The organism is Paraburkholderia sp. TE9906 (assembly GCF_056279605.1).
On the sequence record NZ_JBWCCT010000004.1, the window covers coordinates 620,222 to 677,019 of the forward strand.

General features: G+C 63.3%; 48 protein-coding genes and 5 tRNA genes (1 of these 53 cut by a window edge). 34 read left to right on the forward strand and 19 right to left on the reverse strand.

Annotated features, from left to right (window positions below; all coding sequences use genetic code 11):
- Positions 1–291: the 3' portion of a beta-N-acetylhexosaminidase gene (nagZ, locus tag ACZ9H4_RS13780; protein ID WP_476119273.1), read on the forward strand. Its footprint begins 738 nt before the window's first position; only the last 291 of its 1,029 coding nucleotides appear in the window; the start codon falls outside the window, past its left edge; the stop codon is at positions 289–291.
- Positions 292–405: 114 nt separating this feature from the next.
- Here the strand turns inward: nagZ and ACZ9H4_RS13785 are convergent, their stop codons facing one another.
- The 4 genes from ACZ9H4_RS13785 to earP all read right to left on the reverse strand — a co-directional run bounded on the left by ACZ9H4_RS13785 (position 406) and on the right by earP (position 4,802).
- A complete protein-coding gene (locus tag ACZ9H4_RS13785; RefSeq protein ID WP_476119274.1) occupies positions 406–1,782 on the reverse strand; it encodes a sigma-54-dependent transcriptional regulator in 1,377 nt (458 codons plus the stop codon).
- 385 nt (positions 1,783–2,167) lie between these two features.
- Entirely contained in the window at positions 2,168–2,374 is a 207-nt protein-coding gene (locus tag ACZ9H4_RS13790; protein WP_062127806.1) for a CsbD family protein, read from the reverse strand.
- A 283-nt stretch (positions 2,375–2,657) separates the two neighbouring features.
- Entirely contained in the window at positions 2,658–3,215 is a 558-nt protein-coding gene (efp, locus tag ACZ9H4_RS13795; RefSeq protein WP_042322091.1) for an elongation factor P, read from the reverse strand.
- Between the two features lie 381 nt (positions 3,216–3,596).
- Positions 3,597–4,802: an elongation factor P maturation arginine rhamnosyltransferase EarP gene (gene earP / locus ACZ9H4_RS13800; RefSeq protein ID WP_408325074.1), complete on the reverse strand. Its 1,206-nt coding sequence runs from the start codon at positions 4,800–4,802 to the stop codon at positions 3,597–3,599.
- Between the two features lie 259 nt (positions 4,803–5,061).
- Here earP and uvrC point away from each other — a divergent pair, with 259 nt between their 5' ends.
- The 8 genes from uvrC to ACZ9H4_RS13840 all read left to right on the forward strand — a co-directional run bounded on the left by uvrC (position 5,062) and on the right by ACZ9H4_RS13840 (position 11,591).
- Complete coding sequence (uvrC, locus tag ACZ9H4_RS13805; protein WP_408147120.1) at positions 5,062–7,239, forward strand: excinuclease ABC subunit UvrC; 2,178 nt, start codon at positions 5,062–5,064, stop codon at positions 7,237–7,239.
- Positions 7,240–7,515: 276 nt separating this feature from the next.
- Positions 7,516–8,109, forward strand: a complete 594-nt coding sequence (gene pgsA / locus ACZ9H4_RS13810) for a CDP-diacylglycerol--glycerol-3-phosphate 3-phosphatidyltransferase (RefSeq protein WP_408147122.1) — start codon at positions 7,516–7,518, stop codon at positions 8,107–8,109.
- A gap of 246 nt (positions 8,110–8,355) precedes the next feature.
- Positions 8,356–8,431 (forward strand) — tRNA-Gly (locus ACZ9H4_RS13815).
- A 64-nt stretch (positions 8,432–8,495) separates the two neighbouring features.
- Positions 8,496–8,571 (forward strand) — tRNA-Gly (locus tag ACZ9H4_RS13820).
- Positions 8,572–8,684: 113 nt separating this feature from the next.
- Positions 8,685–8,758: transfer RNA gene (locus ACZ9H4_RS13825), tRNA-Cys, on the forward strand.
- 339 nt (positions 8,759–9,097) lie between these two features.
- The gene (locus ACZ9H4_RS13830) at positions 9,098–9,847 is read left to right on the forward strand and encodes a TraB/GumN family protein (RefSeq protein ID WP_408325075.1); all 750 of its coding nucleotides are present in this window, start codon (positions 9,098–9,100) and stop codon (positions 9,845–9,847) included.
- Between the two features lie 155 nt (positions 9,848–10,002).
- The gene (locus ACZ9H4_RS13835; RefSeq protein WP_476119275.1) at positions 10,003–10,983 is read left to right on the forward strand and encodes a sensor domain-containing diguanylate cyclase; all 981 of its coding nucleotides are present in this window, start codon (positions 10,003–10,005) and stop codon (positions 10,981–10,983) included.
- Positions 10,984–11,090: 107 nt separating this feature from the next.
- The gene (locus tag ACZ9H4_RS13840; protein WP_476119276.1) at positions 11,091–11,591 is read left to right on the forward strand and encodes a GNAT family N-acetyltransferase; all 501 of its coding nucleotides are present in this window, start codon (positions 11,091–11,093) and stop codon (positions 11,589–11,591) included.
- 112 nt (positions 11,592–11,703) lie between these two features.
- Here the strand turns inward: ACZ9H4_RS13840 and ACZ9H4_RS13845 are convergent, their stop codons facing one another.
- From ACZ9H4_RS13845 to ACZ9H4_RS13855, 3 genes are read right to left on the reverse strand one after another with little or no spacing between them, the layout of a single operon-like run.
- Positions 11,704–12,591, reverse strand: a complete 888-nt coding sequence (locus tag ACZ9H4_RS13845) for a cytochrome c oxidase assembly protein (protein WP_408147130.1) — start codon at positions 12,589–12,591, stop codon at positions 11,704–11,706.
- An 18-nt stretch (positions 12,592–12,609) separates the two neighbouring features.
- Complete coding sequence (locus ACZ9H4_RS13850; protein ID WP_408147131.1) at positions 12,610–13,071, reverse strand: copper chaperone PCu(A)C; 462 nt, start codon at positions 13,069–13,071, stop codon at positions 12,610–12,612.
- 19 nt (positions 13,072–13,090) lie between these two features.
- Positions 13,091–13,669 (reverse strand): SCO family protein, encoded by a 579-nt coding sequence (locus tag ACZ9H4_RS13855; protein ID WP_476119277.1) that lies wholly within the window; start codon positions 13,667–13,669, stop codon positions 13,091–13,093.
- A gap of 490 nt (positions 13,670–14,159) precedes the next feature.
- Here ACZ9H4_RS13855 and otsB point away from each other — a divergent pair, with 490 nt between their 5' ends.
- Both otsB and otsA read left to right on the forward strand, forming a co-directional pair.
- Positions 14,160–14,909 carry a trehalose-phosphatase gene (gene otsB, locus ACZ9H4_RS13860; RefSeq protein WP_408147135.1) on the forward strand — a complete coding sequence of 250 codons (750 nt, stop codon included), beginning with the start codon at positions 14,160–14,162 and terminating at the stop codon, positions 14,907–14,909.
- A 55-nt stretch (positions 14,910–14,964) separates the two neighbouring features.
- Entirely contained in the window at positions 14,965–16,422 is a 1,458-nt protein-coding gene (otsA, locus tag ACZ9H4_RS13865; RefSeq protein WP_476119278.1) for an alpha,alpha-trehalose-phosphate synthase (UDP-forming), read from the forward strand.
- Positions 16,423–16,534: 112 nt separating this feature from the next.
- Here otsA and ACZ9H4_RS13870 read toward each other — a convergent pair whose 3' ends face one another.
- On the reverse strand, positions 16,535–18,370 hold the full coding sequence (locus ACZ9H4_RS13870; protein WP_408147139.1) for an ABC transporter ATP-binding protein: 1,836 nt from the start codon (positions 18,368–18,370) through the stop codon (positions 16,535–16,537).
- A 703-nt stretch (positions 18,371–19,073) separates the two neighbouring features.
- On the opposite strand from ACZ9H4_RS13870, the gene ACZ9H4_RS13875 reads away from it, so the two are divergent.
- The 3 genes from ACZ9H4_RS13875 to ACZ9H4_RS13885 all read left to right on the forward strand — a co-directional run bounded on the left by ACZ9H4_RS13875 (position 19,074) and on the right by ACZ9H4_RS13885 (position 21,841).
- Positions 19,074–20,138: a glycosyltransferase family 4 protein gene (locus ACZ9H4_RS13875; protein ID WP_476119279.1), complete on the forward strand. Its 1,065-nt coding sequence runs from the start codon at positions 19,074–19,076 to the stop codon at positions 20,136–20,138.
- Between the two features lie 232 nt (positions 20,139–20,370).
- Complete coding sequence (locus ACZ9H4_RS13880) at positions 20,371–21,225, forward strand: hypothetical protein (RefSeq protein WP_476119280.1); 855 nt, start codon at positions 20,371–20,373, stop codon at positions 21,223–21,225.
- A gap of 151 nt (positions 21,226–21,376) precedes the next feature.
- On the forward strand, positions 21,377–21,841 hold the full coding sequence (locus ACZ9H4_RS13885) for a DUF2214 family protein (RefSeq protein ID WP_408147148.1): 465 nt from the start codon (positions 21,377–21,379) through the stop codon (positions 21,839–21,841).
- 180 nt (positions 21,842–22,021) lie between these two features.
- On the opposite strand, the gene ACZ9H4_RS13890 is transcribed toward ACZ9H4_RS13885, so the two are convergent.
- Positions 22,022–23,899 carry an ABC transporter ATP-binding protein gene (locus tag ACZ9H4_RS13890; RefSeq protein ID WP_476119281.1) on the reverse strand — a complete coding sequence of 626 codons (1,878 nt, stop codon included), beginning with the start codon at positions 23,897–23,899 and terminating at the stop codon, positions 22,022–22,024.
- A 211-nt stretch (positions 23,900–24,110) separates the two neighbouring features.
- Here ACZ9H4_RS13890 and ACZ9H4_RS13895 point away from each other — a divergent pair, with 211 nt between their 5' ends.
- On the forward strand, positions 24,111–24,359 hold the full coding sequence (locus ACZ9H4_RS13895; RefSeq protein WP_408147152.1) for a hypothetical protein: 249 nt from the start codon (positions 24,111–24,113) through the stop codon (positions 24,357–24,359).
- Between the two features lie 62 nt (positions 24,360–24,421).
- Here the strand turns inward: ACZ9H4_RS13895 and ACZ9H4_RS13900 are convergent.
- From ACZ9H4_RS13900 to ACZ9H4_RS13915, 4 genes are all read right to left on the reverse strand, one after another.
- Positions 24,422–24,496, reverse strand: a tRNA-Val gene (locus tag ACZ9H4_RS13900).
- Positions 24,497–24,544: 48 nt separating this feature from the next.
- On the reverse strand, positions 24,545–25,279 hold the full coding sequence (dnaQ, locus tag ACZ9H4_RS13905) for a DNA polymerase III subunit epsilon (protein ID WP_408147154.1): 735 nt from the start codon (positions 25,277–25,279) through the stop codon (positions 24,545–24,547).
- 102 nt (positions 25,280–25,381) lie between these two features.
- A complete protein-coding gene (rnhA, locus tag ACZ9H4_RS13910; protein WP_168664348.1) occupies positions 25,382–25,831 on the reverse strand; it encodes a ribonuclease HI in 450 nt (149 codons plus the stop codon).
- Positions 25,828–26,685: a class I SAM-dependent methyltransferase gene (locus tag ACZ9H4_RS13915; protein ID WP_408147157.1), complete on the reverse strand. Its 858-nt coding sequence runs from the start codon at positions 26,683–26,685 to the stop codon at positions 25,828–25,830. The genes rnhA and ACZ9H4_RS13915 overlap by 4 nt, the downstream gene beginning before the upstream one ends.
- A 19-nt stretch (positions 26,686–26,704) precedes the next feature.
- Here ACZ9H4_RS13915 and gloB point away from each other — a divergent pair, with 19 nt between their 5' ends.
- The 7 genes from gloB to ACZ9H4_RS13950 all read left to right on the forward strand — a co-directional run bounded on the left by gloB (position 26,705) and on the right by ACZ9H4_RS13950 (position 36,982).
- Positions 26,705–27,496 carry a hydroxyacylglutathione hydrolase gene (gloB, locus tag ACZ9H4_RS13920; RefSeq protein ID WP_408155118.1) on the forward strand — a complete coding sequence of 264 codons (792 nt, stop codon included), beginning with the start codon at positions 26,705–26,707 and terminating at the stop codon, positions 27,494–27,496.
- A 156-nt stretch (positions 27,497–27,652) separates the two neighbouring features.
- On the forward strand, positions 27,653–29,341 hold the full coding sequence (locus ACZ9H4_RS13925) for a transglycosylase SLT domain-containing protein (RefSeq protein ID WP_476119282.1): 1,689 nt from the start codon (positions 27,653–27,655) through the stop codon (positions 29,339–29,341).
- Between the two features lie 202 nt (positions 29,342–29,543).
- Positions 29,544–30,785 carry an MFS transporter gene (locus ACZ9H4_RS13930; RefSeq protein ID WP_408155114.1) on the forward strand — a complete coding sequence of 414 codons (1,242 nt, stop codon included), beginning with the start codon at positions 29,544–29,546 and terminating at the stop codon, positions 30,783–30,785.
- Positions 30,786–31,239: 454 nt separating this feature from the next.
- Positions 31,240–32,394, forward strand: coding sequence for a glutamine-hydrolyzing carbamoyl-phosphate synthase small subunit (gene carA / locus ACZ9H4_RS13935; RefSeq protein ID WP_476119283.1), 1,155 nt, complete (start codon positions 31,240–31,242; stop codon positions 32,392–32,394).
- Between the two features lie 171 nt (positions 32,395–32,565).
- Positions 32,566–35,820: a carbamoyl-phosphate synthase large subunit gene (carB, locus tag ACZ9H4_RS13940; protein WP_408155112.1), complete on the forward strand. Its 3,255-nt coding sequence runs from the start codon at positions 32,566–32,568 to the stop codon at positions 35,818–35,820.
- A gap of 155 nt (positions 35,821–35,975) precedes the next feature.
- The gene (greA, locus tag ACZ9H4_RS13945) at positions 35,976–36,452 is read left to right on the forward strand and encodes a transcription elongation factor GreA (protein ID WP_408146212.1); all 477 of its coding nucleotides are present in this window, start codon (positions 35,976–35,978) and stop codon (positions 36,450–36,452) included.
- 20 nt (positions 36,453–36,472) lie between these two features.
- Positions 36,473–36,982 (forward strand): DUF4149 domain-containing protein, encoded by a 510-nt coding sequence (locus tag ACZ9H4_RS13950; protein WP_476119284.1) that lies wholly within the window; start codon positions 36,473–36,475, stop codon positions 36,980–36,982.
- A gap of 146 nt (positions 36,983–37,128) precedes the next feature.
- Here ACZ9H4_RS13950 and ACZ9H4_RS13955 read toward each other — a convergent pair whose 3' ends face one another.
- Entirely contained in the window at positions 37,129–37,656 is a 528-nt protein-coding gene (locus ACZ9H4_RS13955; protein WP_408146216.1) for a YhbY family RNA-binding protein, read from the reverse strand.
- Between the two features lie 190 nt (positions 37,657–37,846).
- On the opposite strand from ACZ9H4_RS13955, the gene ACZ9H4_RS13960 reads away from it, so the two are divergent.
- The 11 genes from ACZ9H4_RS13960 (at position 37,847) to phoR (ending at position 50,157) form a co-directional block, all read left to right on the forward strand.
- A complete protein-coding gene (locus ACZ9H4_RS13960; RefSeq protein ID WP_121315280.1) occupies positions 37,847–38,509 on the forward strand; it encodes an RlmE family RNA methyltransferase in 663 nt (220 codons plus the stop codon).
- Positions 38,510–38,699: 190 nt separating this feature from the next.
- A complete protein-coding gene (gene ftsH, locus ACZ9H4_RS13965; RefSeq protein WP_168662533.1) occupies positions 38,700–40,589 on the forward strand; it encodes an ATP-dependent zinc metalloprotease FtsH in 1,890 nt (629 codons plus the stop codon).
- Positions 40,590–40,672: 83 nt separating this feature from the next.
- Positions 40,673–41,572: a dihydropteroate synthase gene (folP, locus tag ACZ9H4_RS13970; RefSeq protein ID WP_476119285.1), complete on the forward strand. Its 900-nt coding sequence runs from the start codon at positions 40,673–40,675 to the stop codon at positions 41,570–41,572.
- A 28-nt stretch (positions 41,573–41,600) separates the two neighbouring features.
- Positions 41,601–42,959, forward strand: coding sequence for a phosphoglucosamine mutase (gene glmM, locus ACZ9H4_RS13975; protein ID WP_408146220.1), 1,359 nt, complete (start codon positions 41,601–41,603; stop codon positions 42,957–42,959).
- 352 nt (positions 42,960–43,311) lie between these two features.
- Complete coding sequence (pstS, locus tag ACZ9H4_RS13980; protein ID WP_408146222.1) at positions 43,312–44,343, forward strand: phosphate ABC transporter substrate-binding protein PstS; 1,032 nt, start codon at positions 43,312–43,314, stop codon at positions 44,341–44,343.
- A gap of 159 nt (positions 44,344–44,502) precedes the next feature.
- Positions 44,503–45,504: a phosphate ABC transporter permease PstC gene (gene pstC / locus ACZ9H4_RS13985; RefSeq protein WP_408146224.1), complete on the forward strand. Its 1,002-nt coding sequence runs from the start codon at positions 44,503–44,505 to the stop codon at positions 45,502–45,504.
- Entirely contained in the window at positions 45,501–46,397 is an 897-nt protein-coding gene (pstA, locus tag ACZ9H4_RS13990) for a phosphate ABC transporter permease PstA (RefSeq protein WP_408146226.1), read from the forward strand. The genes pstC and pstA overlap by 4 nt, the downstream gene beginning before the upstream one ends.
- A gap of 17 nt (positions 46,398–46,414) precedes the next feature.
- Complete coding sequence (gene pstB / locus ACZ9H4_RS13995; RefSeq protein WP_408146228.1) at positions 46,415–47,263, forward strand: phosphate ABC transporter ATP-binding protein PstB; 849 nt, start codon at positions 46,415–46,417, stop codon at positions 47,261–47,263.
- 29 nt (positions 47,264–47,292) lie between these two features.
- Entirely contained in the window at positions 47,293–47,997 is a 705-nt protein-coding gene (gene phoU, locus ACZ9H4_RS14000; RefSeq protein ID WP_074764835.1) for a phosphate signaling complex protein PhoU, read from the forward strand.
- Positions 47,998–48,023: 26 nt separating this feature from the next.
- Positions 48,024–48,725, forward strand: a complete 702-nt coding sequence (gene phoB, locus ACZ9H4_RS14005) for a phosphate regulon transcriptional regulator PhoB (protein ID WP_028199153.1) — start codon at positions 48,024–48,026, stop codon at positions 48,723–48,725.
- 118 nt (positions 48,726–48,843) lie between these two features.
- Positions 48,844–50,157, forward strand: coding sequence for a phosphate regulon sensor histidine kinase PhoR (gene phoR / locus ACZ9H4_RS14010; protein ID WP_408146231.1), 1,314 nt, complete (start codon positions 48,844–48,846; stop codon positions 50,155–50,157).
- A 98-nt stretch (positions 50,158–50,255) separates the two neighbouring features.
- Here the strand turns inward: phoR and ppk1 are convergent, their stop codons facing one another.
- Positions 50,256–52,319, reverse strand: coding sequence for a polyphosphate kinase 1 (gene ppk1, locus ACZ9H4_RS14015; protein WP_408155102.1), 2,064 nt, complete (start codon positions 52,317–52,319; stop codon positions 50,256–50,258).
- Positions 52,320–52,520: 201 nt separating this feature from the next.
- On the opposite strand from ppk1, the gene ACZ9H4_RS14020 reads away from it, so the two are divergent.
- Entirely contained in the window at positions 52,521–54,146 is a 1,626-nt protein-coding gene (locus ACZ9H4_RS14020; protein ID WP_408146233.1) for a Ppx/GppA phosphatase family protein, read from the forward strand.
- 112 nt (positions 54,147–54,258) lie between these two features.
- On the opposite strand, the gene ACZ9H4_RS14025 is transcribed toward ACZ9H4_RS14020, so the two are convergent.
- The 4 genes from ACZ9H4_RS14025 to ACZ9H4_RS14040 all read right to left on the reverse strand — a co-directional run bounded on the left by ACZ9H4_RS14025 (position 54,259) and on the right by ACZ9H4_RS14040 (position 56,343).
- A complete protein-coding gene (locus ACZ9H4_RS14025) occupies positions 54,259–55,071 on the reverse strand; it encodes a GNAT family N-acetyltransferase (RefSeq protein WP_476119286.1) in 813 nt (270 codons plus the stop codon).
- 200 nt (positions 55,072–55,271) lie between these two features.
- Positions 55,272–55,730: a phosphohistidine phosphatase SixA gene (sixA, locus tag ACZ9H4_RS14030; RefSeq protein ID WP_408146236.1), complete on the reverse strand. Its 459-nt coding sequence runs from the start codon at positions 55,728–55,730 to the stop codon at positions 55,272–55,274.
- Positions 55,731–56,013: 283 nt separating this feature from the next.
- A tRNA-Pro gene (locus ACZ9H4_RS14035) sits at positions 56,014–56,090 on the reverse strand.
- A gap of 94 nt (positions 56,091–56,184) precedes the next feature.
- Positions 56,185–56,343, reverse strand: coding sequence for a DUF3309 family protein (locus ACZ9H4_RS14040; protein ID WP_091792618.1), 159 nt, complete (start codon positions 56,341–56,343; stop codon positions 56,185–56,187).
- Between the last annotated feature and the right edge of the window lie 455 nt (positions 56,344–56,798).

Here is a 56,798-nt window from a genome sequence, read left to right on the forward strand (position 1 = left end):
GAAGGCGCGATTTTCAGCGACGACCTGTCGATGGAGGCCGCGCGCCAAGGCGGCACGCTGACCGAGGGCGCGAGCGCCGCGCTCCACGCCGGTTGCGACATGGTGCTGATCTGCAATCAGCCGGAGGAAGCGGAGAAGGTGCTCGATGCGCTGCGTTTCACGCCGTCGAAGGAATCGCGGCGGCGTCTGAAGTGCATGAGGCCGCGCGGCAAGGCGCTGACGTGGAGCAAGCTGGTTGCCGAGCCGCCATATCTGCAAGCGCAGGCGTTGCTTCGTAGCGCGTTCGCCTAGGTTGTCGAAGCTGCGCGAATTTTGCCGGCCGATCGACGAAAAAACGGCGCCTTTGATTTTTGATCAAGGCGCCGTTTCTTATCGGCTTCCGTCAGCCCCGAGCGGTTGTCGAACTCAGTTCAAGCGCATGCGCTGCAGCTTGTTGTACAGCGTCTTCGGACTGATGCCGAGCAGCGACGCCGCACGATGACGCGTCCCGCCGACCGCGTCGAGCGTCGCGCGAATCAGCATTTCCTCGACGTCCGCGAGCGGCGTGCCGACGGTGACCTGCACGCGGCTGCCATTCAGATCGCGGCCGTTCACTGAGCCCTCGTCGGCGCGCAACGACTCCAGTACTTCACCTGACGCGTGATACGCACGCCGCACCCGGTCCTGCAATTCGCGCACGTTGCCCGGCCATTCGTACGCGAGACACTCGCGCAGGAAATTCGGTCCGATCTGCTTGGCGACCTCGGTCGTGCCGCGTGCGGCCGCTTCGAGATTCAACTCGTCGACCACCGCCTGAGCGATCAGCGACGGGTCGTCGCCGCGCTCGCGCAGCGGCGGCAGGATCACCGCGGCGGCTTCGAGGCGCAACGCGAGCTCCTGGAGCAGAGTACCGTCTGCCACCGCCGCGCGCGGCGGCTTGCGCGTCGAGGCGATCAGCCGGAAGTCGGTCGCGACCTGATTGGTGCCGCCGACGCGCATGAAAGTCTGTGAATCGAGCGCGCGCAGCAACGCTTCCTGTTGCGCGCGCGCCAATTCCGCGATTTCGTCGATGAACAGCGTGCCGCCGCTCGCCTGCTCGAACAGGCCCGGCTCGCGCTGCTCGGCTGCGCCGAATGCGCCGCGTTCGTGACCGAACAGCAGGCTGTCGAGCGAGCGATGCACGCCGCCACCCGCGCCGCGCACATCCAGCGTGACGAACGGACCTTTGCGGCGCCGGCTCATGTCATGCAGCGTGCGCGCCGCGACCTGCTTGCCGGTGCCGGTTTCGCCGCAAATCAGCACGGCCGCTTCGGTGGGCGCGATATGTTCGATCGTGTCGTACACGTGCTGAATCTCGCCGCTGCGGCCGAGCATCGAGCCGAACCTGCCGAGCTGGCGCAGCGACGCGCGCAAGGTCTGCACTTCCTCGGTCAGTTCATAGGGACGCGGAATGCGCGCGAGCAGGCTGCGCAAGCGCGGAATATTGACCGGCTTGAGCAGGTAGTCCCAGATGCCGTGCCGCAGACCTTCGATCGCGCTCTCGACCGTCGCATTGCCGGTCATCACGATCACCGGCAATGCGCCGCCGGGCGGATGCGCGGGCAAATGCTGCAGCAGGTCGAGACCGCTGCCGTCCGGCAGATTCAGGTCGACCAGCACGACGTCGGGAATGAAGCGCGTCAGCGCCGCCCGGGCCTCGGCGATGGTCGTCGCGGTGTCGACAGAGAAGCCGTCGGCGGCGAGGATAGCGGACAGGCCTGACAGGCTATTGGGATCGTCTTCAACAATCAGGGCGTGTGGCATGGCGAGCGCAATTTTTTGGGATGGATGGGATACCCGCTGTGTTGCGCCGCTGCTTCGATTGGCGCGCGATAGGGGAGCGATGGCTGGCCGGGGCGAGGGGTCGGATGCCGATGCAGGTCGTTCGAGGCTGGCACACGTTGCCAGCGCCGGTCGCCCGCGCTCATGCTGCTCGCGCACCAGCCCTGGCGGGCAACCAGTCGGGCGGCTGCCATGGGCATAAGCGGTGTGAGCGCGGTTCCCCGCATGCAGGGCATTCCTGCATCTGGCCGGGCGCGGCAGGCAACGATTCGACTCACGAAGTTCTGGTCCTTTGACTTATCACGGCGACGCCCGTCCTGCGCCAACTGCCGCAGGCGAGGCGTCTGTAGTTCTTTCATCCGGTCTGTCAGAAATCCCGGTTGCTATCGAAAAACCGGCGAACTTCCAGTTCCGCCTGTTCGCGGGTTTTACCGTAGCGTTCCTGGATCAGACCGGCGAGCTTGTCGGCGCGCCCTTCGGCCTTCGTCAATTCGTCGTCCGTCAATTCGCCCCATGCCGTCTTCGCCTTGCCGACCATCTGTTTCCACTTGCCTTCAGCAATGTCGTTATTCATGGTGCTCTCCCGAGTTGAGAAAAATAAGCCGTACTGGCATGCCCTCGTAACAAGCAGGGACTGTGCCACGAACATTTACTTAAATTTATCAATGATTTGCCCGCTGACGGGCGGGAAGATCGGGAAGGTGGGGCGGCAATTTGGAGAAGCTTGCCGGTAAAGTTTTCCTCAACCATACACGGCGTAGCAGAAAAGAAAAAGCGCCCAGATCGGGCGCTTTTTTTTCCATTTTTTTTCGCAGCGCGGGCGTTGCGCCGGCGCTGGATTCAGGCGTGCAGGCGCTTTAAGCGCGGCTGCGGTACTCGTGCGTACGCGTGTCGATTTCGATCTTGTCGCCGATGTTGCAGAAGAGCGGCACTTGCAGTTCGAAGCCGGTGGTGAGCTTCGCGTTCTTCAGCACCTTGCCCGACGACGTATCGCCCTTGACGGCCGGTTCCGTGTAGATGATCTCGCGGACCAGCGTGGTCGGCAGTTCGACCGAGATGGCCTTCTCGTTGTAGAACACGACTTCGCAAGCCATGCCGTCTTCGAGGTAATGAAGAGCGTCGCCCATCATTTCGCTTTCGACTTCGAACTGGTTGTAGTCGGCGTCCATGAACACGTACATCGGGTCGGCGAAGTACGAATACGTCACTTCCTTGCGTTCCAGCACGACGACGTCGAACTTGTCGTCCGCCTTGTACACGCTTTCCATGCCTGCGCCGGTCAGCAGGTTCTTGAACTTCATCTTGACGACGGCGGAGTTACGGCCCGATTTGTTGTATTCGGCCTTTTGCACGACCATTGCGTCTGCGCCGATCATCACGACGTTGCCGGTGCGGAGTTCCTGTGCGGTCTTCATAAAACTATCCTGTACGAAATAAGTAGCTCAACTTTGCTCAACGGCATACGGCGCAAGCGGCTTCGCCGCTTCACTCATTGCGCGCCGCGCCGCATGGGAGCGGCGGCGGGAAGCCAATGTGGGAAGCGTGGCCGGCTTGCCGTGGGAACCGGAGGCGGAGCCGCATCGCGCAGCTCGTTGATTCCGGCAATCCCCAACAATCCGTTACCTGCTTTTTACCCGGTGCGGGCGTGTACGCGAGTGGCGCCGAGCGACAGCATACGGCCCTTTTTTGACTTTTGCGCTCTTGACCCGAGGGGCGGAGCGCGTCAGGTATCTTTCGACGCCGGGTTCGTTGTTGCGATCGGGCCGCGCTTGCGTCGTCGGCCGTTGGATAACCGCTTATTTTAACTGAGTTTTTGCGAACAAGGCCAGATTTCCGGCGAGGTCGCCCACCTGGGCGAGTTCGACGGCCCATTCGGCCGCGCGGCGTTGCAGCGCCGGGCCGTGGCGCTGGAATTCCGCCCAGTCCGGGCGGCCCGCGCCGTTCCATGCGTGCCAGAAGCGCGCGAGGGCGTCGCGCGCATCGGCGGGCAGCGCGCGCGCGTAGTGCGCGAGCGCGGCGTCGAGCTTCGGCAGATGGGCCTCGTCGGCTTGCGGGTAGATGTGCCAGACGAAGGGCTTCGCCGCCCACTGGGCTCGCACGAACGAGTCTTCGCCGCGCACGAAATTGATGTCGCTCGCCCACAGCAGCGCGTCGTAGCCGGCTTGCGCGGTGAACGCGAGCGCATGCGCGGTGAGGTTGCCGCGGCTCGCGTGCGAGCCGGCGGTGAACGAGGGCAAACCGAAAAAGCGCGCGATCGCGCCGGAAATGCGGCCTTCCGGCACTAGCAGCACGACCGGCGCGGCACTGTCGCGCCATTGTTCGAGCAGGCTGTCGACGGCAGGGTTTTCGTACGCGAACAGCGAGACGACGGTCGCCGCGGCGGGCGGCGGCGCGTGGCCGGTGGTTTGCCGCCACCATGCTTCGCGCGCAGCCGGCGATGCCTCGAAGGCAGCGCGCGCAGCGTCGAGATGGCGTTCCTTCAGCACGCCGCCGGTGCCGGGGCCGAGCCCCGGGAAAAAGAACGTCTTGGTCAGCGCATAGCGTGGATGGGGGGAGGGACGCAGGTGAAAATCCGCCACCCAGTCTTCGGCGCTCAGATATTCGAGGTTGAACCAGAGCGGCGCGCGCGCGCGTTCGGCCATCGCGGCCACATAGATCGGCGGCAGTTCGCAGCCGAACGCCTCGATCACCACGTCGGCCACTTCGAGCGTGTCGCCCGCATGGGTTGGCTCGTGCCAATGTTCGACGACGATCCCGCCGACCGTCTGCCGCGCGCGATCCAGCGCGAGCGACGGGCACAGCTTCTGGAACGCATGCAGATCGTCGACGAACACGCGCACCTGCCAGCCGTGCTCGCTCGCGAGTTGGCGCGCGAGGCGCCAGCACACGCCGATGTCACCGAAATTGTCGATCACCGCGCAGAAGATGTCGCAGGCAATCGCGGTGGAGGCGCCAGGGGATGCGGCGGCGGTCTGTTCAGAGGCGGGCGGAACGGAGGACATGGCGGCCTGGGTGGCGGATTCGAACGATGGGCGCGGCTGACGCGAAGGACGATCCCGCGAACGCCGCACACTGCGGTGCACCGCCCTCGGCTCAAGCCGGAGCGCTGCCGGGTCGGCGCATGGCAGGGCTCGAATGCACGCGGAATGTTCTAAACTGGCGATTCTAAAGCCTCGGCCACGATTGCGCGCGCCCGTTTCACGCGAGCGCGCGGCACACGATGCAAGGCCCCGCGAGACAGTCCCACTCAATCGATCCCGCATGACCGAACCCGAAGCAACCGACGCTTTCGAGCCGAAAAAAGTGCTCGCCCAACTGCCGCATCTGCCAGGCGTCTATCGTTATTACGATACGCACGGCGCGGTGCTGTACGTGGGCAAGGCGCGCGATCTCAAGAAGCGCGTGTCGAGCTACTTCACGAAGACGCAACTGTCGCCGCGTATCGCGATGATGGTCACGCGCATCGCGCGCGTCGAGACGACCGTCACGCGCTCCGAGGCCGAAGCGCTGCTGCTCGAAAACAATCTGATCAAGGCGCTCGCGCCGCGCTACAACATTCTGTTTCGCGACGACAAGTCGTACCCGTACCTCAAGCTGACCGGCCACAAGTTTCCGCGCATGGCGTATTACCGGGGTTCGGTGGATCGCAAGAATCAGTACTTCGGTCCGTTCCCGAGCGCGTGGGCGGTGCGCGAGAGCATCCAGATCCTGCAGCGGGTGTTCCAGTTGCGCACCTGCGAAGACTCCGTGTTCAACAACCGCACGCGGCCTTGCCTGCTGCATCAGATCGGCCGCTGCACGGCGCCGTGCGTCGCCAATATCAGCGAAGAGGATTACGCGCGCGACGTCGCCAACGCGTCGCGCTTCCTGCTCGGCCGTCAGGGCGAAGTGATGAAAGAGCTCGAGCAGAAGATGCACGCGTTCGCGAGCGAGCTGAAGTTCGAGCAGGCCGCGGCGGTGCGCAACCAGATGAGTTCGCTGTCGACGGTGCTGCATCAGCAGGCGATCGAAGTCGGCAGCGATAGCGACGTCGACATTCTCGCGGTGGTCGCGCTGGGCGGGCGCGTCTGCGTGAATCTCGCGATGGTGCGCGGAGGGCGCCACCTGGGCGACAAGGCGTATTTCCCCGCGCACGTGGAAAGTGCGTTGACGGCGGACGAGGGCGGGCTCGAAGAGGGCGGCGAGGACGAGGCGCTGGCCGGCGTTTCCCTGACTGCGCGCCTCGCGGCGGAACAGAACGCGAGTGGCGACGCTCATTCCGCCGATGTGGCCGATGCCGATGCGCTCGCGATCGCGCAGGACATGCCCCCCGAAGACGAAGAGGCGGAAGAAGACGATGCGGATGCCACCGCCTCCGAGCCGGTGAAACCGCGCAAAGGCCGCGCGTCCGGCGGGATCGAATCCGAAGTGCTCGAAGCGTTCATCGCGCAGCACTACCTCGGCAATCGCGTGCCGCCCGTGCTCATAGTCAGTCACGCGCCGGCCACGCGCGAACTGGTCGACGTGCTGATCGAGCAGGCCGGCCACAAGGTGACCGTGCTGCGTCAACCGCAAGGTCAACGGCGCGCATGGCTCGCGATGGCCGAGCAGAATGCGCGGCTCGCACTTGCCCGTCTGCTGTCGGAGCAGGGCTCGCAACAGGCCCGCACGCGCGCGTTGACCGACACGCTCGGCATGGAGTGCGACGACCTCGCGCATCTGCGCATCGAGTGCTTCGACATCAGCCATACGATGGGCGAGGCGACCCAGGCGTCGTGCGTGGTGTATCACCATCACAAGATGCAGTCGTCCGAATACCGCCGCTACAACATCACCGGCATTACGCCCGGCGATGACTACGCGGCGATGCGCCAGGTGCTCACGCGCCGCTACGAGAAGATGGTCGCGCAAGCCGCCGCGAATGCCGCCGACGAAGCCGCTGAATTGCAAGGCGAAGCCGCGGCCGATCCATCGCTCGCGCCGGATGCCGCGGAACCGGCGGCGGCCGGCGGCATTCTGCCGACCATCGTGTTGATCGACGGGGGCAAGGGGCAGGTCGAGATCGCGCGCCAGGTGTTCACGGAACTGGGTCTCGATACCGGTATGCTGGTCGGCGTCGCGAAGGGCGAGGGCCGCAAGGTCGGCCTCGAAACCCTGATCTTCGCCGATGGCCGCGCGCCGCTCGAACTCGGCAAGGAAAGCGCCGCGCTGATGCTGGTCGCGCAGATTCGCGACGAAGCGCACCGCTTCGCGATCACCGGCATGCGCGCGAAGCGCGGCAAGACGCGCCAGACTTCGCGGCTCGAAGAACTCGAGGGGGTCGGCGCGAAACGGCGTCAACGGCTGCTCGCGCGGTTCGGCGGCTTGCGCGGCGTGGTGGCGGCGAGCGTCGAGGATCTGGCGAGCGTCGAAGGCATTTCGCAGGCACTGGCCGAGCAGATTTACCGGCAATTGCATTGAAGCTGGCGCGGCGGGCGGGCCGCGTGTCGGGCGGGGCGCGGCCCGCCTATGGCCGATGAGCGGTCAACGAGCGACCAGCGAGCGACCAGCGAGCGACGGGGCGGCGATCAGTTAACCCCAAGTCCGCACCCGGTTCGCGATCAGTCAAGCCCCAGTCCGCGCCCGGGCAGCGGCACCCACCGGGCCCGCGCCCCCACGCCCGCGCGCCGCTTTGCTTGTAGCAGGCCCTGTGACACGGCACAATTGCATCTCACTCGTCAGACGCTGCGCCTGCCCATGCCGTTTAATTTCCCGATATTCCTGACCTGGCTGCGGATCGTCCTGATTCCGCTCGTCGTCGGCGTGTTCTATTTGCCCGACATGATGATGAGCCCCGCGCACCGCAATCTGGCGGCGGCGACGATCTTCATTCTGGCGGCGCTCACCGACTGGTTCGACGGCTATCTGGCCCGCAAGTGGAATCAGACTTCGGCGTTCGGCGCGTTTCTCGATCCGGTCGCTGACAAACTGATGGTGACGGCCGCGCTGCTGGTGCTCGTGCAACTCGCGCGGATCGATTCGGCGATTGCGCTCGTGATCGTCGGACGCGAAATCGCGATCTCGGCGTTGCGCGAGTGGATGGCGCAGATCGGCGCGTCGAAGAGCGTCGCGGTGAATTCGCTCGGCAAGTTCAAGACCGCCTGTCAGATGATCGCCATTCCGATGCTGCTGTTCTACGGCCCGTTGCCGTTCGGTGGCGGCGTGACGGTCGACACGCGTGTGTGGGGCCTGTGGCTGATCTATCTCGCCGCGTTCCTGACGATCTGGTCGATGCTCTACTACATGAAGCTCGCGTGGCCGCAGATTCGTGAGAGAGGCGGCATTGCGTGATGGGTCGATGGACAGGTCGACGGCACGCGCGAGGCACGCGAAAGCGTGTTTGAACCTCGCCGCGAACATGGCCTGCGCATGAGCGAAAACTTTTATTAAAGACATTCGCAAAAGGGGGTTGACACCCATCGGTCGTTTCTCCATAATCTCGTTTCTCCGATGCGCGCAGCTTGAAGCGACGGACGAAGTAAGAGCGCAGTTGCAGTCAATAAGGCAGTAGTTAGCAGCAAGTAGTAGAAGTACAACGCGGGAGTAGCTCAGTTGGTAGAGCGCAACCTTGCCAAGGTTGAGGTCGCGAGTTCGAGCCTCGTCTCCCGCTCCAGATTTTTGAAGCACCGCGTTGTTTGGCGTAGTAAAAAATGCAGCGCGTTGTGAAGCAGTGCAATGCGGGAGTAGCTCAGTTGGTAGAGCGCAACCTTGCCAAGGTTGAGGTCGCGAGTTCGAGCCTCGTCTCCCGCTCCATACATAAGGGGAAGCAGCGCTTCCCTTTTTGTTTGGTGGGCTGATCGTTCTGAATGTTCTGATCGGCCACCAGACAAATCTGCGAGCCTGCAGTTAGGTTCCAGTCCGCTTGCGGCGCGATAGCAAAGCGGTTATGCAGCGGCCTGCAAAGCCGTTTAGGCCGGTTCGACTCCGGCTCGCGCCTCCAGTAGTTGATGTAAAGAAAAGCCCCGACTTGTCGGGGCTTTTCTGTTTTCTGCGGCGAATTTCGCGCGCACGTCGGCAATTCCAGAAAAAGATAACCGGATCGATCGATTGTCGTATCGCGCTGTTCACGAAGCACCTGCTATCCGCTGATGCCCGCACGCAAAGCTGATACATCGTGTCTCCCTCATCGTGACGGTTATCACGCACAATTCGTGATTCGCGCGGCGACCACTGCATCAGCAGTTCGCTTTGCACCTGCTCAGCAGGCCGCACGTAACCAACGAAAATCGTAGGACCGCGCGCGCATTCTTGCGTCATTGCCCGTCCACACCGAGGCCGCATGTACCTACAACTCACCGGCACCAACGTGCGCCTGCTTGGCTCGATGCATCTGTTTCCCGCGACGAGCCGTAGAACACCGCCCTGGGTCGCCGACGCCTATGACTGGGCCGAAGCGTTGGTCTTCGAATCCGATCCGCCGACCATCCTGCCGTTCCTGAAGACCGAGCCGCAAAGCGGCACCGCTCGATTGCGGCCCTTGATGTCCCAGGACGCATGGGCACAACTGCAGGCGCTGTGGCCCGTCGATGGCCCCGTGGCGCCGTTAGTCGAGTTGTGTCCGTGGGCCGCGCTGGTGGTCGCGCCGACACTGTTCCAGCAGGTCGTCGAAGGCGTCGAGCCACGCATGCTGCGCTCGGCGATTGCGCAAGCCAAGCCGTATCGCTATCTCGAGACCGCGCGGGAAGTGGCGACACTGCTCGAATCGATTCCGCTCGATGCCATCGGCGCTGCACTCGACTTGCTGATGGCCGATCGCGATGAGCCGCAACGCACGCTCGAACGGATGCACGCGGCGTGGCTGGAGGGCGATCTGCAAGCGGTGCAGCAGATCGCCGTCGGATCAACGATGTTCAATCTGCCGGGCATCCGCCACGCCATTCTCGACGCGCGCAATCGCGCATGGGCGCAGCGTTTGAAGGACATCCTCCAACAACGCGAGCGCACCCTGGTGGTGGTCGGCGCGCTGCATCTGTGCGGTCCCGGCAATCTGATCGAGTGCCTCGCGCGGCCTGTCGAAGCGGTCTTCTGAGCGCGTGACGGCTCGGCCGCCGCTTGCCGCCGCGCCGCCGCAATGGCGCCTCAGGCTGGAACTCTGACGGCCTCGCTCAATCCCACCCTGAAGAATGCCGCTATACACTGGCTACCCAAGATTTTCGATCATCACGAAGGCCCAGGGAATACGACATGCATGTCCCACCGACGCCCAGCAATGAAAGCGCCCGTATCGACACCCTGCGTGCGCTGCATATTCTCGACACCTTGCCGGAAGAGCGCTTCGACCGCCTGACCCGGCTCGCGAAGCGCCTGTTCGACGTGCCGATCGCGCTCGTGAGTCTCGTCGATGCGAACCGCCAGTGGTTCAAGTCGTGCGCCGGGCTGACGGCGAGAGAGACGTCGCGCGACGTGTCGTTCTGCGCGCACGCGATTCTGGACGACGACATTCTGATGGTGCCCGACACGCTGGCCGACGAGCGCTTTCACGACAATCCGCTCGTGACGGATGACCCGAACATCCGCTTCTATGCCGGTTGCCCGCTGACGGTCGCGAACGGCAGCAAGCTGGGCACGCTCTGTCTGATCGACGAGAAGCCGCGCGGCCTCGACGACGAAGAGCGGGCGTTGCTGCGCGATCTCGCGCACATGGCCGAACAGGAACTGGCGGCGGTGCAGCTCGCCACGCTCGACGACCTCACGTTGCTGTCCAACCGGCGCGGTTTCGAAGCGCTCGCGCAACATGCGCTGAACGTCTGCAAGCGGATGGAGAAGTCGGCGTCGTTGCTGTTCTTCGATCTCAACGACTTCAAGCAGATCAACGACACGCTCGGCCACGCCGAAGGTGATCGCGCATTGCAGACCTTCTCTGAAGTCTTGCGCACCGCGCTGCGCGAAAGCGATGTGATCGGCCGGCTCGGCGGCGACGAGTTCGTCGCACTGCTCACCGATGCGGACAGTGCCGAAACGCAGCAGGTGACGCAGCGTCTCACGCAGTTGCTCGACGAACGCAATGCCGAGGCGCGGCGCGGCTATCAGATCCGCTATAGCGTGGGGCAGACGGCCTACGATCCGGCTCGCCACGTATCGATTGCCGAATTGCTCGCTGCGGCCGATGCGGCGATGTATAGCCATAAGCAAGCGTCGAAGGCGCGTGCTATGCCACGCGGTTGATGCGCGGTGTGGCCGCACGGCTGCACGGTTGCGTGGCTGATGGCCGTCGCGCGGCATAATTGCGGATTAATGCCCGCGCCGCGGCACCTCCTTTCTGAAAGCATCCGATGACCGAATCGCAGCATATCGCCGCCACGCGGCTCGCCCAACTCGAATGGCGCTGGAAAAACTTCGCGGACCTCACGAGCGTGGAAGTCTATGAGATGCTGGCCGCGCGCAGCGCGGTGTTCGTCGTCGAGCAGAACTGCGTGTATGGCGACATCGACGGGCTCGACGCGCAAGCCTGGCATCTGTCGGCCTACGGTGCTGGCGTCGACGGCGCGGCGCCGCAACTGGCCGGTTATCTGCGCGTGCTGCTGCCGGATGCCACGGACGCCGACGTGCGCATCGGCCGTGTGCTGACCACGGCGGCATTCCGCGGCATCGGTCTGGGCAACGCGATGCTCGAACGCTCGCTTACGCACATTCGCGCGCAATGGCCTGCCACGCCGATCCGTCTGCATGCGCAGGCGCATCTGCAAGGCTTCTACGGCGCATTCGGTTTTGCGCCGGTCTCGGACGTTCACGACGACGACGGCATCCCGCACGTGTGGATGCGTTCGGCCTGAGCGGGGCGCGATGAAGGGCGACGCGCCGGTGCAGGTTATCTGGCGTGCGTCCACCGTCTGGCTTTACTCGCTTCGCTTCAGTCGTTCAGATTTCAACTGACCGCCAAACCCGCTATCCGCGCCGGCCACCTGCCGTCGCGGACGCGGCATGGGGCAAATCCCGCGCCGTCTTCGCACGCCGTTCGGCGCCCAGGCGTCCGCGTGCCGACAGCCGCATCCAGTGACGCAGCGCGATTAGCGCGCCGATCACGCTCATCATCGAACCCGGAATCCACAGCAACAGGCCGCCGATCTGCTGATCGCGCATCGGGCTGAGCCACGTGAACGCGCGGCCGCAGATCGAATAGATCGGATACAGCTCATGCGGCGTGAAAAAAATGAATGCGCCGAGGATGATCTGCGGCGGAATCGCGGCGATCACCACCAGCACGCGCTTGCCGGGCGACAAACGCGCCGGCGGCGCCGGCCGTGGATCGAGCACGAGCCACCAGAACAGCAGCCCGTCGATCACCATGCTCCAGTTCATTACGCGATAAAGCCGCCAGTCGAGCATCGCGACGAAATGGATCGGCGACATCAGCCAGAAGTAAATCAGCCCGACGAACAACGTGACCGCGACGACCGGATGCATCACCACGTCGAGCAGCTTGCGAACGACCGGCGTCGCCAGCGCGGGCAGCACGAAGCGCTGCCGCCAGCTGAACGGAATGCCCGCGCGCAACGCCGCGCCCGGATACGACAGGGCGATGAAGAACGGGCCGAGGTGATGCAGAACCAGATGCTGCAAGCGATGCATGAAGAACTCATGCTCGAAGAAATAGTCGAGCCGCGTATGCAACACGACATATAGCGCCACCAGCCCGAACCAGAAGGAAAGGCGCCGCGCGAGCGACAGCTTCGCACGGTGCGCACCGCGCACGAACAGAATCGCCGGCACCAGCAGCGCGATCACGACCGTCGGCGAAAATTCCCAGGGATCGAGCCAGTAGAGCAGATTCATCGCTGCACGCTACTCGGGTTACTTGGTCTGTGCCGGCGACTTGACGGCGAATGGCGTGTCGAGTGTTTCGCCGTCGGAGAACTTCAGCGTCATATGCACGGTGTCGCCCGGTGCGATCTTGTGCTTCGCGTCTTCGAGCATCACGTGGTAACCGCCGGGCGCGATCGACACCTGGCCGTGCGCGGGCACCGTCAGCTTGTCGACCATCACCATCTTCTGCGACGAGCCGTTCGACACGGTCTGATGCAGCATCGCGTCGCCATAGTCGTTGCTCGAAATATCGACGAGGTCGACGGGCTTGTCGCTTGCGTTGACCAGCGTCGCGTAGCCGGCGGCGGGCAGGTTGTTCGGCAGCCAGCGGACCCATGCGTCCTTGACGCTGATCGCGTTGGCGCCGGCGGCTTGCGCAGCCGAGGCGAAACCGAACGAGAGGGCGAGGGCGCAGCTCAGTGAAGCGAACGTTTTGATCTTGATCGACATGAATGGACTCGGGGAAAGGTCAGGAACGGTCATCGATGACACGGCGCAGGTCTTGCGCGATCGTATCGGGCGTGTCGTGATCGGTGGCCAGCAGGCGCGCGTGGCCCTGGCTGTCGAACACGTAAACAGCGGAGCTGTGCGTGACTTCGTAATTGCCGCGAGGGTCGCGCTTTTCCATCTGATAGGCGACGCGGTAACGCTTGGCGAGCGACTCGATCTGCCAGTCGGTGCCGGTCAGCCCTTCGGCATGCTGCGAGTCGAACGCGCCGACGTAATCGCGCAATGCTTGCGGCGTGTCGCGCGCGGGATCGACGGTGATGAACAGGATGCGCACCTTCTGCGCGTCCGGGCCGAGCTTGCCGAGCACTTGCATGAGCCGGCCCATCGTTTCGGGGCAGACGTCGGGGCAATGCGTGTAGCCGAAGTAGACGAGCGCCGCGCGGCCCTTGAACGAATTGCCGGTGACGGGGCGGCCGTCGCCGCCGGTCAGCTTGAAGTCGAGATCCGGCAGATGGCCGGTCACATTGGTCAACTGCCAGGGCTGCGTGCGAGGCGTGCAGCCGCTCAGCGTGGTCAAGGCGGTGAGGGCGCCTATCATCAGGGTCAGCGCGAACCGGCGCGCGGACTGTCGCCGGCGTAATGCGGCGAGAGGCGGATGCGGGTGTCGGGATGCGATGATCGGGAACAAAGCAGGGCTCAATGACTCGATTGAAGAGCGGCACATGACGACGCCGATCCACGGCGCCGCCGGATTCCACCTGATTTTCCTGCGGCGCGTAGGCCGTCATAGTGTGCAAAGATGGCTTCGACGGCGACCGTCTGCGTGGCTGCGACTGTAGCGCAAAATCGCCGGCGGTGTCGCGCAATGCCCACGGCGCGCGGTTCGCCGGGCAATTTGTCGCAGTCGGATGAAAGCCCGTTGAAGCCGGACTGTTCTCTTTTTGAACGCCATCACCGTAAGCCGGCGCGCGCAGCGGCCGCTTGGCCGAAGTCCGGACTTCCGGCTTACTTTCTCGAAAAAATGACGGATGCGCGGTAAGATGCGCACACTTTTCCGGCCGCAGAAGGCTGAAAGGCGAACCTAGGCGATGCAAGCACTTCCGGCTGTTCTGTCTCCGAGTGAGACGGCATTTTTCTTCGACTTCGACGGCACGCTCGTCGAACTCGCACCCACGCCCGACGGCGTGCTGGTGGACCCGCGCGCGCTCGTGCTGCTGGCCGACTTGCGTAATCTGACGAACGGCGCGGTCGCGATCGTGTCGGGCCGCGGCATCGACAGCATCGACGCTTTCCTCGGCATGCCCGATCTGCCGATTGCCGGTTTGCACGGCGCCGAGCGGCGCGACGCGAATGGCGATACGCAGCGCATCGGTTTCCATGACGAGCGGCTCCTTCGCATGGAGCAGGTGCTCGCGCAGGTCGTCAACGAACATCCGGGCATGCTGCTCGAGATAAAGGGCGCGGCGCTCGCGCTGCATTACCGCAATGCGCCGGACCGCGAGCCGGTCGCGCGCGAGGCGACCCAGCGGCTGGTCGCCGATTATCCCGACGCTTACGTATTGCAGCCGGGCAAGATGGTCTACGAAATCAAGCCGAAGGACGTCGACAAGGGGCGCGCGATGCGCGCGTTCCTCGACGAGCCGCCGTTCGTCGGCCGCCAGCCGGTGTTCGCCGGCGACGATCTGACCGACGAGAAAGGCTTCGCCGTCGTCAACGAGCGCGGTGGGCTGTCAATCAAGGTCGGCGCGGGCGAGACGATGGCGCATACGCGCATCGAGTCGGTTCCGGCGCTGCTCGACTGGCTCGAATCGATTGTCGCGGCGGCGCGCGCAGCATGATGCCGGCGCCGCATCGTTTGACGCAAACAACGCACTGCATCGGGAATCGCGCTTCATGAGCCGACTGATCATCGTATCGAACCGGGTGGCCCCGATCTCGGAGGGCGGGCCGGCGGCGGGCGGGCTGGCGGTCGGCGTGTATGACGCGCTGAAGGAAACCGGCGGCATGTGGTTCGGCTGGAGCGGCGACGTGCTCAGCTCCGGCCAGCCGCAGATCAAGATCGAGGAGCGTGGTCCCGTGACCTTCGCGACCGTCCCGCTGATGCGCCGCGACTACGACCAGTACTACCGTGGCTTTTCGAACGCCACGCTATGGCCGGCGTTCCACTATCGCGCCGACCTGCTGCAATATGACCGGCACGACTTCGAAGGCTACTGCCGCGTCAATGGCTGGCTCGCGCAGCAACTGGTGCCGCTGCTGCGCGAAGACGATGTGATCTGGGTCCACGACTATCATCTGATCCCGTTCGCGCAGGCATTGCGTGCGGCCGGTGTGAAGAACCGCATCGGCTTCTTTCTGCATATTCCATTTCCGGCTTCGCAGGTGCTGCTGGCCGTGCCGCCGCATCGCGAGCTGGTCGAGGCCTTGTGTTCGTTCGATCTGCTCGGCTTCCAGACGGAGCCGGATCTGCGCGCGTTCGGCGACTACATCGTCAACGAAGCGCAGGGCACGGTCGACGTGTCGGCCCGCGGCCCGCAGACTATCCACGCGTTCGGCCGAACGTTGCGCGCTGCGGCTTATCCGATCGGCGTCTATCCGGACGAGATCGCCGAACTCGCGACAGCGGGCGAGCGCGGCAAGCCTGTGCGCACGATGAAGGCGACGCTGCATTCGCGCAAGCTGATCATGAGCGTGGACCGCCTCGACTATTCGAAGGGGTTGGTCGAACGTTTTCGCGCGTTCGAACGTCTGCTCGAGCACGTGGCCGCGCAACGCAACAAGGTGTCGTTCCTGCAGATCGCGCCGCCGACGCGCGCCGATATGCACGCGTATCAGGACATCCGCCTGCAGCTCGAAGGCGAGTCGGGGCGCATCAACGGACGCTTCGCCGAACTGGACTGGACGCCGATTCTCTACATCCACAAGCAGTACGAACGCTCGGTGCTGGCTGCGCTGTTTCGCACCGCGCACGTCGGCTACGTCACGCCGTTGCGCGATGGGATGAACCTCGTCGCCAAGGAATACGTGTCGGCGCAGGATCCGGAGAATCCCGGAGTGCTGGTGCTGTCGCGCTTTGCCGGCGCGGCGCAGGAGCTGGAGGGGGCGCTGATCGTCAATCCGGCCGACATCGACGGCATGGCCGAGGCGCTCGCCAATGCGCTCGCGATGCCGCTCGCGGAACGTCAGGCGCGCTATCACGACATGATGGTGCAGTTGCGCGAGAACAATGTGTCGGTGTGGCGCGATAACTTCATGCGCGACCTGCAGAGTGTGGAGAGTGCGAAGTCCGGCAGAAGCAGGAAGGTGAGGGCAGGCTCGAGGCAGACGGTGCGCGACAGCGTGGAGCAATAGCGACAGCATCAGGAATAGCCGCCGGGCCTTCTGATCGCCCAGCCTGAAAAACAGAAAAGCCGCTCACGTGAGCGGCTTTTTCTTTGGCTGATAACTTCGCGCGGCGCGCCGTTCAGACCACGTGCTGTTCGTCGACCTTCTTGCCGCCGATGTGCAGCGTCGTACCTTTGCCGTACTGCTTCGCGAGCAGGTCGCGATACAGGCCCGGGCGCTGGCGCAGCTCTTCCGGGCTGCCGTCGTCGATCACCTTGCCGGCGCTCATCACGATGATGCGGTCGAAGTTGTTCAGCGTCGACAGCCGGTGCGCGATCGCGATCACCGTGCGGCCGACCATCAGCCGGTCGAGCGCCTTCTGGATTGCTTCTTCCGAGGCGCTGTCGAGCGCCGAGGTGGCCTCGTCGAGCAGCAGGATCGGCGCGTTTTTCAGAATCGCCCGCGCAATCGCGATCCGCTGACGCTGGCCGCCCGACAGCTTCACGCCACGGTCGCCGACGATCGTGTCGTAGCCTTCCGGCATCGCTTCGATGAAGTCCGAGCAACGCGCTTCGCGCGCGGCCGCGAGCACTTCCTCACGGCTCGCGTCGGGGCGCCCGTAAGCGATGTTCTCGTACACCGTGCGATGGAACAGCGAAATGTCCTGCGGCACCAGCGCGATCGTGTGGCGCAGGCTGTCCTGCGTGACCGCCGCGATGTCCTGGCCGTCGATCCTGATCGCCCCGCCCTGCGTTTCGTAGAAGCGCTGCAACAGTGCCAGCACAGTGGACTTGCCCGCGCCCGACTTGCCGATCAGGCCGACCCGCTGGCCGGGTTCGATATGCAGGTCGAAGTGATCGAGAATCGGACGGCGGCGCGGGTAGGCGAACGTCACGCCTTCGAAATCGACCCGGCCGCCTTGCGGCACGAGTTCGGTCGAATCGTCGCGATCCGGCATGCCGTGCGGTTCGAGCAGCGTGCGCACGGCTTCCGCGAGCCGCGCGACGTGCTGCGTAACGTCGACGAGCGCGACGGCCAGGTCGCGCGTGCCGTGCAGAATCGTGAAGCCAAGCGAGCTGACGAGCACGATGTCGCCCGAGGTCGCCTTGCCTTGATCCCACAGCCACAGCGCCCAGCCCAGCAGGCCCGCCGACAGCAGCGCGGTGATCACCGCATGCAGCAGGCGCAGCTTCTCCAGATAGAGCAGGCTTTGCTGGCGCGCGTCCATCTCGGCCTTGACCGTTGCGCCGAAGCGCTGCTGCTCGCGAAACGTCATGCCGAACGCGCGCACGAGACCCATGTTGCTGATCACGTCGACCAGTTCGCCGTCCACCGACGCCGCCCTGGTGGCGAAATGGTGATGGCGCGCCGAGCCGCGCCCCGCGAGCTTGTACAGCACCACCGACAGAATCGCCGAGCACAGCATCAGGCCGCCGGCCATGAGCGGATTCACTGCGATGATCATGACGATTGCACCGAGCACCGCGATGCACGGCGGCAGCACGTTCCAGGCGGTGGTGTTCTCGGCGGTGTAGACGGCGTTCGAGGTCGCCGTGATCCGGCTCGCGAGCATGCCGGGCTGCTTCTCGGAGTAGTAGCTCGGCGAGTGTCCGCTCAGGTACTGAAACAGGTCGCGCCGCAGGTCGCCGGTCACGGCGACGAACGTATGCGCGGCGACCCAGCCGCCGACCCGCCACAGCAGGTTGTCCGCGGCGATCAGACCGACGAGGATGGCGAACGCCCCCCACAGCGGACCGGGATGATGCCGGCCTTCGCCGAGCACGTCGATCAGATGTTTGATCGCGTATTGCGAAGCGAGCGCACAGCCCACGGCCGCAAACACGCTGCACAGTACGATCGCATGCGCGAGCGGATGGCGGCGGATAAAGCGGAAGAGAAACGCAAGCGGCCGGTGCGCATAGCTCGCGAGCTTTGCGTTCTGGGCGTTACGCTGGGCGAGGGTTAATTGTTCCAATTGATCGTGAGGTCGAGGTGTTTCGGGTTGTGCATGCAATGCGCGGGCCACGGGAAAAAATGGATTCGCCGCGAAGCCGATGCTTCGCATTGTAAACATGCAAAAGCGATTGCGCCCTGTGTATCCGGGCATTGGCGCGATTGATTTCGCGATAGACCTCCGCGCCCCGCAGTTGCGGGACCCGCTGATGGGCGAGTGGTTCACGCAGGTGACGGACAAATTCAAGATATAATTACAGATTGCATTCAACCGCGCTGCGGCATTTCTTCAACGTGTGCCGGCAAAGTTGACGCAAGAGCTTACAGATGCCGCATTCGCGGTCGCTGCCGCAAGCCAGTTGCCACTGTAGAACTGTCTTATAAAACAAGGGTTTGCAAAGTGTTTCGCGTTTGTAACAACGTAAAGACTTTGAAATGTTGTGGTGCAGCGAGAATCCCGGCACCGATAATGCATGCTCTGTAGAGCCCGGCAAGCCTGGAAAAATCTGACAGTTTGTCAACGCAGGTCTCACGTGTGCGTTTACTCGCACATGCGCAGACGGTGACCGGCCAGTCTGGGCTCACTCCCAAGCGATCCATCGCAGGATTTCTCGAAAGAATCAGGCCCGCCCCGGCATGTCCGGCCAGACGGCCCTGGCGAGCAAGCGAGTCGCTTTTACCAAACGCAGTACTTTTGCCTGATTTTTTACTAGGAGTTCTCCATTATGCGAATCGCTCAAATCGCTCCGCTGCACGAGGCGGTTCCTCCCAAGCTGTATGGTGGTACGGAACGCGTGGTGTCCTATCTGACCGAGGCACTGGTCGAGCAAGGCCACGACGTCACGCTCTTCGCGAGCGGCGATTCGCAAACTTCGGCGAAACTCGAAGCCTTCTGGCCGCAGGCGCTGCGCCTCGACCCGACGATCCGCGACGTGATGGCGCCGCACATGCTGCTGCTCGAAGAAGTGCGCCGCCGCGCGGACGAATTCGACGTGCTGCATTTCCACATCGACTACTACCCGTTCTCGCTGTTCGCGCGCCAGCCGGTGCCGTTCGTCACGACGCTGCACGGCCGTCTCGATCTGCCGGAACTGCAGCCGATCTTCAACACGTTCAACGATGTGCCGGTGGTGTCGATCTCGGACAACCAGCGCACTCCGCTGCCGCAAGCGAACTGGCTGCAAACCGTTTATCACGGTCTGCCGGAAAACGTGCTCACGCCGATCAAGGGCGTCGAGCCGGGCTACCTCGCATTCCTCGGCCGCGTCTCGCCGGAGAAGGGTCTCGACCGTGCGATCCGCATCGCCGGCCAGGCAGGCATGAAGCTCAAGGTCGCCGCCAAGATCGACAAGGCCGATCGCGCCTATTACGAAGAAGTGATCAAGCCGCTGATGGCGCTCCCGCACGTCGAATACATTGGCGAAATCGGCGAAGCCGAAAAGCGTGAGTTCCTCGGCAACGCGCATGCACTGGTGTTCCCGATCGACTGGCCGGAGCCCTTCGGTCTGGTGATGATCGAAGCCATGGCTTGCGGTACGCCGGTGATCGCGTTCAACCGCGGTTCGGTGCCGGAAGTGATCGAGAACGGCGTGTCGGGTTTTGTCGTCGAAGACGAAATCAGCGCGGTCGCGGCACTCAAGCGCCTGCACACGCTGCCGCGCGCCGGAGTGCGCAAGGCGTTCGAAGCGCGCTTCTCGTCGAAAGTGATGGCGAAGAGCTACGTCGCTACCTACGAAGAACTGCTGCGTCAGAAGCACCGCACGGTGCTGCGCGAAGTCAACGCGAACTGATCCCTAGCAATTCAGGCGACTGAAAGAGCGCTTCGCGGCGCTCATCAGTGCCACCAGCAACGCCCCGTGAGCCAGCGCTCACGGGGCGTTGTTGCATGCGCGCCGCGTTTTTTGCAATGTGTGGACGAAAGTAGACTGTTCGTGCCGGTAAGAATGAGCCACTCTCGGTAATATCCCTATAATGGCCGTGCCGCAAATTTGGCTGCGGCGCCGCCGACGACAGGAGGATGCCTTGGCGAGAACGAAAGAGACGCGAGCGAATGCCGCGCCTGGCGCCGGAACGATTTTCGCGTTACGCGCCATCGGTCTCGTGCTTGTCGCTCGCTGGCTTTTTTCGATGGCGCAGATGGATCTCGGCGCTGCGCTGTCGGCGATGGTGTCGTCGCCGTGGGCGTGCATCAACCTGGTTTTCCTGTTCCTGCTGATTTTCCTGCCGGGCGCGCGCGCCGTGGCCGAGCGTCCGTTTCATCCGTTGCCACAATGGCTGCGGCAGGCGCTGCGTCTGTTCGCTTTCCTCGGGTTTGTATTCGCGCTCTGGTCGGTCGGCGCATTTGTGGCAAGCGCCGGCTGGCGGCGCGCCGTGCAAGCGGTGGCGGCCACCAACGGCTGGTTGCTGGTCGCGCCGCTCCTGTACGCGGCGGTGCTGTGGATCTGCCGGCCGCGCCCGCTGTGGCGGACCAATATCGCCGCGCGGCGTTTTGCGATCGGCCGTTATGCGGTGGCGCTCGATCCGGCCACGCGTACCGTGATCGTATGGGCCGAGCGTCGCAAGGTGGGGCAGTACGACGCGCGTGAGCTGTCCGTGCGGTGGGCTGCGGGGCAAGACCGCCGGCCCACGCCGGCACCGACCCCCGCAGTCGCGTTCGGTGCGATGGGCGAGCCGGGCGCCACCGGCGCGCCGCTAGGTTCGGTCGCGGCCCCGGCACTCGTGCGCGGCGCGTTCGGCCGCCGTCCAGGAGTCGAATTGTTGTGGGATTCGCCGGCCGCCGCGGGCCACAATCGGCAAACCGTATTTCGCGCCACGCTGACGACCGAGGGCGATCGGGTCGCCGCTCGCGCGCTTGACGCAACTCTGCGGCAAGTCTGAAGCTGCATGCTTTGTGCAGTCGGTCACATCGTGTGGCCGATCGGCACGTCGTCAATCGAGCCTTGGCCGATAATGAAGTCATGGTGCCCGGCCGTTCAGCGCGGGTGAGTGGACATACATCGATCGTGTCGCGTCCTTTGCAGGAGTCGCTATGCTGGTTCGCTGGTTGCTTGCCGCCCTTCATCTGCTCGCTTACGGGTTTGCGCTCGCGTCGATTCTACGACGCACCTGGGCGCTGCGCCGCGCGTCCGTGCCGGCCGCCTTGCGCTCCGTATTTCGCGCGGATACCCGGTGGGGACTGTCCGCGCTGGTGTTGATCATCACCGGCTTGATGCGCGTTTTTGGCGGCTACGAGAAGGGTGCGGACTACTATCTTCACGAGCCGCTCTTTCACGTCAAGATGACGCTGCTCGTGCTGATTCTGATCTTCGAAGTGCCGTCCATGCTCGCGCTGATGCGCTGGCGCGCGTCGATCCGCAAAGGCACTCCGCCGAATCTGAAAAAAGCGCGTTCGTATGCGCGCTACAGCGTGATCCAGACGGTGTTGCTGGTGCTGATGGTGTTTGCGGCAACGGGGATGGCGCGCGGTATCGGCTTGCCGGTCGGTGCGGTGTAGGCGGGCGTCAGCGGCGGCAAGGCGAAGCGAAGCGGGGCGTGACGGGCGCAGTCGCGTGCAGGACATCGCGTGCACGGCAATGTGAAGGCCGTGCACGCGCGCAGCACCGGCAGAACCTGCCTTTCCACGGCTCACATGTGTCGAGCCGCCTGGCGTCCCGCCACACATGCTTGCTGCAATTTACTTTCCCACCAGCAAGCTTGCATCGTCCATCCGATCCGCCTTGGACCCGGTGGTCCCACGCATGAGCTCCGATTCGCCGAGGCCCTTGACGAGTTCCAGCGCCTGGCGTTCGAACAGGCGTCGGTACAAGCCGTTCTCGCGTCTGATCAGCGCGTCGTGACTGCCTTCCTCGATCACCTTGCCCTTGTCCAGCACCAGTAGTCTGTCCAGCGCACGCACGGTGGACAGGCGGTGCGCGACCACCAGCGTCGTACGGCCGATCATCAGCCGCTCCATCGCCTGCTGGATCAGCACTTCGCTTTCGCTGTCGAGGCTCGACGTCGCTTCGTCCAGAATCAGGATCGGGGCGTCGGCGAGGAAAGCCCGCGCGATCGCGACGCGCTGACGTTCCCCGCCCGAGAGCTTGACGCCGCGTTCGCCGACCAGCGTGTCATAGCCATTGGGCAGCGCACTGATGAAGCCATGCGCACTCGCGAGTTGCGCGGCCCGCTCGATCTCGGCGCGGCTTGCGCCGGGCCGCGCATAGGCGATGTTCTCGGCGAGCGAGCGGTGAAACAGCACCGGCTCCTGCTGAACGATCGCGATCTGGCTGCGCAGCGACGCTTGCCGCACCTGCGCGATGTCCTGGCCGTCGATCGTGATCCGGCCGCCGGAAATATCGTAGAGGCGCTGGATCAGCTTGATGAAGGTCGTCTTGCCCGACCCCGAATGCCCGACCAACCCGACGCGCTCCCCCGGCGGGATGCGCAGGGAAAAGTTGTCGTAGAGCGGCTGGTCGTGCACGCCGTAGTGGAAGCTGACGTGCTCGAAGCGGATCTCGCCCTGGCCAATTGCGATCGGATCCGCGCCGGGGCGGTCTTCGATGCCGAGCGGCTGGCTCTCCAGCGCGACCAGTTCTTCCATGTCGTTGACCGAACGTTGCAGGTTGCGGATGTGCATGCCGACATCGCGCAGATAGCCTTGCAGCATGAAGAACATCGTCAGCGCGAAGGTGATGTCGCCGACGCTCGCCTCGCCGCGTGCCCACAGCAGCAGCGCCACACCGAGAATGGCAGCCTGGATCGCCGCCAGCATGCCGCCCTGAACGCCGCCGTTGATCGTGCCGCGCACCCATGTGCGGCGCGTGCGGTGACGCCACTTGCCGATCACGCGCTGAAGCAGCGCTTCCTCGCGTTCTTCCGCGCCGAAAGCCTTCACCACGCCGTTGCAGCTGACCGCATCCGCGAGCGCGCCGCCCATGCGCGTGTCCCATGCGTTCGCGAGGCGCGCGGCCGGCGCGACGAAGCCGAGCGACATGGCCACGGTCACGGCGATATACAGCAGCGAGCCGACCCCGACGACCACGCCCATCATCGGCCAGCGCCAGCCGAGCAGCACGGCGGCGCCGATCAGCATGGCCAGCGACGGCAGTAGCGCGATCAGGAGCGTGTCGTTGAGCAGGTCGAGCGCCCACATGCCGCGCGTGATCTTGCGCACGGTGGAGCCGGCAAAGCTGTTGGCGTGCCAGTCGGTCGAAAAGCGTTGCACGCGATGAAACGCGTTCGCGGCGATCTCGCTCATCATCTTCAGCGTGAGCCGGATGATGTTGAAGTACACGCCCTGGCGAAGCAGCGTCGCGCCGAGGCCGAGCGCGGCCAGCACGCAGAAGGCCGTGATCGCCGCGCGCCAGGCGCTCTCGTTGCCGGCCGGGCCGGAGGCGATTGCGTCGACGAGGCGTCCGGCGAACACCGGCGTGAGCACGTCAGCCAATGCCGAACACAGCACCAGCGCCGCGATGACGACGATGCGCCACGGCTGTTGCGCCCAGTGATTGAAGGTGAAACCGAGGACATCCTTGAAGGCTTGTCCGCGAAAGTCGAGTTTTTTGTTAGCCATTTGCCACGACCCGGCGACGCATGAACGCACCGAGGTTCCAGTCAGAAGCGAAGGGACGAGACAGTCAAGCGTGCCGGCATGCACCGGAAATGCGACTCTGGGCTGTCTGGGATCTGCTCGTTACGCCCTTCCGGGCGCACTCGCACATGCGACGGGCCGACGACGTTTAAGGTCGTGAGGGCGATCGCGAGACCATGCGAGGGAGAGCGGTATGCACTGCGAACATGTGACGCCTCCCTTTTGGTCGAATGAGATGGAGAAGATGGGCGGCGCGAATGCACCGGAAACCAACTATATCAGCAGTATCCGGCAGTCGCAAACTTACGAAGTTCCGGTGTCGACGGTGAAACCCGATGACGAAATCCGTCGCGAAAAGGGTATTCGTATCCGTACGCGCCGAACCGCGCTCGACCCAATTGAAGATCGAAAAACGCCGCTTCAAAACCCGGACGAAAAATAGAAAAGGGCTTATGCATTTCTGCATAAGCCCTTTAGTCTTCGGTGATCGACACACCAAAATTCTGGTGGGTAGTACTGGGATCGAACCAGTGACCCCTGCCGTGTGAAGGCAGTGCTCTACCGCTGAGCTAACCACCCGAAGAGATTGAAATTATGTCAGTGATTTTCGCTTTCGTCTAGTCTTTTTTAAGTAATCTGCTCATTTTCTGCGGGAGCGGGTTCGAGGCGCCAAACGCTCGTGCCCTTGACCGCTTTGTCGAGACCATCGAGCACCGCCTGGTGAGCAGCAACTTCGTCGTCGCTGGCGGCGATGACGACCAGCTCCAGCGACTCGAGCGCGACACGCGGCGCATGCGCATCGCTACCCGCATGCGATTCGCCGAGCATGTCGATGACGAGGCTCTCCTGGCCGCGCGTCATCGCCAGATAGACTTCGGCGAGCAGCTCCGAGTCGAGCAGTGCGCCGTGCAGCGTACGGTGGGCGTTGCTGACGCCGAAGCGGTCGCACAGCGCATCGAGCGAGTTGCGCTTGCCGGGGAACATCTGCTTGGCGCGCGCGAGCGTATCGATGATCTCGCCGCAGTAGGTGCTTACCTTCGGCAAGCCGAGCAACGCGAATTCGGCATCGAGAAAGCCAATGTCGAACGGCGCGTTGTGAATGATCAGGTCCGCGCCCTGGATGAAGTCGCGAAACTGATCGGCGATCTCGCCGAACTTCGGCTTGTCGCTGAGGAATTCCGTGGTCAAGCCGTGCACGGCCAGTGCGCCCGGATCGCTGTCGCGTTCCGGATTGATGTAGAAGTGCAGGTTGTTGCCGGTGAGCCGGCGGTTCACCAGCTCGACGCAACCGAGTTCGAGGATCCGGTCGCCGGTGCGGGCATTCAGGCCGGTGGTTTCGGTATCGAGGATGAGTTGACGCATGTCGGATTAGCCTGCCTCAGAAAATTGCAGCGAAGAAAAAGAGCGGCGAAAAGAGTGGCGAAAAGAGTGGCGCCAGGAATTGCAAAGCGGTGCGCGCGATGCTCATCCGATTTGCGCGAGTGACGCGACGCCGCGATTGGCCAGTTGATCGGCGCGTTCGTTTTCCGGGTGTCCGCTGTGTCCGCGCACCCAGCGCCATTCGACTTCGTGCTGCGCGACGAGCGCGTCGAGCCGCTTCCACAGGTCGGCGTTCTTCACAGGCTGCTTTGCCGCAGTGATCCAGCCTTTCTTTTTCCAGCCGTGAATCCATTCGCTGATGCCTTTCTGCACATACTGCGAGTCGGTGTGCACGACCGCCTTGCAGGGGCGCTTGAGCGCTTCGAGCGCGGCGATCACGCCCATCAGCTCCATGCGATTGTTGGTCGTGTTGGCTTCGCCGCCGAACAGTTCTTTTTCCTGGTCGCCGAAGCGCAGCAACGCGCCCCAGCCGCCGGGGCCGGGGTTGCCCTTGCAGGCGCCGTCGGTATAAATGTCGATGAAATCGGGAGTCATTGAGTGTGGTTGCGTGTGTTCGGAGTGGCGGCGGGCGCGAGGCCCGGTGCGAGCACGGGTTTCTTCACTTTTAGCGGACCGACGAGGCGCATGCCGCGCACGCGCTTGATCGCCTTGATCATGTAAGTGGCGCCGAAGATCGGCCACCAGCGGTCGCCGGCGGCTTCCATGAAGCCATAGCGGGCGAGCCATTGCTCGCTGCCGAGCGGCGGACGATAGCAGCCGAAGCGCCCGCGTTCAAGGTCGAAGCCCAGCAGCTTGATCCAGTCTTTCAGGCGCGTGAAGGCGATCAGATCGACTGCGGCAGGCACGAACGGCCGGCCGGTCATCTTGCCGACCGATTGCCGCGCGCCCCAGAGCGACAGCGAGTTGAAACCGAGAATGATCAGCTGGCCTTCGGGCATCAGCACGCGCTCGGCTTCGCGCAGCAGCCGGTGCGGGTCACTCGTGAATTCCAGCGTGTGCGGCATCACGATCAGATCGACGCTCTGTGCTTCGAACGGCAGATCCAGCAGGTCGCACCACACCGCGCTGCGGCCGGCCGGCGCGGGCAGGCCCGCCGACCCGGCCGACGCGGCGCCGCGGTTCGATCCATGGCGAGTGCCGGCATGCGTCAGGCCGCGCGGAAAAGCGTAGGGCGCGCTGGCGCCGCTCGCGGCGTCGAGCACGAGGCCGCGGCACGGCATGCGGTTCTCGCGCAATGCATCGAGTTGTGGCAGGCCGAGTTGCAGCGCATGATAGCCGAACACGTCCGACACCACGCGGTCGAGCTGAGTCTGCTCCCAGTCGAGCACGTAGCGGCCAGGCGGTGAGTCGGTCCAGGCGGGCCAGTCTATAATTGCTCGGTCAGTCATATCAAAGAATGCGTCGCCTATGAATGCGCTCGAGTACGTACCGGTCCCGGCGTTTGAAGACAATTACATCTGGGTCGTTTCCGACGGACACCATGCAGTCGTCGTCGATCCGGGTGAGGCGGCCCCCGTGCGTGCCTATCTGGCGAAACGCGGATGGCAGCTGAGCGCTATTTTACTCACGCACCATCATCAAGACCACGTCGGTGGGGTGGCCGATCTGCTGAATGGCCAGGCCGTGCCGGTCTACGGCCCCGCCGGTGAAGCAATCGAGCATCTCACACACCGTCTCGAAAATGGCGACCACGTGTCGATCGCGACGCCCGCGCTCGAATTGAGCGTGCTCGACGTGCCCGGTCACACGAGCGGCCACATCGCGTATTTTCAGGCCGCCGATTCGCGCGGCACGCCGCACGTCTTTTGCGGTGACACGCTGTTCGCGTGCGGCTGTGGCCGGTTGTTCGAAGGCACGCCGAAGCAGATGCTCGCTTCGCTGGACGCGCTCGCCGCGCTGCCCGGCGCGACCGAGGTCCACTGCGCGCACGAGTACACGTTGTCGAACATTCGCTTCGCGCTCGCCTGCGAGCCGGACAATGCCGAGCTCCAGGCCTGGCGCGACAAGGCGAGCGAGCTGCGGGCGCGCCACGTGCCGACGCTGCCGACGACCATCGCCCACGAGCGCGCGGTGAATCCGTTCCTGCGCGCGGACCAGCCGGCGGTGCAGGCGAGCCTGCAGGAGCAGCTGCATGAAAAGGTGTCCGATCGGCTGACGGCGTTTACATTGATGCGCGAATGGAAGAACCGCTTTCGCTGATCCGCACCGCATTAGCCGCTCTTCACGCTAAAAATCGGAAAAATTCGCCAAGCCCAAGATTTCCTTGATTTTTTTACTAAGTTTCCGATTGACGTAAACGTTGCCGTTTCGTACTATCGGCTGCAAATTCCAGCCCTTGTGGAAGCCGAGACGTTCATGCGATTTATCTTCAGTGCGTTATTGGTCCTGACACTCGCCGCTTGCGCGAGTCAAGGACCGACAACGAGCAGTTCCACCGCAACCAATCCCGCCAGCCAGCAAGCCGTAGCCGACGCACTTCGCAAGACAGCCACCGCTAAAGAAACGATCAACGTCGATCAGGGTTCGGTCAGTCAGTTGACCAGCTCGGACGCCGATCTGTGGGGCCGTATTCGCCGCGGTTTCCAGATGCCGGACCTGCAGACCGACCTCGTCGACATGCAGGCCAACTGGTATGCCCAGCGTCCCGATTACGTGCAGCGCATGACCGAGCGCTCGCAGAAGTACCTCTATCACATCGTCGAAGAGCTCGAAGCGCGGCATATGCCGACCGAACTCGCGCTGCTGCCGTTCATCGAATCCGCGTATAGCCCGCAGGCGTTGTCGGTCGCGAAAGCCGCCGGCATGTGGCAGTTCATGCCGGGCACCGGGCGCACCTACAACCTCAAGCAGAACATGTGGCAGGACGAGCGCCGCGACGTGCTGGCGTCGACCAGCGCCGCGCTCGACTATCTGTCGCGTCTGCATGACATGTTCGGCGACTGGCAGCTCGCGCTCGCCGCGTACAACTGGGGCGAGGGCAACGTGCAGCGCGCGATCGCGCGCAACGAGGCGGCGGGTCTGCCCACCGACTACCTCAGCCTGCGCATGCCGAACGAGACGCGCAACTACGTGCCGAAGCTGCAGGCGGTCAAGAACATCGTGATGAACCCGCAGGTCTACGGGCTCACGCTGCCGTCGATTCCGAATCACCCGTATTTCGTCACGGTGACCACGTCGCACGACATCGACGTGGAGATGGCCGCGAAGCTCGCGAATCTGTCGACGGATGAATTCCGCTCGCTGAACCCGTCGTTCAGGAAGCCGGTGATTCTGGGCGCAACGCAGCCGCAGATCCTGCTGCCGTTCGACAACGCCAGCGCATTCGAACGCAACCTGAAGGCGTATTCCGGCTCGCTTTCGTCGTGGACCACGTACACGGTCGACCAGCGCGCGACGCCCGCGGCGATCGCGCAGAAGATCGGCGTCGACGCCGACACGCTGATGGAAGTGAACAAGATTCCGGCTGGCATGCGGCTGAAGCCCGGCTCCACGATCGTGGTCCCGCGCGCTTCGGACGACGACGAAGACATCAGCGCCGACGTCGCCGAAAGCGCGGTGCTGGCGATGGAGCCCGACGTCCCCGATACTCGCAAGATGCTGATCCGCGTGCGCCGCAATCAGTCGATGGCGGCGATCGCGGTGCGTTACGGCGTGTCGGTCGGCCAGTTGAAAGCGTGGAACCGCACGCGTCGCGATCAGGTGTCGCGTGGCCAGGTGATCGTGTTGCACGTGCCGGTCGGCAAGGCCATGCCGAGCGAGCCGGGTCCGGAGCGCATCGCAACCGACGTTCAGGGCGGCGGCGTCGAGAAGATCGGCACCCGTGTCGCAGACACGCGCAGCGAATCGCGCCACGATAAAAAGAAGGGTCGTGGCCGGTACGTGATGAAGGTCGCCGACCCGGTAGGGAAGGTCAGCAAGCCGACGGCATCCAGTGCCAGCAAGGTCAAGGTGGCCAAAGTGTCGGCTTCCACGTCCAGCAAGGCGTCGAAGGCCACGGCAGAGAGCCGCCCGAAGACCGTGGCCAACGCGAAGAAGAGTAAGTAGACCAATAGCGGCTCCCACGGTAGTGACCACATGCGTTGCGGGGGCAGCGCATGAATTGCGCTCCGATCACGCACCGTGTTTATTCCAACGCCGTCACCTGTGGTGACGGCGTTTTTCATTCCGCCGCGCATTTCAAGGCGAATCGCGCGTATTTCCTTTATCTTTCGTGCTTTGGCCACGTCGGTCGTTCCTAGCGAAGCTTATGTCGTCGACTCAACTGCGCGTCTTTCTCCTGTTTTCCGCGGGCTACTTCGTTTCTTATGTGTTTCGCGGCGTCAATCTCGGCTTCGCGCCGTTCATCACGCACGACCTCGGTTTGTCGGCCACCGATCTGGGCTTGCTGACGAGCCTGTATTTTCTCGGCTTCGCAGGCGCGCAGATTCCGGCCGGCGTGCTGCTCGATCACTTCGGCGCGCGCCGGGTGACGGCCGCCACGTTGCTGTTCGCCGCATCGGGCATCTGGGTGTTCGGCGCCGCGCAAGGCGTCGGCATGATGATGGTCGGGCGGCTGCTGATCGGCGTCGGCGTGTCCGTGTGTCTTGGCGCGGCTTTCAAGGCCTTGGCGCAGCATTTCGCGACGGCGCGCTTGCCGCTGATGAACGGGCTGGTGATGGCGATCGGCGGTTTCGGCGGCGTGATGGTGGGCTCGCCGCTGACGTGGGTGCTGGGTTTCGCCAGTTGGCGTTCGGTCTGTATCGGACTGGGGCTGCTGACCGTGCTGGTCGCTCTCGCGCAATGGATGCTCGCGCCGGACACGAAGGAGAGCCACCACCAGGCAAGCCTCGGCGCGCAGTTCAAGGGCACCTTGCATATTCTGCGCAGCGCGGCGTTCTGGAAGATCGCGTCGTTCTCGGTCGTCACGCAAGGCGTCTTCTATGCGATGCAGTCGCTCTGGGTCGGCGCGTGGCTGCGCGACGTGCAGGGTTTCGAGCCGCACGAAGCCGCCGCGCTGGTGTCGATTCTGGGCTTCGCGATGATGGCCGGCTGCGTCGGTTTCGGCGCGGCGGCGCGCAGCCTCGAACGGCGCGGCATCTCGCTGAATGCGTTTTGCGGCGTCGGCATGGCGCTGTTTGTGCTGACGCAGTTGCTGATCATGTTCAAGGCGCCGCTGCCCGCAGGCCTTTTGTGGGCGGCATATGGGATATTCGGCGGCACCGGCATTCTCAGCTACGCCGTGATGGCCCGGCATTTCCCGGCGCAGATGATTGGCCGGGTGAACACCACGCTGACCCTGATCATTTTCCTTCTGATTTTCGGCTTCCAGGTCGGCGTCGGCGCAGTCCTGTCGCACTGGCCGGCGAGCGGCGGGCATTATCCGCAGGCCGCGCACATGACCGCGTGGGGAATTCTGGTGGCGCTGCAGGTGCTGAGCGCAATGTGGTACGCGTTACCCACCCGGAAGACGGCTCGGCCGTCCGAAGTGGGCGCCGAGCAGCAGGCGTGAGCCCCGCGGCTCGGCAGTCCGCCCGGCGCGCGTAAATTCAACGGTGCCACTCCGATTCGCATCGTGCAAATTTTTGTTTGATGGCGGACAGCCTTGTCCCGCAAGGCTTTGGGCGCGTTGTCCAGACCCATTCCCATGCCGGTTTGCCATCTCGGATTTGGAGGGAAGGGCGTTTTCAGGCTATAATTTCAAGGTTTGAGCTTATCAACCCGCACCCTAGCGCCTACCTCTCCCATACCGTTCATCCGCCGCGCGCCATTGGCGTAGCAAGAAGGGCCCCCGCGTCTGGCCGATCCGTCCGCTCAATGGATGCATCGGACCCATCGCACACCCCTTGCAACGTCCAACAGCAGGTCGCGAGCGAGTCTGCGCGCGCATCCCGTGGATGTGTTTCGCTGCGGCTCGCAGTCGGATAGGCAGGTCGGCAACAGGGTGTTCCCCCAAGGAGTCTCCCGTGTTGCCGTCATTTTCTCCCGCTCTGCTCGCGCTCGCCGACGGCACGGTCTTTCGTGGTTACTCGATCGGCGCCCCCGGGCATACCATCGGCGAAGTCGTGTTCAACACCGCTATCACCGGCTATCAGGAAATCCTGACTGACCCGAGCTACGCGCGCCAGATCGTGACCCTCACGTATCCGCATATCGGCAACGTCGGTGTGAACGCCGAAGACGTCGAAGCTACGAAAGTCCATGCCGCCGGCCTGATCATTCGCGATCTGCCGGTCCTCGCGTCGAACTTCCGCATGGAGCGCACGCTCCCGCAATACCTCCAGGACGAAGGCGTGGTCGCCATCGCCGGTCTCGACACCCGCATGCTGACTCGCGTGCTGCGCGACAAGGGCGCGCAGAACGGCGCGATCCTGGCGGGCTCGGACGACGAGGCCAAGGCCATCGAACTCGCCCGTTCGTTCCCCGGCCTTTCGGGCATGGACCTCGCGAAGGTCGTCTCGACGAAGGAAACCTACGAGTGGACCCAGACCGAATGGCGTCTGGGCACCGGCTACGGCAGGCAGAATGCGCCGAAGTACCGTGTGGTGGCGTTCGACTACGGCGTCAAGTTCAACATCCTGCGCATGCTGGCCGAACGCGGCTGCCACGTCACCGTGCTGCCGGCGCAGGCGAGCGCGGCCGACGCGCTGGCGCTCAACCCGGACGGCGTGTTCCTGTCGAACGGCCCCGGCGATCCGGAGCCGTGCGACTACGCGATCGCGGCTACGAAAGAACTGATCGAGCGCGGCATTCCGACTTTCGGCATCTGCCTCGGCCACCAGATCATGGGCCTCGCGGTCGGCGCAAAGACCATGAAGATGAAGACCGGCCACCACGGCGCGAATCATCCGGTGAAGGATCTGGACGACGGCCGCGTGGTCATCACGTCGCAGAACCACGGTTTCGCGGTCGATGCCGACACGCTGCCGGCCAACGCGCGCGCCACGCACTTGTCGCTGTTCGACGGCACGCTGCAAGGCTTCGCGCTGACCGACAAGCCGGCGTTCTGCTTCCAGGGTCACCCGGAAGCATCGCCCGGCCCGCACGACATCGCTTATCTGTTCGACCGCTTTACCGCGTTGATGGACGCGCAGAAGGGCGGCAAGAGCGCAGCGGCTTAAGACAGCGCAGCGGCCTCGCGCCGCAGGCCCGCTTCAGCGGTAGCCCGGCGGCGCGAGGCGCCTCGTGCGCATAGACGGCGAGCCGCAAAGAACAGAGCAAGGCAGAGCGCGCGCAACGTAACAACGCCGCGCGCCGACAGAAGAATTCAGGAATACATTAGCGAGAGCGTTATGCCCAAGCGGACAGACATCAAGAGCATCCTCATCATCGGCGCGGGTCCGATCATCATCGGCCAGGCGTGCGAGTTCGATTACTCGGGCGCGCAGGCATGCAAGGCGCTGCGTGAGGAAGGCTACAAGGTCATTCTCGTCAACAGCAATCCGGCGACGATCATGACCGACCCGAACACGGCCGACGTGACCTACATCGAGCCGATCACGTGGGAAGTGGTCGAGCGCATCATCGCGAAGGAGCGCCCGGACGCGATCCTGCCGACGATGGGCGGCCAGACCGCGCTGAACTGCGCGCTCGATCTGCACGCGCACGGCGTGCTGGAGAAGTACGAGGTCGAGCTGATCGGCGCATCGCCGGAAGCGATCGACAAGGCGGAAGACCGCCAGAAGTTCAAGGACGCGATGACCAAAATCGGTCTCGGTTCGGCCAAGTCGGGCACCGCGCATTCGATGGAAGAAGCGTTGCAGGTGCAGGCTGATATCGCAGCGCAAACCGGCAGCGGCGGCTATCCGGTCGTGATCCGTCCGTCGTTCACGCTGGGCGGCTCGGGCGGCGGCATCGCGTACAACCGCGACGAATTCGAAGAGATCTGCAAGCGCGGTCTGGACCTGTCGCCGACGCGCGAGCTGCTGATCGAAGAGTCGCTGCTCGGCTGGAAAGAGTACGAGATGGAAGTGGTCCGCGATACCAAGGACAACTGCATCATCGTCTGCTCGATCGAAAACCTGGACCCGATGGGCATCCACACCGGCGACTCGATCACCGTCGCGCCGGCGCAAACGCTGACCGACAAGGAATATCAGATCCTGCGTAACGCGTCGCTCGCCGTGCTGCGCGAGATCGGCGTCGATACGGGCGGCTCGAACGTGCAGTTCTCGATCAATCCGAAAGACGGCCGGATGATCGTGATCGAAATGAACCCGCGCGTGTCGCGCTCGTCGGCGCTGGCGTCGAAGGCGACCGGCTTCCCGATCGCCAAGGTCGCGGCCAAGCTGGCAGTGGGCTACACGCTCGACGAACTGAAGAACGAAATCACCGGCGGCCAGACCCCGGCCTCGTTCGAACCGACGATCGACTATGTCGTCACCAAGATTCCGCGTTTCGCTTTCGAGAAATTCCGCGAAGCCGATTCGCGCCTGACCACGCAGATGAAGTCGGTCGGCGAAGTGATGGCGATCGGCCGCACCTTCCAGGAGTCGTTCCAGAAGGCGCTGCGCGGTCTCGAAGTCGGCGTCGACGGTCTGGATGAAAAGACCGATAACCGCGACGAGATCATCCGCGAGATCGGCGAAGCCGGTCCGGACCGCATCTGGTACGTCGGCGACGCGTTCCGCGTCGGCATGACGGCCGCAGAAATCTTCGAAGAGACCGCGATCGACCCGTGGTTCCTCGCGCAGATCGAACAGATCATCCTGAAGGAAAAGGCGCTGGCCGGCCGCACGCTCGCGAGCCTCTCGAAGGAAGAGCTGAAGTACCTGAAGCAGAGCGGCTTCTCGGATCGCCGTCTGGCCAAACTGCTCGGCGCGAAGCCGGCGGACGTGCGTCAGCGCCGTATCGAGTTGAACGTGCGCCCGGTGTACAAGCGCGTCGACACCTGCGCGGCCGAGTTCGCCACGAAAACCGCGTACATGTACTCCACGTACGAAGAAGAGTGCGAAGCGAACCCGACCAACAACAAGAAGATCATGGTGCTGGGCGGCGGCCCGAACCGGATCGGCCAGGGCATCGAGTTCGACTATTGCTGCGTGCACGCCGCGCTCGCGATGCGCGAAGACGGCTACGAAACGATCATGGTCAACTGCAACCCTGAGACCGTTTCGACCGACTACGACACCTCCGATCGTCTGTACTTCGAATCGCTGACGCTCGAAGACGTGCTCGAAATCGTCGACAAGGAAAAGCCGGTCGGCGTGATCGTGCAATACGGCGGTCAGACGCCGCTGAAGCTCGCGCTCGATCTCGAAGCGAACGGTGTGCCGATCGTCGGCACGTCGCCGGACATGATCGACGCCGCCGAAGACCGCGAGCGTTTCCAGAAGCTGCTGCAGGACCTCGGTCTGCGCCAGCCGCCGAACCGCACCGCGCGCGCGGAAGACGAAGCGCTCAAGCTCGCCGACGAAATCGGCTACCCGCTGGTGGTGCGTCCGTCGTACGTGCTCGGTGGCCGCGCGATGGAAATCGTTCACGAGCCGCGCGACCTCGAGCGCTATATGCGCGAGGCCGTGAAGGTGTCGAACGATTCGCCTGTGCTGCTCGACCGCTTCCTGAACGACGCGATCGAATGCGACGTGGATTGCATCTCGGACGGCGAAGCGGTGTTCATCGGCGGCGTGATGGAGCACATCGAACAGGCGGGCGTCCACTCGGGCGACTCGGCTTGCTCGCTGCCGCCGTATTCGCTGTCGCAGGAAACCGTCGCTGAACTGAAGCGCCAGACCGGCGCGATGGCGAAGGCGCTGAACGTGGTCGGGCTGATGAACGTGCAGTTCGCGATCCAGCAGGTCCCGCAGGCGGATGGCTCGAAGGAAGACATCATCTACGTGCTCGAAGTGAATCCGCGTGCGTCGCGTACGGTGCCGTACGTGTCGAAGGCGACCAGCCTGCCGCTCGCGAAGATCGCGGCGCGTGCGATGGTCGGCCAGAAGCTCGCTGACCAGGGCGTGACGAAGGAAATCGATCCGCCGTACTTCAGCGTGAAGGAAGCCGTGTTCCCGTTCGTCAAGTTCCCGGCCGTCGACCCGGTGCTCGGACCGGAAATGCGTTCGACCGGCGAAGTGATGGGCGTGGGCCAGACGTTCGGCGAGGCGCTCTTCAAGTCGCAGCTCGCGGCGGGTTCGCGTCTGCCGGAGTCGGGCACGGTGTTGTTGACCGTGATGGACGCCGACAAGCCGAAGGCTGTCGAAGTCGCGCGCATGCTGCACGAACTCGGTTATCCGATCGTCGCGACCAAGGGCACGGCTGCTGCGATCGAAGCGGCCGGCGTGCCGGTGAAGGTCGTCAACAAGGTGAAGGACGGCCGTCCGCACATCGTCGACATGATCAAGAACGGCGAGATCGCGCTGGTCTTCACGACCGTCGACGAAACGCGCGCCGCGATCGCCGATTCGCGTTCGATTCGCATGAGCGCACAGGCGAACAAGGTCACGTACTACACGACGATGTCCGGCGCACGGGCTGCAGTGGAAGGTTTGCGCTATCTGAAGAACCTGGAAGTCTATGATTTACAAGGACTCCATGCTCGCCTAAACTAAGGCTTCGAGTTTCTGTCTCAGGATGTACGTGCCGCGGTTAAGCGGCGTTCCGCAGGTGCTGGGGCCGGAGTTATGCTCCATGGCACTGGTCCCTGCGGAATGCACTTAACCGCGGTGATTTTTTTTACGGCTGTTTTTTGCCTCTAGAGTTGTTTATGAGCACTATTCCATTGACTAGGCGCGGCGCGGACATGTTGCGCGACGAATTGCAGCGGCTGAAATCGGTCGAACGTCCGGCAGTGATCAATTCGATCGCGGAAGCGCGTGCGCAGGGCGATCTGTCGGAAAACGCGGAATACGACGCTGCGAAGGAAAAGCAGGGCTTTATCGAAGGCCGGATTGCCGAGATCGAATCGAAGCTGGCTGGCGCGCAGGTGATCGACCCGTCGAAGGTGGACGCGGACGGCCGCGTGGTGTTCGGCGCGACGCTGGAACTGGAAGACCTGGAGTCGGGTGCGTCGGTCAAATATCAGATCGTCGGCGACGACGAAGCGGACATCGACCATGGCCTGATTTCGATCAGCTCGCCGATCGCGCGCGCCTTGATCGGCAAATCGGAAGGCGACGTTGCGTCGGTGCAGGCGCCGGGCGGCGTGCGCGAATATGAAATCATCGCGGTTAGCTACGTTTGAGGGTGGCCCGGGAGTCCCAGATGCCACATCGATTTTTCCGTCTTTTGACGGTGGTGTGGGTCGGTAGTCTGCTGACTATCGGCTATGCCGTCGCGCCAGTGCTGTTCACGTCGCTCGACCGGATCTCGGCAGGCGCAGTGGCGGCACAACTATTTCGCATTCAGGGCGTGGTGGGAGTGGTGTGCGGCATTTTGCTGCTGGGTCTCGCGAATGTGCTGGTTCGCCGCGGCAGTGAGGCTTATCGCCGTTTGCGCTGGCTGATCGCCGGCATGCTGGTGTGTGTGCTGGTGGGTTACTTCGCGCTGCAGCCGTTCATGAATGCGATGCGCGAGGCCGCACTCGAAGCGGGCACCGACGTCGGGCATTCGGTTTATGCGGCACGCTTCGGTATGCTGCACGGCGTGTCGAGCGTGTTCTATCTGATCGAAAGCCTGCTTGGCGTGGCGCTCGTGTGGAAGCTGCCGGCGAGCATCGATACCGCGACGACGGAGCAGGGCGCTCGCGGTGCTGCGGGGAAAATGGCGGGCTGAGGCGGGTTGGGCAGGTACTGCTTGCGCTTGCTAGCCGCTCTTTCCGATTTCTGTGATTTTGCCGAACCCGCTTGTGCGGGCATCCCGCCGCGTTTCAAGCCAGCGTTGTTCAAGGTGCAGACCTTCCCGCACCTCTTGCCACCTGCTTACTTCGACGACTGATGCGAGCGCTTCGCGCTGGTTTGACGCTTCTTGGCACGCTTGATGTTGCCGCCTTGCGTGACGCGTTCATTGCCGCGCACAACGACCGCTTTTGCCTTCGGCTTGCGCATCGGAATTTCACTGGGTTTGACGACCGTCACGACGCGTGGCGCGCGACCCTTGCCAGGCTTGGCTTCAACGGCTGCTTCGCGGGCGCTCGGCAGGGCGCCGCGCTTTGTCTTCACGGCCGGTTGAGCCGATTCCGGCTTCCAGATCACGAGCAGCTTGCCGATGTGCTGGATCGGCGCGGCGCTCAGCTTGTCGCAAATCTCTTCATAGATCGCGATGCGTTCTTCGCGTTCGTCGCCGAACACGCGGATTTTGATGAGCTGATGAGCGCCAAGGTGGACCTTGATCTCGGAGAGCACAGCGTCGGTCAAGCCTTCGGCGCCGACGAGCACGACCGGTTTGAGCGCATGTGCCTGGGAGCGCAACTCGGCGCGTTGGTCGGAAGAGACTTTGAGGGCGGGCATGGAAAGTGGGAGACTCGACTAAAATGGCGGCACCTGCGTTCCCGATCGATTTGCTCGATCGGTCGATTCAACAGGGCGGCGCGTCAGAACAACAGAATCGCGGATGACCGTCAGTTTGGCGGTGGCCGCGCGAATTAACCGCGTATTATCCCCTAAAGCGCGTCACCACGCAGCAAGAGTTCAATCTTTAATGGCAAAAAACAAGTTCAATACCGCGTGGCTGCATGACCACATCAACGATCCGTACGTGAAAATGGCGCAGCGGGAGGGTTATCGCGCCCGCGCAGCCTACAAGCTCAAGGAAATCGACGAGCAGGACAAGCTGATCCGTCCGGGGCAGGTGATCGTCGACCTCGGCTCCACGCCCGGCAGCTGGAGCCAGTACGCGCGCAACAAGCTCGCCAAAGGCTCGCAGCGCGATGCAGAGCGCGAAGGCGGTATCGACGGCACGATCATCGCGCTGGATCTGTTGCCGATGGAGCCCGTGGCCGACGTTCATTTCATCCAGGGCGACTTCCGTGAAGACTCGGTACTGGGCCAACTGGAAGAATTGGTTGGAGAACGCCAGGTTGACCTTGTAATTTCGGACATGGCGCCCAACCTGTCGGGAGTGGCGGTGGCGGATGCCGCGCGAATCGAGCATTTATGCGACCTCGCGCTGGAATTCTCACAAAATCACCTGAAACCGGATGGTGCCCTTTTAGTCAAATGCTTCCACGGCAGCGGTTATAGCCAGATTGTCGAAAAGTTCAAGCGTCAGTTCAAGGTGGTGGCGGCCCGCAAGCCGAAAGCGTCGCGGGATAAGTCGTCAGAAACGTTTATTTTGGGTAAGCATCTCAAGCGGCCCGCATAGGGGGCGCTGCAGGAGGGTTCCGCATCTGCCGATAAAATGCCTCTGGCGCGGGAAATTGGCGCTTGATTGGCACGCTGCGCTATTTCTGTGGTAGCGAAACCTTATGGCAGGGGTCTGCGGACTGGATTAGAATGCTTTCGTGGTGCCGCAAGGCAAATGTAGGCGCCCGTCTAAGTGAAGGAGTGGTGCTTTGAACAACAATATGTTTTCGAAGGCAGCAGTGTGGCTGGTTATCGCACTGGTGCTGTTTACGGTGTTCAAGCAGTTCGACAAGCCCCGTGTCCAGGAAGGCGTTTCCTATTCGCAGTTCATGGACGACGCGAAGGCCGGCAAAGTCAAGAACGTCATTGTCCAGGGGCGGAACCTCACGGTCACTCCAGCAGACGGCCAGAAGTACCAGATCGTGTCGCCCGGCGACATCTGGATGGTCGGCGATCTGATGAAGTATGGCGTTCAGGTGAGCGGCAAGGCTGACGACGAACCCAATGCGCTGGTGTCCGCGCTGTACTACCTCGGGCCGACGATCCTGATCATCGGGTTCTGGTTCTACATGATGCGACAGATGCAGGGGGGCGGGAAAGGCGGAGCATTCTCGTTCGGCAAATCCCGTGCGCGCCTGATCGACGAAAACAACAACGCAATCAATTTCACCGACGTCGCCGGTTGCGACGAAGCTAAGGAAGAAGTCTCCGAGCTGGTCGACTTCCTGCGCGACCCGCAGAAATTCCAGAAGCTCGGTGGGCGCATTCCACGTGGTGTGCTGCTGGTCGGCCCTCCGGGAACGGGTAAGACGCTGCTGGCGCGCGCTATCGCTGGCGAAGCGAAGGTGCCGTTCTTCAGCATTTCAGGTTCGGACTTCGTCGAAATGTTCGTCGGTGTCGGCGCGGCTCGTGTGCGCGACATGTTCGAGCAGGCCAAGAAGCACGCACCGTGCATCGTGTTCATCGACGAAATCGACGCGGTCGGCCGTCATCGTGGCGCCGGCATGGGCGGCGGTAACGACGAACGCGAGCAGACGTTGAATCAGATGCTGGTCGAGATGGACGGTTTCGAAGCGAACTCGGGCGTGATCGTGATCGCTGCAACGAACCGTTCGGACGTGCTGGACAAGGCGCTGCTGCGTCCGGGCCGTTTCGACCGCCAGGTGTATGTCGGTCTGCCGGATATCCGCGGCCGCGAACACATCATGAAGGTGCATCTGCGCAAGGTGCCGATTTCGAACGATGTCGACGCGGCAGTGATTGCGCGTGGCACGCCGGGCTTCTCGGGCGCGGATCTCGCGAACCTCGTGAACGAAGCGGCACTGTTCGCGGCTCGCCGCGGCAAGCGCATCGTCGAAATGACGGACTTCGAGGATGCGAAGGACAAGATCTTCATGGGTCCGGAGCGCAAGTCGGCCGTGATTCGCGAAGAGTCGAAGCGCGCGACGGCTTACCACGAGTCGGGCCATGCGGTGATTGCCAAACTGTTGCCGAAGGCCGATCCGGTGCACAAGGTCACGATCATTCCGCGCGGCCGTGCGCTGGGTGTGACGTGGCAGTTGCCGGAGCATGACAACGAAACGTACTCGAAGGACTATCTGCTCGATCGTCTTGCGATCCTGTTCGGCGGCCGGGTGGCGGAAGAGCTGTTCCTGAACCTGATCAGCACCGGCGCGTCAGACGACTTCAACAAGGCGACTCAGACGGCTCGCGCCATGGTGGCTCGCTTCGGGATGACGGACGCGCTCGGACCGATGGTCTACGTCGACGACGAAAACGATGCAACGCCGTTTGGCCGTGGTTTCACGCGGACCATTTCGGAAGCGACGCAGCAGAAGGTCGACGCGGAAATCCGCCGCGTGCTGGACGAGCAGTACAACCTCGCGAAGCGCCTGCTGGATGAAAACCGCGACAAGGTCGAAGCAATGACCGCCGCACTGATGGAGTGGGAAACGATCGACGCCGATCAGATCAACGACATCATGGCTGGCCGTCCGCCGCGTTCGCCGAAGAGCTCGCCGCCATCGGCAAGCGACGCCTCGTCGGGTGGTAGCCCGGGCACTGAGGTCAAACCAGGCAGCGCAACCGCGCCGGCCTGATAGGCGACCAGTAGAAAGTGCGGGCCGGTGTGTTTCACACCGGCCCGTTTTGCATTTATCCGTTTTACGTGAAGCATTGCTACGTGTCGAAAGCCGATCTGTCTTCTCCTCTCATTCCAGAGCCGCTGCAATGCGGCCGCTTCAAGCTGACCTTTGAACGCCCGTTGGTCATGGGTATTCTGAACGTCACGCCCGATTCATTCTCCGACGGTGGCCAATACGCGATGCGCGGCGATGCGCTGCGTCAGGCCGAACGCATGATGCTCGAGGGCGCGGACATCATCGATATCGGTGGCGAATCGACCCGGCCCGGTGCGCCGCCAGTGCCGCTCGACGAAGAGCTGGCGCGCGTGATTCCGCTCATCGAGCAACTGCGCGGGGCCAACGTGCCGTTGTCGATCGATACGTACAAGCCGGAAGTGATGCGCGAGGCATTGAGCGCGGGCGCCGATCTGATCAACGACATCTGGGGTTTCCGGATGCCCGGTGCAATCGACGCGGTTCGCGACAGCGCATGCGGGTTATGTGTGATGCATATGCTCGGCGAGCCGCAGACCATGCAACTCGGCGAGCCCGCCTATGACGACGTCGTGAGCGAGGTTCGGCATTTCCTCGAGGAGCGGGTGGCGACGTTGCAGCAAGCGGGGGTCGCGCGCGCGCGCATCAGCGTCGACCCCGGTTTCGGCTTCGGCAAGGCGGTGATCGAGCATAACTACGCGCTGCTCGCGCATTTGCCGGACACAGCGCCGCAAGCCGTGCCGCCTTATCCGATTCTCGCGGGCATGTCGCGCAAGTCGATGATCGGCGCAGTGGTCGGGCGTCCGGCTGCGGAGCGCGTCGCGGGTAGTGTTGCCGCCGCCGTGTGCGCGGCCGAACGGGGTGCTGCGATTCTGCGCGTGCATGATGTTGCGCAAACAGCAGACGCATTGAAAGTATGGGCAGCCATGCGCGACGCGGCGATTCACGGCCGCGCGCGTGGTTGAACCCACTGCAAAACGAGGGAGAAATAATATGGCGCGTCGTTACTTCGGAACGGACGGGATTCGAGGCAAGGTCGGCGAAGGGCCCATTACGCCGGAATTTGTGCTGCGGCTTGGCTACGCGGCCGGTAAGGTGCTGGCGGGCGCGGATCGCCGGGCCAGATCGAGCACTCGGCCAACGGTGCTGATCGGCAAAGACACGCGCGTATCGGGCTACATGCTCGAAGCCGCGCTCGAGTCGGGCTTTTCGGCGGCCGGCGTGGACGTGATGCTGGCGGGCCCGATGCCGACACCCGGCATCGCCTATTTGACGCGCGCGCTGCGGCTCGCCGCCGGTGTGGTTATCAGCGCTTCGCACAATCCGTACTACGACAACGGCATCAAATTCTTTTCCGCCGACGGTAACAAGCTGCCGGACGAAGTCGAGGCACAGATCGAAGAGCAGCTCAATCTGCCGCTCGCCTGCGCGGCCTCCGAGCAGCTCGGCAAGGCGCGGCGTCTCGATGATGCCGCCGGCCGCTATATCGAGTTCTGCAAGAGCACGTTTCCGGCCGCGTTCGACCTGCGCGGCATGAAGCTGGTCGTCGATTGCGCGCACGGTGCCGCGTACGACGTCGCGCCGCACGTGTTCCATGAACTCGGCGCCGAGGTGATTCCGATCGGCGTTTCGCCGAACGGCTTCAACATCAATGACGGCGTCGGCGCGACCGCGCCGGATGCGCTGGTGCGCGCCGTGCGCGCGAATCACGCCGACCTCGGCATTGCACTCGACGGCGACGCCGACCGTCTGCAGGTGGTGGACGCGGCTGGCCGCCTGTATAACGGCGACGAACTGCTGTACGTACTGGTGAAGGACCGCATTGCGACCGACGGCAACGTGGATGGCGCAGTGGGCACCCTGATGACCAATATGGCCGTCGAGGTGGCGCTGCAGGAGGCGGGCGTGAAGTTCGTCCGCGCGGCGGTGGGCGATCGCTACGTGCTCGAGCAACTACGCGAGCACGGCTGGCAACTCGGCGCGGAAGGCTCCGGACATATCCTCTCCCTCGACCGCCATTCGACTGGCGACGGCATCGTCTCCGCCTTGCTGGTGCTCGCGGCGATGCAGCGCAGCGGGAAATCGCTCGCTGATCTGCTCGACGGCGTCACGCTGTTCCCGCAGAAATTGATCAATGTGCGCATGAAGCCGGACGCAGACTGGAAGGGCAGCGAAGCGATCCGTCGCGCGATCGGCCACGCCGAGAGCGCGCTGAATGGCCGCGGCCGCGTGCTGATCCGCGCGTCGGGCACCGAGCCTGTGTTGCGCGTGATGGTCGAGGCCGAGAACGTCGACGACGCGGTGCTTCATTCGGAAGCAATCGCCGACGCGGTCAAGCAGGCCACGGCGTAAGCGACGTTTTTTGGCGGGCAAGCGGTGGGACGATAGGATATCGTCCTGCCGCCTACCGCGATCAGCCGGGCACGACCCGCGCAAACCTCAGCCCCTTTAGCCCGCCAACGCCCTCACACAATCCACCCCGCCTCACCCCGCGCAAACGTTCGCGCCCCATCTTTTTCGCCTAATCTCCCTTAGAACGGACATCGCCGCTGCGACGCCGTCAGTTCCTCCGCTCAAATCCTTTCATGTCAGTAACCTGACTGTCACGCGCGTTTCACGGTTAGTCACGTTTTTGTCACAAAGAGACCCTAAGCTTCGCGGTGTTCGTGTTACTCGCTCACACCGCTCACACCTTGGAGGTCTCATGAAATTGATGCAAACCGTGTTCGCTGGCGTCGCTGGCGCGCTTTTCGCGATCGCAGCGCAAGCCGCAGACATCACCGGCGCGGGCAGCACCTTCGCAGCACCGATCTACACGAAGTGGGCCGACGCCTATCAGAAGTCCGGCGGCGGCAAAGTGAACTACCAGGGTATCGGTTCGTCGGGCGGCGTGAAGCAGATCGTCGCGAAGACGGTCGACTTCGCCGGTTCGGACGCTCCGCTGAAGGACGACGAACTCGCCAAGGAAGGCCTGTTCCAGTTCCCGACGGTGGTCGGCGGCGTGGTGCCGGTTGTCAACGTGCCGGGCGTGAAGCCGTCGGAACTCGTGCTGTCGGGTGAAGTGCTCGGCGACATCTACCTGGGCAAGATCAAGAAGTGGAACGATCCCGCGATCGTTGCGCTGAACCCGAAGCTCAAGCTGCCGGATACCGATATCGCCGTGGTCCGCCGCGCCGATGGTTCGGGCACCAGCTTCATCTGGACGAACTATCTGTCGAAGGTCAACGCGGACTGGAAGTCGAAGGTCGGTGAAGGCTCGACGGTCAACTGGCCCACGGGTACGGGCGGCAAGGGCAACGACGGCGTTGCAGCCTTCGTGCAACGTCTGCCGGGCGCAATCGGCTACGTGGAATGGGCGTACGCGAAGCAGAACCACATGACGTACGTCGCGCTGAAGAACTCGACCGGCACGGTGGTCGAACCGAAGACGGAAACCTTCAAGGCAGCGGCAGCGGGCGCGGACTGGTCGAAGTCGTTCTACCAGATCCTGACGAACGAGCCGGGCAAGAACGCATGGCCGATCGTCGGCGCGACGTTCGTGCTGCTGCACACGGCGCAGGACAAGCCGGCGCAAGGCACCGAAACGCTGAAGTTCTTCGACTGGGCATTCAAGAACGGCACGCAAGCCGCGAACGATCTGGACTACATCTCGCTGCCGGATTCGGTCGTGTCGGAAATCCGCACGCAGTGGAAGTCGAAGGTGAAGGACTCGGCAGGCAAGCCGATCGCCGACTAAGCTTTGCAGTAGGCAACAGCATCACGTAACACATTGGCCGTCCTCATGTGGGGACGGCCAATGGCATTATCCCGGGGGATCATCCCGGCATTCACCCGAGCATTACCGGCCGCACGACACGTGTCATACGGCAACTGGAAACAGGTCCATCAGGCTCTCATGTCCGATATCCATTTAGCGTCTGGCGCAGGCAGGGCCACCCCGCCCGGCAGCACGTCGCAGCAGAAGGCGCCCAGCCGCGCCGGCGACGTGATCTTCGGCGGCCTGGCGCGCTTCTCCGCCATCATCACTTTGCTGCTGCTCGGCGGCATCATCGTTTCACTGATCATCGCTTCCATGCCGTCGATCAGGGAGTTCGGCTTGAGCTTCCTGTGGACCGCCGAATGGGATCCACCCAGCAAGCAGTTCGGCGCGCTGGTGCCGATCTACGGCACGATCGCCACCTCGATCATTGCTCTCATCATCGCGGTGCCCGTCAGCTTCGGCATCGCGCTTTTCCTGACCGAACTCGCGCCCGCGTGGCTGCGCCGACCGCTCGGCATCGCCATCGAACTGCTCGCCGCGATCCCGTCGATCGTGTACGGCATGTGGGGTCTGCTGGTGTTCGCGCCGATCTTCGCGACGTGGTTCCAGAAACCGCTCGGCGCGGTGCTCGGTGGCATTCCGTTCGTTGGCGCGCTGTTCCGCGGCCCGCCGATCGGCATCGGCATCCTGTGCGCGGGCGTGATTCTCGCGATCATGATCATCCCGTACATCGCGTCCGTGATGCGCGATGTGTTCGAAGTCACGCCGGTGCTGCTGAAGGAATCGGCGTACGGCATCGGCTGCACGACGTGGGAAGTGATGTGGAAGATCGTGCTGCCCTTCACCAAGAGCGGCGTGATCGGCGGTGTCATGCTGGGCCTCGGCCGCGCGCTCGGCGAGACGATGGCGGTCACGTTCGTGATCGGCAATACCAATCTGCTCGACAACATTTCGCTGTTTTCGCCGGGCAACAGTATCACGTCGGCGCTCGCCAATGAATTCGCCGAAGCGGACCCTGGCCTGCACACGTCGGCGCTCATGGAACTCGGCCTGATCCTGTTCGTGATTACTTTCATCGTGCTGTCGGTTTCGAAGATCATGCTGCTTCGCCTGGAAAAAGGGGAGGGTGCGAAATGAGCCAGTCCACTTTGAATATGCCGGGTTCGAACGACGCCGCCGCGCTCGAAGCGATGCGCGTGCGTCTGCAAGGACGCCGCCGCCTGAAGAACGCGCTCGCGCTGACCATGTCGCTCGCGGCGATGGCATTCGGTCTGCTGTGGCTCGTATGGATTCTCTATACGACGCTGCGCCTCGGTATCGGCGGCTTGTCGGTCGAGTTGTTCACGCAGTCGACGCCGCCGCCGAACACCGACGGCGGCGGTCTCGCCAACGCGATTGTCGGCAGCGCGATGCTGGTCGGACTCGCCACGTTCGTCGGCACGCCGATCGGCATTCTGGCGGGCGTCTATCTCGCCGAATACGGCCAGAAAGGCTTGCTCGCGAATGTCACGCGCTTCATCAACGACATTCTGTTGTCCGCGCCGTCGATCGTGATCGGTCTGTTCGTGTACGCGCTGGTGGTGGCGAAGATGGGCCACTTCAGCGGCTGGGCCGGCGTGTTCGCGCTCGCGCTGCTGCAGATTCCGATCGTGATCCGCACTACCGAAAACATGCTGAAACTGGTGCCGAACGCGCTGCGTGAAGCGGCCTTCGCACTGGGTACGCCGAAGTGGAAGATGGTGCTGTCGATCACGCTGAAGGCGTCGATTGCGGGCATCGTCACGGGCGTGCTGCTCGGGGTTGCCCGGATTGCGGGCGAAACCGCGCCGCTGCTGTTCACGGCGCTGTCGAATCAGTTCTTCACGTTGAACATGGGCCAGCCGGTCGCGAATCTGCCGGTCACGATCTACAAGTTTGCGATGAGCCCGTTCGCGCAATGGCAATCGCTCGCGTGGGCCGGCGTCTTCCTGATCACGCTCGCGGTGCTGGGACTGAACATCCTCGCGCGCACGATCTTCTCGAATAAGTAAGGGCGGAGTGTAATCCGATGAATATGGCAGAAACCCAACTCAATCCGATCTCGCGTCCCACTGCGCCCGCCGGTTTTGATCCCGCCCAGAGCGGCCAGGCGTCGTCGCCGTCGCGCCCGAAGATCGAGGTCAACGACCTGAACTTCTTCTACGGCAAGTATCACGCGCTGAAGAACATCAACCTGCAGATTCCCGAAGGCAAGGTGACCGCGTTCATCGGCCCGTCGGGCTGCGGCAAGTCCACCCTGTTGCGCACCTTCAACAAGATGTACGCGCTCTATCCGGAACAACGCGCTGAAGGCGAAATCCTGATGGACGGCGAAAACCTGCTGACGTCCAAGCGTGATATTTCGCTCCTACGCGCGCGGATCGGCATGGTGTTCCAGAAGCCGACGCCGTTTCCGATGTCGATCTACGACAACATCGCGTTCGGCGTGAAGATGTTCGAAACGCTGCCACGCTCGGAGATGGACGACCGCGTCGAATGGGCGCTCACCAAGGCGGCGTTGTGGAACGAAGTGAAGGACAAGCTCGGCCAGAGCGGCTACGGTTTGTCCGGCGGCCAGCAGCAGCGTCTGTGTATCGCGCGGGGCATCGCGATCCGTCCGGAAGTGCTGTTGCTCGACGAGCCGTGCTCGGCCCTGGACCCGATTTCGACGGGCCGCATCGAAGAACTGATCGCCGAGCTGAAGAGCGATTACACGGTGGTGATCGTCACGCACAACATGCAACAGGCGGCCCGCTGTTCGGACTACACTGCCTATATGTACCTCGGCGAACTGATCGAATTCGGCGATACCGAAAAGATCTTCATCAAGCCGGTCCGCAAGGAAACGGAAGACTACATCACGGGCCGCTTCGGCTGATCCGCCGAGCCAAACAACGGGAGTACGACATGTCCGATAAACATCTGTCCAGCCAGTTCGATGCCGACCTGAACCTGGTTTCGTCGAAGGTGCTCGAAATGGGTGGCCTCGTTGAATCGCAGATCGTCAACGCGATGCAGGCGCTCAACGAGTTCGATCTCGATATCGCGGAACAGGTGATCGCCGCCGAAGACCGTCTGAACAAGATGGAAGTCGACATCGACGAAGAGTGCAGCAACATCATCGCGCGCCGTCAGCCGGCCGCGCGCGACCTGCGCCTGTTGATCGCGATTTCGAAGACCATCACGAATCTCGAACGCGCCGGCGACGAAGCCGAAAAAATCGCCAAGCGCACCAAGCGTTTGATGGAAGACGGCGCGTCGCGCACCATCAATATCGCCGAGATCAAGCTGTCGGGCGAAATGGCGGTGTCGATCCTGCGCCGCGCGCTCGACGCGTTCGCGCGCCTCGATACGGTAGCCGCAGCGCAGATCGTGCGCGACGACAAAGCGATCGACGAAGAATTCCGCGCGTTCGTGCGCAAGCTGATTTCGTACATGACCGAAGATCCGCGCTCCATTTCCGTGGGCCTCGATTTTCTGTTCATCGCGAAGGCAATCGAACGCATCGGCGACCACGCGAAGAACATCGCCGAATTCATCATCTACATCGTGAAGGGCACCGACGTGCGGCACAAGTCGCGCGACGCGCTCGAACGCGAAGCGCTCAGTTAATCCAGAGATAAGGACCAGAGGTGCCGATGCCTAGCAGCATTCTCGTCATTGAAGATGAGCCCGCTATTTCCGAACTGATTTCGGTCAATCTTCAACACGCCGGACACTGCCCGATTCGCGCGTACAACGCGGAGCAGGCGCAAAACCTGATCAGCGACGTGCTGCCCGACCTCGTCCTGCTCGACTGGATGTTGCCGGGAAAATCGGGTATTGCGTTCGCCCGCGATCTGCGCAACAACGAGCGCACGAAGCACATCCCGATCATCATGCTGACCGCCCGCGGCGATGAGCAGGACAAGGTGCTCGGCCTCGAAATCGGCGCCGACGACTACGTCACGAAGCCGTTCTCGCCGAAGGAACTGATGGCGCGCATCAAGGCGGTCTTGCGCCGCCGTGCGCCGCAGCTGACCGAAGACCTCGTCGCGATCAACGGCCTCAAGCTCGACCCGGCGACGCATCGCGTGGCCGCGCATGCCGAAGGCAGCGAGATCAAGCTCGATCTCGGCCCGACGGAATTCCGTCTGCTGCACTTTTTCATGACGCACCCGGAGCGCGTGCATAGCCGCACGCAACTGCTCGATCAGGTGTGGGGCGATCACGTGTTCGTCGAAGAACGCACGGTGGACGTGCACATCAAGCGCCTGCGCGCGGCGCTCAAGCCGGCCGGGTGCGATGCTATGATTGAAACGGTACGCGGCAGCGGCTACAGACTGGCGAAGAGCGCCTGAGATCGGCGGGCGGCGCTTGCGCCGTCAAGGGTTCGCGTACCTCGCGTACATCAGATTCGCAACACCTGGCGCCGCCCCTCCGTCGCGGGGCGCGTTTTTTTTCTTCGATCGCTAGACCATGAACATCATCTGGGCGCGCTCCATCGTGTCGGTCGTGCTGCTGGCTGTTCTGTGCGTGGTGGTCGGCGCGCTCGTGAACATCAAGGCAGGACTCGTTCTCGCGATCGTCATGCTGCTTGCACAGAGCATCTTCAGCACCTTTCACAAACAGCGCCTGTGGCGCCTGCTCGATGCACCGGTGTACGGCGAAGTGCCGAGCGCGCCAGGCATCTGGGGCGAAATCTACTACCGTCTGCACAAGCTCGCGAAGCGCTGGCACGCGCAGGTGCGCCAGGTCGAGCAGCAGCACTCGCGTTTCATCCAGGCCATTCAGGCCTCGCCGAACGGCGTCGCGATGCTTGACGACCACGACCAGATCGAGTGGTGCAACGCGATCTCCGAGAGCCACTTCGGTCTCGATGCGAAGCGCGATCTGCGCCAGCACATCACGCATCTGGTGCGTCACCCCGATTTCGTCCGCTACCTGAATTCGCACCGGTACGAGGAAATGCTGATCATGCGCGGCATGGGCGACAAGCGCCAGAACGTGCTGTCGGTGCAGGTGTTTCCGTACGGCGAGAATCGCAAGCTGGTGTTGTCGCAGGACATTACCGAGCTGGAGCGCACCGACGCGATGCGGCGCGACTTCGTCGCCAATGTCTCGCATGAACTGAAGACGCCGCTGACCGTGCTCTCCGGTTTTCTGGAGACGTTGCGCGAGTTGCCGTTGAGCGAGGCCGAGCGCTCGCGCTATCTCGAACTCATGGAACAGCAGGCGTCGCGCATGCGTCATATCGTCAGCGACCTGCTGGTGCTCGCGAAACTCGAGGGCGATAACAAGCCGCCGAGCGAACAGATGATCGACATGCGCGCGGTGCTGCGCCATCTGCAGGACGACGCGCAGAGCCTGTCGAGCGACCATCACCGGATCATGTTCGACGCCGACGAAGGGTTGACCGTGACTGGCGTCGAAACCGAGATTCTCAGCGCGTTCGGCAATCTGGTGACGAACGCGATTCGCTACACGCCGGACGGCGGCGCGATCAAGGTGCACTGGCACGCGCAAGGCGGCCATGCGGTGTTCTCCGTCACGGACAGCGGACTGGGCATTCCGGCTGCGGACATTCCGCGCTTGACCGAGCGGTTCTATCGCGTCGACCGTAGCCGCTCGCGTGACACGGGCGGCACGGGCCTCGGCCTCGCGATCGTCAAGCACGTGCTGCAACGGCACGATGCGCAGCTCGACGTGAAGAGCGAGGAGGGGCGCGGCAGTACCTTCACCGTGCGCTTTCCGGTGTATCGCACCGCGCGCCGGCTGCCGGCGCCAGTTTGACGGCGGACGCCTCGGCACAAAAAAACCGCCTGAAAAGGCGGTTTTTTTTATGTTCGCTTCGGCGGCTCGCGAAGACAGTGAGCACCGTAGCATCGTTTTTACGGGCAGAACTTCCCGAGCAGACCCATCTGCGCATTGCGCGACGACTTGCCGGGCCGCCGCCGGCGATAGTGACCGTCGCTTTGCATCAGCCAGGCCGACTGATTGTCGCCGAGAAACGCCGACAGCCCTTCGGCGATCACACGCCGCTTCAGACGCCGGTTGTTGACCGGGAACGCGACTTCCACGCGCCGGAAGAAGTTGCGGTCCATCCAGTCGGCGCTCGACAGATACACCCGCTCCTTGCCGCCGTCGTAGAAGTAGAAGATGCGATGGTGTTCGAGAAAGCGCCCGACGATCGAGCGCACTGTGATGTTTTCCGACAGTCCCGGCACGCCTGGCTGCAACGAGCACACGCCGCGCACGATCAGATCGATCTTCACGCCCGCCTGCGATGCTTCGTACAACTCGGCGATCACCGTAGGTTCGAGCAGCGCGTTCATCTTCGCGACGATGCGCGCCTTCTTGCCGGCGCGCGCATGCTCGGCTTCGGCGCGAATCGCCTCGACCAGTTTCGGATGCAGCGTGAACGGCGACTGCCACAGTTCGTGCAGCTTCAGCTCGCCGCCGATGCCGGTCAGTTGCTGGAACACGTGGTGCACGTCTTCGCAGATCGTCTGATCGGCGGTCATCAGGCCGAAGTCGGTATAAAGCCGCGCGGTGCGCGGATGATAGTTGCCGGTGCCCAGGTGCACATAGCGCTTGAGCGTCGTCTTGCCGCCCACCGACGAGCGCCGCACGATCAGCATCATCTTCGCGTGGCACTTATGGCCCACCACGCCGTACACGACGTGCGCGCCAACCGCTTCGAGCTGCGAGGCCCAGTTGATGTTGGTTTCCTCGTCGAAGCGCGCGAGCAGCTCGACCACCACCGTGACTTCCTTACCGTTGCGCGCGGCCTGCATTAGCGCGTCCATCAGCGGCGAGTCGGTGCCGGTGCGATAGATGGTCTGCTTGATCGCCATCACGTTGGGATCTTTGGCCGCCTGCAGCAGCAGTTCGAGCACCGGCTGGAAGCTCTCGTACGGATGATGCAGCAGCACGTCGCCCTGATCGATCACGTCGAACATGTTGGTGCTGTTGGCGATCTGCGACGGCGTCGCAGGGATATGCGGCACGAACTTCAGATCGGGCCGGTCCACCATTTCCGGCAACTGCATCAGCCGCACCAGATTGACGGGGCCGTTCGCGAAGTAGCAGTCCTTGGTGGAGAGGCCGCTTTCGTCGAGCAGCCGCCGCACGACGTGCGAAGGCGTCTCCGCCGACACTTCGAGCCGCACCGCATTGCCCAGATGGCGCGCCGGCAATTCGCCCTGCAACGCGACGCGCAGATTGGTGATTTCGTCTTCGTCGACGAACAGCTCGCTATTGCGCGTGATGCGAAACTGATTGCAACTGCGCACCACCAGGTTCGGAAACAGCTCGCCGACAAAGCGCTGCAGCAGTGAGCTCAACAGCACGAAGCCGTGCGGATAGCCCGACAGGTCCTGCGGCATGCGCACGAGCCGCGGCAGCGCGCGCGGCGCCTGCACGATGCCCATCATCGCCTGGCGGCCGAACGCGTCCTTGCCCTCGAGTTCGACGACGAAGTTCAGGCTCTTGTTGAGCACGCGCGGAAATGGATGCGCAGGATCGAGACCGATCGGCGTGAGCACCGGCAGCAGTTCATCGAAGAAGTAGTTGCGCGCCCATTCGGTCTGCGCTTCGTTCCACGCTTCGGTGCCGTGAAAATAGATGCCTTCTGCTTCGAGGGCCGTCAGCACCGTGTCATGCAGCATCGTGTACTGACGATGCACGAGCTTCTGTGCGCGCTCGACCACGAGATCGTAGACATGCTGCAACGACATACCGTCCGGCGACAGCCCGCCGGGGTTGTCGCGCATCTGTTCCTGCAGTCCGGCCATGCGGACTTCGAAGAATTCGTCGAGATTGCTACTGGTGATGCAGATGAAGCGCAGGCGTTCGAGCAAAGGGACGGCTGGGTCGGCAGCTTGTGCCAACACACGCTCGTTGAAACCCAGAATGCCCAGTTCGCGATTCAATAAGGGATAGCGGATGGACATCGGCAGCGAGAATGGAATGTCAGGTAGAGAGGCGGAAAGACGCTCGGAAATTCTCACAGTAAGATGACGTTGTTATGACATTCTCGATTATTTGATTTTACGCCCGATTCGTTGTGTGTCGTCAATATGACGCAGTGTATATGGGACCATGGGGCACCCCCATCTCTGCGAGGTGACACCGTGAGGCCCCATACGCTTAGAATGGCGTCTTTGAACAGCGCGGCCGGACATCGGGCGTCGCGAGCAGCGGGCGGTCCCGCCACGCCCGCCGCGCTTACCGCCGCCGCGCTTGCGCGCATGGAGTCTGCATACCCGATGGTCAATACGCCACAACTTCTTGCCGCCGTCGATCTCGGTTCGAATAGCTTCAGGCTGATCGTCGGCCGGGTCGAGGAAACCGACGCGGGCAGCCAGATCTATCAGGTCGACGCGTTGCGCGAGCCGGTGCGTCTTGCTGCCGGTCTGTCGCGCGACAAGATGCTCGATCGCGCGTCGCAGGTGCGCGGCTGGGACGCGCTCAAGCGTTTCGGCGAACGGCTGCGCGACTTCCATCCCGATCACGTGCGCGCGGTCGCCACCAATACATTGCGCATCGCCAAGAACGCCGGCGAGTTTCTCGGCGAGGCGCAGGCCGCATTGGGCTTCCCGATCGAAGTGATCGCGGGGCGCGAGGAAGCGCGTCTGATTTACGCGGGCGCTGCACACTCTGTGCCGGCCAGTCCGGGCAAGCGGCTGGTGGTCGATATCGGCGGCGGCTCGACGGAATTCATCATCGGGTCGCACTACACGCCGATCAAGATGGAGAGCTTGTATATCGGCTGCGTGAGCCATAGCCGCGCGTTTTTCCCGGCCGGCAACGTCGACGAATACACGATGCGTCAGGCCGAACTCGCCGCCGGCCGCGAAATCCAGATCATTTCCGCCGAGTACAAGAAGACCGGCTGGGAACAGGCGATCGGTTCGTCGGGCACGGCGCGCGCGTTGGCGGAACTGGTCGAAGCGAATAATTTCAACGATCCGGGCGTCACGCACGGCATCTCGCGCGGCGGGCTCGAACGACTCAAGCGCGCGTTGATCAAGGCGGAGAACGTCAACCGGCTGAAGCTGGTCGCGTTGAAGGGCGACCGCATTCCGGTGTTGGCCGGCGGCCTGTCGATCATGATCGCGGTATTCGACGAACTCGGCGTCGATTACGTCGACACCACCGACGGCGCACTGCGCCTCGGCGTGATGTACGACCTGCTGGGCCGCTCGCAGCACGAAGACATGCGCACGGTGACGGTGGAAGGCTTCATGCGCCGCTATGGCGTGGATCGTGCGCAGGCGGGGCGCATCGGCGATCTGTCAGTGAGCTTTTACGACCAGTTCGCGGAGCCCGACGAAGAGCGTCGCGTGGAAAACCGCATGTTCATCGGCTGGGCGGCGGCGCTGCATGAAATCGGGTTGTCGATTTCGCACAGCGCCTATCACAAGCATTCGGCCTACATCGCCAGCAATGCGGACATGCCCGGCTTCTCGCGCACCGACCAGGCGCGGCTCGCCGCGCTCGTGCTCGGTCATGCGGGCAAACTCGGCAAGCTGTCGCAAACGCGCGAGGTGGAGTGGCCGCTGCTGTTCTGTCTGCGGCTCGCGGCATTGCTGTGCCGCCGGCGGGCGGATGTCGGTTTGCCGGGGATCACGGTCGCACGGGCCAATGGCGGCTACGAAGTGCGCTTGCCGAACGAATGGGTAGCCAACAATCCGCTGACCGACTACAGCCTGATCCAGGAAGCCGCGGAATGGGAGAAAGTCGGCATTCCGTATCGCGTCGTCTATACGGACGAGTGATAGGCGCTTCGCCGCCCGCTTGTGACGTGCATCGTGATGCGTTCGTGAACGCATCAAAGAAAAAGCCCGGCGACCACCGCCGGGCTTTTTGCGTCAATCACGCCATGCGCACCTAGCGCGGCAACGCATCGCCGAGGAAGTGACGTGCATAACGCGCATTGATGTCGGACAAACGGAACAGCGTCAGAAAGTCCGCCGTGTTGAAGTCGGGGTCCCATGCGGGCGCACCGCAAATCTTCGCGCCCAGACGCAGATAACCCTTCACGAGCGGCGGCGGCGCCACTTCGGCGCCCGTCTGCAATTCATCGACCGGCAGCGGCGTATGCGCGAATGCGCGGTATTCCGGCGCCGTCAGCGCGCTCTCGCGCAGCGAGCAATACAGGTTCGCCGCGTAGTGGCCGCCGTCGACCATCGCGACGCTCGCGCAGCCGAGCATCGTCTCGTAGCCGTTGTGCTTCATGTACGCGGCGAGCCCGGCCCACAGCGACATGATCACCGAGCCGCTGCGATAGTCGGGATGCACGCACGAGCGGCCCACTTCGACCATCTTCGCGCGCAGGTGCGTCAGGCGCGACACGTCGAATTCGCTCTCCGCATACAGGCGGCCGATGCGGGCGGCCTGGTGAGGCGGCAATGCGCGATAGGTGCCGACCACTTTCAGCGTGTCGAGATCGCGCACCAGCAGATGATCGCAGTAGGCGTCGAACGCATCGACGTCGAGACCCGCTGGGCCCGTCAAACGTGCGCCCATCTCGTCGGCGAACACACGGTAGCGCAGACGCTGCGCTTCGCGCAGTTCTTCGTCGGTGCGTGCCCATGTGACTTGCAGCCGATGCTGCGCGGTGACCGTTTCCTCGGCGCGCGGGAGGCGGCGCGTTTCGAAGATCGAAGCGAGGGGCAGGGTGGGCGTCGGCAGTTCTCGCATTGGGGGTCCTGGTCGAAAAAAGGAAGATTTCTTTTTTCGCCAATGTAGTAACGCCTGGTGACGCTCGCATGGCAAAGCCATGACGATTGGATGACTGGCCGTAAGCCGCGTGCGCGCGGGTTGTAATGTCGGGCGTCGTGCGCGCGCATGATGGATGCGCGCGAACTGTGTACTGCCGAAGGTCTTTTATGCGCGTCGGCTCAGACCAGATCGGGAGTGATGGCGGCACGCAACACGGCCTGTTCGCCGCTGTCGCGCTCGCGGCTCGCGATCCACCACACGCCGGCTTTCTTCAGCGGCCAGCTTGCGCTGCTGTCGCCGAGCAACTGCGCCGCGACGTGGCCGAGCGTCGGTTGATGCCCGACGATCACTACTGTCTGCGCGATGCCTTTGGGCCAGCCAGCGGCGTCGAGCACGTCGGCCGCGCTGGCGTTCGGTGCGAGCTCACGCACCACGCGATACTGGTCGCTGAGCGTCTCGGCGGTCTGGATGGTGCGCACCGCGGGACTCGCGAGCACGACGGCGTCGGCGGGCAGGCGGGTACGCAGCCACTTGGCGACGATTTGCGCCTGCTTGCGGCCGCGCGTGGTGAGCGCGCGGGCAAGATCGCCGGCGGCGAATTCTTCGGCTTCGGCGTGACGCCAGAGAATCAGGTCCATGCGTGTCTCCTTGACGCTGGTTGCGGTGCGCTTGTAGCCGCCGTAGTTGCGGCTGTGTTTGCGGCTGTGTTTGCGGCGATAGGCAGCGTTGGCTTTTTATTCATCGTCAATCACTGTCGCATGCGGGACGGGTGGTTCGCAAGGCGAGGAGGATCGCGCTTGTGTTCTTCCATTCGCGCGACGCATCTCGAACGCGCGAGCGCAAAAGTGAAAACGCAAAGTTAGAGCCCAAAAGCAAAAACCCGCGAAGCCGAAGGCTACGCGGGTTTCGTATTGCTTTTCGTGGTCGGAGCGAAAGGATTCGAACCTTCGACCCTCTGATCCCAAATCAGATGCGCTACCAGGCTGCGCTACGCTCCGACGAATCCGAGATTCTACGTGGCATTGGGTGCCAGAGTCAACCATGAATTGCGTCGGACTGAAAAGGGCGTTCAAGGGCGCGTGTTTCTGTGCGTTATATGCGTCCCATCAGCAGCAACACGATCACGATGATCAGCACGACGCCGACCAGTCCGGTCGGCCGGTAACCCCAGCCGCTGCTGTACGGCCAGCTCGGCAACGCGCCGATCAGCAGCAGGATGAGCACGATCAGCAGGATGGTTCCAATGGTCATTTGAGTTCTCCCTGTCCGGCCCTCGGATGACTGGGCCGCATCGTCGGTTGGTTCGGCGCATGCGCGCCGGGACGTTGACGCGCATCGTGCGCGTGCCTGGCAAGGTCATGCTCAGCAAGGCATGTGCCTATGAGGTGGCAATGAATTGGACAATGGGCGAGGCGGGCGCGCGAATGCAAGGGCTAACGCGACAAGGTGAGGAGGTTGTGACGACGAGGAAAAAGCCGCACACGTAGTGCGTATTCGAAGCGTGACTGCGTGAGGAGAGCACAGGTGCCGCGCAGCGGCGCTCGCGTGATCCTGTATCGACAAGCGGGTCAATCAACACGCCTTGAAACCGAGCATACGATTGTCGGCGGCGCGCGGCGCTTCCTGCGGCGCAACGCGCCCCATCAGCCGATTTTTTCAGGCTGTTTGCATCACCACGACAACGACGACCGGTTATTTCCACGACC

What these genes read in the sequence shown, in the direction of transcription:
- ACZ9H4_RS13785 (WP_476119274.1), bottom strand. Translation starts at nt 1,782, where the DNA reads ATGCCACACGCCCTGATTGTTGAAGACGATCCCAATAGCCTGTCAGGC.
- ACZ9H4_RS13790 (WP_062127806.1), bottom strand. Translation starts at nt 2,374, where the DNA reads ATGAATAACGACATTGCTGAAGGCAAGTGGAAACAGATGGTCGGCAAG.
- efp (WP_042322091.1), bottom strand. Translation starts at nt 3,215, where the DNA reads ATGAAGACCGCACAGGAACTCCGCACCGGCAACGTCGTGATGATCGGC.
- earP (WP_408325074.1), bottom strand. Translation starts at nt 4,802, where the DNA reads ATGTCCTCCGTTCCGCCCGCCTCTGAACAGACCGCCGCCGCATCCCCT.
- uvrC (WP_408147120.1), top strand. Translation starts at nt 5,062, where the DNA reads ATGACCGAACCCGAAGCAACCGACGCTTTCGAGCCGAAAAAAGTGCTC.
- pgsA (WP_408147122.1), top strand. Translation starts at nt 7,516, where the DNA reads ATGCCGTTTAATTTCCCGATATTCCTGACCTGGCTGCGGATCGTCCTG.
- ACZ9H4_RS13830 (WP_408325075.1), top strand. Translation starts at nt 9,098, where the DNA reads ATGTACCTACAACTCACCGGCACCAACGTGCGCCTGCTTGGCTCGATG.
- ACZ9H4_RS13835 (WP_476119275.1), top strand. Translation starts at nt 10,003, where the DNA reads ATGCATGTCCCACCGACGCCCAGCAATGAAAGCGCCCGTATCGACACC.
- ACZ9H4_RS13840 (WP_476119276.1), top strand. Translation starts at nt 11,091, where the DNA reads ATGACCGAATCGCAGCATATCGCCGCCACGCGGCTCGCCCAACTCGAA.
- ACZ9H4_RS13845 (WP_408147130.1), bottom strand. Translation starts at nt 12,591, where the DNA reads ATGAATCTGCTCTACTGGCTCGATCCCTGGGAATTTTCGCCGACGGTC.
- ACZ9H4_RS13850 (WP_408147131.1), bottom strand. Translation starts at nt 13,071, where the DNA reads ATGTCGATCAAGATCAAAACGTTCGCTTCACTGAGCTGCGCCCTCGCC.
- ACZ9H4_RS13855 (WP_476119277.1), bottom strand. Translation starts at nt 13,669, where the DNA reads ATGATAGGCGCCCTCACCGCCTTGACCACGCTGAGCGGCTGCACGCCT.
- otsB (WP_408147135.1), top strand. Translation starts at nt 14,160, where the DNA reads ATGCAAGCACTTCCGGCTGTTCTGTCTCCGAGTGAGACGGCATTTTTC.
- otsA (WP_476119278.1), top strand. Translation starts at nt 14,965, where the DNA reads ATGAGCCGACTGATCATCGTATCGAACCGGGTGGCCCCGATCTCGGAG.
- ACZ9H4_RS13875 (WP_476119279.1), top strand. Translation starts at nt 19,074, where the DNA reads ATGCGAATCGCTCAAATCGCTCCGCTGCACGAGGCGGTTCCTCCCAAG.
- ACZ9H4_RS13885 (WP_408147148.1), top strand. Translation starts at nt 21,377, where the DNA reads ATGCTGGTTCGCTGGTTGCTTGCCGCCCTTCATCTGCTCGCTTACGGG.
- ACZ9H4_RS13890 (WP_476119281.1), bottom strand. Translation starts at nt 23,899, where the DNA reads ATGGCTAACAAAAAACTCGACTTTCGCGGACAAGCCTTCAAGGATGTC.
- ACZ9H4_RS13895 (WP_408147152.1), top strand. Translation starts at nt 24,111, where the DNA reads ATGCACTGCGAACATGTGACGCCTCCCTTTTGGTCGAATGAGATGGAG.
- dnaQ (WP_408147154.1), bottom strand. Translation starts at nt 25,279, where the DNA reads ATGCGTCAACTCATCCTCGATACCGAAACCACCGGCCTGAATGCCCGC.
- rnhA (WP_168664348.1), bottom strand. Translation starts at nt 25,831, where the DNA reads ATGACTCCCGATTTCATCGACATTTATACCGACGGCGCCTGCAAGGGC.
- ACZ9H4_RS13915 (WP_408147157.1), bottom strand. Translation starts at nt 26,685, where the DNA reads ATGACTGACCGAGCAATTATAGACTGGCCCGCCTGGACCGACTCACCG.
- gloB (WP_408155118.1), top strand. Translation starts at nt 26,705, where the DNA reads ATGAATGCGCTCGAGTACGTACCGGTCCCGGCGTTTGAAGACAATTAC.
- ACZ9H4_RS13925 (WP_476119282.1), top strand. Translation starts at nt 27,653, where the DNA reads ATGCGATTTATCTTCAGTGCGTTATTGGTCCTGACACTCGCCGCTTGC.
- ACZ9H4_RS13930 (WP_408155114.1), top strand. Translation starts at nt 29,544, where the DNA reads ATGTCGTCGACTCAACTGCGCGTCTTTCTCCTGTTTTCCGCGGGCTAC.
- carB (WP_408155112.1), top strand. Translation starts at nt 32,566, where the DNA reads ATGCCCAAGCGGACAGACATCAAGAGCATCCTCATCATCGGCGCGGGT.
- greA (WP_408146212.1), top strand. Translation starts at nt 35,976, where the DNA reads ATGAGCACTATTCCATTGACTAGGCGCGGCGCGGACATGTTGCGCGAC.
- ACZ9H4_RS13950 (WP_476119284.1), top strand. Translation starts at nt 36,473, where the DNA reads ATGCCACATCGATTTTTCCGTCTTTTGACGGTGGTGTGGGTCGGTAGT.
- ACZ9H4_RS13955 (WP_408146216.1), bottom strand. Translation starts at nt 37,656, where the DNA reads ATGCCCGCCCTCAAAGTCTCTTCCGACCAACGCGCCGAGTTGCGCTCC.
- ACZ9H4_RS13960 (WP_121315280.1), top strand. Translation starts at nt 37,847, where the DNA reads ATGGCAAAAAACAAGTTCAATACCGCGTGGCTGCATGACCACATCAAC.
- glmM (WP_408146220.1), top strand. Translation starts at nt 41,601, where the DNA reads ATGGCGCGTCGTTACTTCGGAACGGACGGGATTCGAGGCAAGGTCGGC.
- pstS (WP_408146222.1), top strand. Translation starts at nt 43,312, where the DNA reads ATGAAATTGATGCAAACCGTGTTCGCTGGCGTCGCTGGCGCGCTTTTC.
- pstC (WP_408146224.1), top strand. Translation starts at nt 44,503, where the DNA reads ATGTCCGATATCCATTTAGCGTCTGGCGCAGGCAGGGCCACCCCGCCC.
- pstA (WP_408146226.1), top strand. Translation starts at nt 45,501, where the DNA reads ATGAGCCAGTCCACTTTGAATATGCCGGGTTCGAACGACGCCGCCGCG.
- pstB (WP_408146228.1), top strand. Translation starts at nt 46,415, where the DNA reads ATGAATATGGCAGAAACCCAACTCAATCCGATCTCGCGTCCCACTGCG.
- phoU (WP_074764835.1), top strand. Translation starts at nt 47,293, where the DNA reads ATGTCCGATAAACATCTGTCCAGCCAGTTCGATGCCGACCTGAACCTG.
- phoB (WP_028199153.1), top strand. Translation starts at nt 48,024, where the DNA reads ATGCCTAGCAGCATTCTCGTCATTGAAGATGAGCCCGCTATTTCCGAA.
- phoR (WP_408146231.1), top strand. Translation starts at nt 48,844, where the DNA reads ATGAACATCATCTGGGCGCGCTCCATCGTGTCGGTCGTGCTGCTGGCT.
- ppk1 (WP_408155102.1), bottom strand. Translation starts at nt 52,319, where the DNA reads ATGTCCATCCGCTATCCCTTATTGAATCGCGAACTGGGCATTCTGGGT.
- ACZ9H4_RS14020 (WP_408146233.1), top strand. Translation starts at nt 52,521, where the DNA reads ATGGCGTCTTTGAACAGCGCGGCCGGACATCGGGCGTCGCGAGCAGCG.
- ACZ9H4_RS14025 (WP_476119286.1), bottom strand. Translation starts at nt 55,071, where the DNA reads ATGCGAGAACTGCCGACGCCCACCCTGCCCCTCGCTTCGATCTTCGAA.
- sixA (WP_408146236.1), bottom strand. Translation starts at nt 55,730, where the DNA reads ATGGACCTGATTCTCTGGCGTCACGCCGAAGCCGAAGAATTCGCCGCC.
- ACZ9H4_RS14040 (WP_091792618.1), bottom strand. Translation starts at nt 56,343, where the DNA reads ATGACCATTGGAACCATCCTGCTGATCGTGCTCATCCTGCTGCTGATC.